Origin of the sequence: Zwartia lucis (genome assembly GCF_965234455.1) — a bacterium.
Classification (GTDB): Bacteria; Pseudomonadota; Gammaproteobacteria; order Burkholderiales; family Burkholderiaceae_B; genus Zwartia; species Zwartia lucis.
In genome coordinates, this window is record NZ_OZ248474.1 from 512,643 (window position 1) to 568,189 (window position 55,547).

58 protein-coding genes (2 of these 58 cut by a window edge) are annotated in these 55,547 nt (G+C 51.4%); 31 read left to right on the top strand and 27 right to left on the bottom strand.

Annotated features, from left to right (window positions below; translation table 11 throughout):
* From obgE to rplU, 3 genes are all read right to left on the bottom strand, one after another.
* On the bottom strand, positions 1–555 hold the start of the coding sequence (gene obgE, locus AC8GE9_RS13220; RefSeq protein ID WP_506677604.1) for a GTPase ObgE. The gene continues 564 nt to the left of window position 1, outside the view; 555 of the gene's 1,119 nt are visible here — the first part of the coding sequence; it begins with the start codon at positions 553–555; its stop codon lies off the left edge, out of view.
* Positions 556–624: 69 nt separating this feature from the next.
* Positions 625–885, bottom strand: coding sequence for a 50S ribosomal protein L27 (gene rpmA, locus AC8GE9_RS13225; RefSeq protein WP_506677605.1), 261 nt, complete (start codon positions 883–885; stop codon positions 625–627).
* Positions 886–934: 49 nt separating this feature from the next.
* Positions 935–1,246, bottom strand: coding sequence for a 50S ribosomal protein L21 (rplU, locus tag AC8GE9_RS13230; RefSeq protein ID WP_506677606.1), 312 nt, complete (start codon positions 1,244–1,246; stop codon positions 935–937).
* A gap of 138 nt (positions 1,247–1,384) precedes the next feature.
* Here rplU and AC8GE9_RS13235 point away from each other — a divergent pair, with 138 nt between their 5' ends.
* The 7 genes from AC8GE9_RS13235 to AC8GE9_RS13265 all read left to right on the top strand — a co-directional run bounded on the left by AC8GE9_RS13235 (position 1,385) and on the right by AC8GE9_RS13265 (position 8,597).
* The gene (locus AC8GE9_RS13235) at positions 1,385–2,311 is read left to right on the top strand and encodes a polyprenyl synthetase family protein (RefSeq protein ID WP_506677817.1); all 927 of its coding nucleotides are present in this window, start codon (positions 1,385–1,387) and stop codon (positions 2,309–2,311) included.
* A gap of 170 nt (positions 2,312–2,481) precedes the next feature.
* The gene (locus AC8GE9_RS13240) at positions 2,482–3,594 is read left to right on the top strand and encodes a TRAP transporter substrate-binding protein (protein WP_506677607.1); all 1,113 of its coding nucleotides are present in this window, start codon (positions 2,482–2,484) and stop codon (positions 3,592–3,594) included.
* Between the two features lie 97 nt (positions 3,595–3,691).
* Complete coding sequence (locus tag AC8GE9_RS13245; RefSeq protein ID WP_506677608.1) at positions 3,692–4,315, top strand: TRAP transporter small permease subunit; 624 nt, start codon at positions 3,692–3,694, stop codon at positions 4,313–4,315.
* Positions 4,312–6,231, top strand: a complete 1,920-nt coding sequence (locus AC8GE9_RS13250) for a TRAP transporter large permease (RefSeq protein WP_506677609.1) — start codon at positions 4,312–4,314, stop codon at positions 6,229–6,231. The genes AC8GE9_RS13245 and AC8GE9_RS13250 overlap by 4 nt, the downstream gene beginning before the upstream one ends.
* A gap of 2 nt (positions 6,232–6,233) precedes the next feature.
* A complete protein-coding gene (locus tag AC8GE9_RS13255; RefSeq protein WP_506677610.1) occupies positions 6,234–6,989 on the top strand; it encodes an enoyl-CoA hydratase-related protein in 756 nt (251 codons plus the stop codon).
* 202 nt (positions 6,990–7,191) lie between these two features.
* Positions 7,192–7,572: a hypothetical protein gene (locus AC8GE9_RS13260; RefSeq protein WP_506677611.1), complete on the top strand. Its 381-nt coding sequence runs from the start codon at positions 7,192–7,194 to the stop codon at positions 7,570–7,572.
* A 38-nt stretch (positions 7,573–7,610) separates the two neighbouring features.
* Positions 7,611–8,597, top strand: coding sequence for an NADPH:quinone reductase (locus tag AC8GE9_RS13265; RefSeq protein WP_506677612.1), 987 nt, complete (start codon positions 7,611–7,613; stop codon positions 8,595–8,597).
* A gap of 36 nt (positions 8,598–8,633) precedes the next feature.
* Here AC8GE9_RS13265 and AC8GE9_RS13270 read toward each other — a convergent pair whose 3' ends face one another.
* The gene (locus AC8GE9_RS13270) at positions 8,634–9,788 is read right to left on the bottom strand and encodes an alpha-hydroxy acid oxidase (RefSeq protein ID WP_506677818.1); all 1,155 of its coding nucleotides are present in this window, start codon (positions 9,786–9,788) and stop codon (positions 8,634–8,636) included.
* Between the two features lie 178 nt (positions 9,789–9,966).
* On the opposite strand from AC8GE9_RS13270, the gene AC8GE9_RS13275 reads away from it, so the two are divergent.
* From AC8GE9_RS13275 to AC8GE9_RS13335, 13 genes are all read left to right on the top strand, one after another.
* The gene (locus AC8GE9_RS13275; protein WP_482296663.1) at positions 9,967–10,563 is read left to right on the top strand and encodes a glutathione S-transferase C-terminal domain-containing protein; all 597 of its coding nucleotides are present in this window, start codon (positions 9,967–9,969) and stop codon (positions 10,561–10,563) included.
* Entirely contained in the window at positions 10,560–11,345 is a 786-nt protein-coding gene (locus AC8GE9_RS13280) for a heme ABC transporter ATP-binding protein (RefSeq protein ID WP_506677613.1), read from the top strand. Before AC8GE9_RS13275 ends, AC8GE9_RS13280 begins: the two co-directional genes overlap by 4 nt.
* Before the next feature lie 38 nt (positions 11,346–11,383).
* Positions 11,384–12,307 (top strand): 3-hydroxyacyl-CoA dehydrogenase, encoded by a 924-nt coding sequence (locus AC8GE9_RS13285; protein ID WP_506677614.1) that lies wholly within the window; start codon positions 11,384–11,386, stop codon positions 12,305–12,307.
* Between the two features lie 59 nt (positions 12,308–12,366).
* Positions 12,367–13,299 carry a 3,5-dioxohexanoate:acetyl-CoA acetone transferase gene (gene kce / locus AC8GE9_RS13290; RefSeq protein WP_506677615.1) on the top strand — a complete coding sequence of 311 codons (933 nt, stop codon included), beginning with the start codon at positions 12,367–12,369 and terminating at the stop codon, positions 13,297–13,299.
* 16 nt (positions 13,300–13,315) lie between these two features.
* The gene (locus tag AC8GE9_RS13295) at positions 13,316–14,515 is read left to right on the top strand and encodes a M20 aminoacylase family protein (protein ID WP_506677616.1); all 1,200 of its coding nucleotides are present in this window, start codon (positions 13,316–13,318) and stop codon (positions 14,513–14,515) included.
* A 217-nt stretch (positions 14,516–14,732) separates the two neighbouring features.
* Positions 14,733–15,155, top strand: coding sequence for a rubrerythrin family protein (locus tag AC8GE9_RS13300; RefSeq protein WP_506677617.1), 423 nt, complete (start codon positions 14,733–14,735; stop codon positions 15,153–15,155).
* 134 nt (positions 15,156–15,289) lie between these two features.
* The gene (locus AC8GE9_RS13305) at positions 15,290–16,627 is read left to right on the top strand and encodes a heterodisulfide reductase-related iron-sulfur binding cluster (RefSeq protein WP_506677618.1); all 1,338 of its coding nucleotides are present in this window, start codon (positions 15,290–15,292) and stop codon (positions 16,625–16,627) included.
* Between the two features lie 11 nt (positions 16,628–16,638).
* A complete protein-coding gene (locus AC8GE9_RS13310) occupies positions 16,639–17,223 on the top strand; it encodes a DUF3501 family protein (protein ID WP_506677619.1) in 585 nt (194 codons plus the stop codon).
* A 205-nt stretch (positions 17,224–17,428) separates the two neighbouring features.
* Positions 17,429–18,223, top strand: coding sequence for an SDR family NAD(P)-dependent oxidoreductase (locus tag AC8GE9_RS13315; protein WP_506677620.1), 795 nt, complete (start codon positions 17,429–17,431; stop codon positions 18,221–18,223).
* Between the two features lie 16 nt (positions 18,224–18,239).
* Positions 18,240–19,049: an SDR family NAD(P)-dependent oxidoreductase gene (locus AC8GE9_RS13320; RefSeq protein WP_506677621.1), complete on the top strand. Its 810-nt coding sequence runs from the start codon at positions 18,240–18,242 to the stop codon at positions 19,047–19,049.
* Between the two features lie 58 nt (positions 19,050–19,107).
* A complete protein-coding gene (locus AC8GE9_RS13325; protein WP_506677622.1) occupies positions 19,108–20,082 on the top strand; it encodes a quinone oxidoreductase family protein in 975 nt (324 codons plus the stop codon).
* 4 nt (positions 20,083–20,086) lie between these two features.
* A complete protein-coding gene (locus AC8GE9_RS13330; protein WP_506677623.1) occupies positions 20,087–20,692 on the top strand; it encodes an MSMEG_1061 family FMN-dependent PPOX-type flavoprotein in 606 nt (201 codons plus the stop codon).
* Positions 20,693–20,725: 33 nt separating this feature from the next.
* Complete coding sequence (locus AC8GE9_RS13335) at positions 20,726–21,964, top strand: CaiB/BaiF CoA transferase family protein (RefSeq protein WP_506677624.1); 1,239 nt, start codon at positions 20,726–20,728, stop codon at positions 21,962–21,964.
* Here the strand turns inward: AC8GE9_RS13335 and AC8GE9_RS13340 are convergent.
* From AC8GE9_RS13340 to AC8GE9_RS13370, 7 genes are read right to left on the bottom strand one after another with little or no spacing between them, the layout of a single operon-like run.
* Entirely contained in the window at positions 21,942–23,468 is a 1,527-nt protein-coding gene (locus AC8GE9_RS13340; protein ID WP_506677625.1) for a tripartite tricarboxylate transporter permease, read from the bottom strand. The genes AC8GE9_RS13335 and AC8GE9_RS13340 overlap by 23 nt on opposite strands.
* Before the next feature lies 1 nt (position 23,469).
* A complete protein-coding gene (locus AC8GE9_RS13345; protein WP_506677626.1) occupies positions 23,470–23,952 on the bottom strand; it encodes a tripartite tricarboxylate transporter TctB family protein in 483 nt (160 codons plus the stop codon).
* Positions 23,953–23,962: 10 nt separating this feature from the next.
* Positions 23,963–25,300, bottom strand: coding sequence for a CaiB/BaiF CoA transferase family protein (locus AC8GE9_RS13350; RefSeq protein ID WP_506677627.1), 1,338 nt, complete (start codon positions 25,298–25,300; stop codon positions 23,963–23,965).
* Positions 25,297–26,472: a CaiB/BaiF CoA transferase family protein gene (locus AC8GE9_RS13355; RefSeq protein WP_506677628.1), complete on the bottom strand. Its 1,176-nt coding sequence runs from the start codon at positions 26,470–26,472 to the stop codon at positions 25,297–25,299. The genes AC8GE9_RS13350 and AC8GE9_RS13355 overlap by 4 nt, the downstream gene beginning before the upstream one ends.
* Positions 26,473–26,509: 37 nt before the next feature.
* On the bottom strand, positions 26,510–26,992 hold the full coding sequence (locus tag AC8GE9_RS13360; RefSeq protein ID WP_506677629.1) for a hotdog family protein: 483 nt from the start codon (positions 26,990–26,992) through the stop codon (positions 26,510–26,512).
* Between the two features lies 1 nt (position 26,993).
* A complete protein-coding gene (locus AC8GE9_RS13365) occupies positions 26,994–27,524 on the bottom strand; it encodes an FAS1-like dehydratase domain-containing protein (protein WP_506677630.1) in 531 nt (176 codons plus the stop codon).
* A gap of 60 nt (positions 27,525–27,584) precedes the next feature.
* The gene (locus AC8GE9_RS13370) at positions 27,585–28,574 is read right to left on the bottom strand and encodes a tripartite tricarboxylate transporter substrate binding protein (protein ID WP_506677631.1); all 990 of its coding nucleotides are present in this window, start codon (positions 28,572–28,574) and stop codon (positions 27,585–27,587) included.
* 292 nt (positions 28,575–28,866) lie between these two features.
* On the opposite strand from AC8GE9_RS13370, the gene AC8GE9_RS13375 reads away from it, so the two are divergent.
* Positions 28,867–29,673, top strand: a complete 807-nt coding sequence (locus AC8GE9_RS13375; protein ID WP_506677632.1) for a bestrophin-like domain — start codon at positions 28,867–28,869, stop codon at positions 29,671–29,673.
* Positions 29,674–29,746: 73 nt separating this feature from the next.
* Here the strand turns inward: AC8GE9_RS13375 and AC8GE9_RS13380 are convergent, their stop codons facing one another.
* A complete protein-coding gene (locus tag AC8GE9_RS13380; RefSeq protein WP_506677633.1) occupies positions 29,747–31,234 on the bottom strand; it encodes an FAD-dependent oxidoreductase in 1,488 nt (495 codons plus the stop codon).
* Positions 31,235–31,451: 217 nt separating this feature from the next.
* Here AC8GE9_RS13380 and AC8GE9_RS13385 point away from each other — a divergent pair, with 217 nt between their 5' ends.
* Positions 31,452–32,429, top strand: a complete 978-nt coding sequence (locus AC8GE9_RS13385; RefSeq protein WP_506677634.1) for a hydroxymethylglutaryl-CoA lyase — start codon at positions 31,452–31,454, stop codon at positions 32,427–32,429.
* A gap of 11 nt (positions 32,430–32,440) precedes the next feature.
* Positions 32,441–33,802 carry an MmgE/PrpD family protein gene (locus AC8GE9_RS13390; protein ID WP_506677635.1) on the top strand — a complete coding sequence of 454 codons (1,362 nt, stop codon included), beginning with the start codon at positions 32,441–32,443 and terminating at the stop codon, positions 33,800–33,802.
* 69 nt (positions 33,803–33,871) lie between these two features.
* On the opposite strand, the gene AC8GE9_RS13395 is transcribed toward AC8GE9_RS13390, so the two are convergent.
* Positions 33,872–34,540 (bottom strand): dienelactone hydrolase family protein, encoded by a 669-nt coding sequence (locus tag AC8GE9_RS13395; RefSeq protein WP_506677636.1) that lies wholly within the window; start codon positions 34,538–34,540, stop codon positions 33,872–33,874.
* 97 nt (positions 34,541–34,637) lie between these two features.
* Between AC8GE9_RS13395 and AC8GE9_RS13400 the strand changes: the two genes are divergently transcribed.
* Entirely contained in the window at positions 34,638–35,351 is a 714-nt protein-coding gene (locus AC8GE9_RS13400) for a type 2 periplasmic-binding domain-containing protein (RefSeq protein ID WP_506677637.1), read from the top strand.
* 33 nt (positions 35,352–35,384) lie between these two features.
* On the opposite strand, the gene AC8GE9_RS13405 is transcribed toward AC8GE9_RS13400, so the two are convergent.
* From AC8GE9_RS13405 to AC8GE9_RS13450, 10 genes are all read right to left on the bottom strand, one after another.
* Positions 35,385–36,233: a TorF family putative porin gene (locus tag AC8GE9_RS13405; protein ID WP_506677638.1), complete on the bottom strand. Its 849-nt coding sequence runs from the start codon at positions 36,231–36,233 to the stop codon at positions 35,385–35,387.
* 197 nt (positions 36,234–36,430) lie between these two features.
* Entirely contained in the window at positions 36,431–37,228 is a 798-nt protein-coding gene (locus AC8GE9_RS13410) for an alpha/beta fold hydrolase (RefSeq protein ID WP_506677639.1), read from the bottom strand.
* Positions 37,229–37,236: 8 nt separating this feature from the next.
* The gene (locus tag AC8GE9_RS13415; RefSeq protein WP_506677640.1) at positions 37,237–37,623 is read right to left on the bottom strand and encodes a Rid family hydrolase; all 387 of its coding nucleotides are present in this window, start codon (positions 37,621–37,623) and stop codon (positions 37,237–37,239) included.
* A gap of 12 nt (positions 37,624–37,635) precedes the next feature.
* Positions 37,636–39,285 (bottom strand): tripartite tricarboxylate transporter permease, encoded by a 1,650-nt coding sequence (locus tag AC8GE9_RS13420; protein WP_506677641.1) that lies wholly within the window; start codon positions 39,283–39,285, stop codon positions 37,636–37,638.
* 19 nt (positions 39,286–39,304) lie between these two features.
* Positions 39,305–39,781 carry a tripartite tricarboxylate transporter TctB family protein gene (locus AC8GE9_RS13425; protein WP_506677642.1) on the bottom strand — a complete coding sequence of 159 codons (477 nt, stop codon included), beginning with the start codon at positions 39,779–39,781 and terminating at the stop codon, positions 39,305–39,307.
* A 110-nt stretch (positions 39,782–39,891) separates the two neighbouring features.
* Positions 39,892–40,872, bottom strand: coding sequence for a Bug family tripartite tricarboxylate transporter substrate binding protein (locus AC8GE9_RS13430; RefSeq protein ID WP_506677643.1), 981 nt, complete (start codon positions 40,870–40,872; stop codon positions 39,892–39,894).
* A gap of 58 nt (positions 40,873–40,930) precedes the next feature.
* Positions 40,931–41,929 (bottom strand): Bug family tripartite tricarboxylate transporter substrate binding protein, encoded by a 999-nt coding sequence (locus tag AC8GE9_RS13435; protein ID WP_506677644.1) that lies wholly within the window; start codon positions 41,927–41,929, stop codon positions 40,931–40,933.
* Positions 41,930–42,106: 177 nt separating this feature from the next.
* Complete coding sequence (locus AC8GE9_RS13440) at positions 42,107–43,285, bottom strand: CaiB/BaiF CoA transferase family protein (RefSeq protein ID WP_506677645.1); 1,179 nt, start codon at positions 43,283–43,285, stop codon at positions 42,107–42,109.
* A gap of 4 nt (positions 43,286–43,289) precedes the next feature.
* The gene (locus AC8GE9_RS13445; RefSeq protein ID WP_506677646.1) at positions 43,290–44,435 is read right to left on the bottom strand and encodes an FAS1-like dehydratase domain-containing protein; all 1,146 of its coding nucleotides are present in this window, start codon (positions 44,433–44,435) and stop codon (positions 43,290–43,292) included.
* A gap of 27 nt (positions 44,436–44,462) precedes the next feature.
* On the bottom strand, positions 44,463–46,016 hold the full coding sequence (locus AC8GE9_RS13450; protein ID WP_506677647.1) for an acetate--CoA ligase: 1,554 nt from the start codon (positions 46,014–46,016) through the stop codon (positions 44,463–44,465).
* Between the two features lie 117 nt (positions 46,017–46,133).
* Here AC8GE9_RS13450 and AC8GE9_RS13455 point away from each other — a divergent pair, with 117 nt between their 5' ends.
* Together AC8GE9_RS13455 and AC8GE9_RS13460 are read left to right on the top strand one after the other, a co-directional pair.
* Positions 46,134–46,928: an IclR family transcriptional regulator gene (locus AC8GE9_RS13455; protein ID WP_506677648.1), complete on the top strand. Its 795-nt coding sequence runs from the start codon at positions 46,134–46,136 to the stop codon at positions 46,926–46,928.
* A gap of 34 nt (positions 46,929–46,962) precedes the next feature.
* Complete coding sequence (locus tag AC8GE9_RS13460; RefSeq protein WP_506677649.1) at positions 46,963–47,385, top strand: PaaI family thioesterase; 423 nt, start codon at positions 46,963–46,965, stop codon at positions 47,383–47,385.
* Here the strand turns inward: AC8GE9_RS13460 and AC8GE9_RS13465 are convergent.
* Positions 47,374–48,279, bottom strand: coding sequence for a dienelactone hydrolase family protein (locus AC8GE9_RS13465; RefSeq protein WP_506677650.1), 906 nt, complete (start codon positions 48,277–48,279; stop codon positions 47,374–47,376). The two genes, AC8GE9_RS13460 and AC8GE9_RS13465, sit on opposite strands and share 12 nt — an antisense overlap.
* Before the next feature lie 79 nt (positions 48,280–48,358).
* Here AC8GE9_RS13465 and AC8GE9_RS13470 point away from each other — a divergent pair, with 79 nt between their 5' ends.
* A complete protein-coding gene (locus tag AC8GE9_RS13470; RefSeq protein ID WP_506677651.1) occupies positions 48,359–49,903 on the top strand; it encodes an arylsulfatase in 1,545 nt (514 codons plus the stop codon).
* Positions 49,904–49,997: 94 nt separating this feature from the next.
* A complete protein-coding gene (locus AC8GE9_RS13475; RefSeq protein WP_506677652.1) occupies positions 49,998–50,972 on the top strand; it encodes an HAD family hydrolase in 975 nt (324 codons plus the stop codon).
* 17 nt (positions 50,973–50,989) lie between these two features.
* Here AC8GE9_RS13475 and AC8GE9_RS13480 read toward each other — a convergent pair whose 3' ends face one another.
* The 3 genes from AC8GE9_RS13480 to AC8GE9_RS13490 form a co-directional block, all read right to left on the bottom strand.
* The gene (locus AC8GE9_RS13480; protein WP_506677653.1) at positions 50,990–52,243 is read right to left on the bottom strand and encodes an anaerobic sulfatase maturase; all 1,254 of its coding nucleotides are present in this window, start codon (positions 52,241–52,243) and stop codon (positions 50,990–50,992) included.
* A gap of 11 nt (positions 52,244–52,254) precedes the next feature.
* Positions 52,255–52,809, bottom strand: a complete 555-nt coding sequence (locus AC8GE9_RS13485; protein ID WP_506677654.1) for a lipid-binding SYLF domain-containing protein — start codon at positions 52,807–52,809, stop codon at positions 52,255–52,257.
* A 344-nt stretch (positions 52,810–53,153) separates the two neighbouring features.
* Complete coding sequence (locus AC8GE9_RS13490; protein WP_506677655.1) at positions 53,154–54,266, bottom strand: alpha-hydroxy acid oxidase; 1,113 nt, start codon at positions 54,264–54,266, stop codon at positions 53,154–53,156.
* Between the two features lie 112 nt (positions 54,267–54,378).
* Between AC8GE9_RS13490 and AC8GE9_RS13495 the strand changes: the two genes are divergently transcribed.
* The 3 genes in view from AC8GE9_RS13495 to AC8GE9_RS13505 are tightly spaced (at most 28 nt apart) and all read left to right on the top strand, a layout consistent with a single transcriptional unit that may run on beyond the window.
* Positions 54,379–55,098, top strand: a complete 720-nt coding sequence (locus tag AC8GE9_RS13495; RefSeq protein WP_506677656.1) for an ABC transporter substrate-binding protein — start codon at positions 54,379–54,381, stop codon at positions 55,096–55,098.
* A 28-nt stretch (positions 55,099–55,126) separates the two neighbouring features.
* Positions 55,127–55,453, top strand: a complete 327-nt coding sequence (locus tag AC8GE9_RS13500) for an ElaB/YgaM/YqjD family protein (protein WP_506677657.1) — start codon at positions 55,127–55,129, stop codon at positions 55,451–55,453.
* Positions 55,454–55,459: 6 nt separating this feature from the next.
* Positions 55,460–55,547 carry the start of a phage holin family protein gene (locus AC8GE9_RS13505; protein WP_506677658.1) on the top strand. Its footprint extends 386 nt past the window's final position, so 88 of the gene's 474 nt are visible here — the first part of the coding sequence; the start codon lies at positions 55,460–55,462; its stop codon lies beyond the right edge, outside the window.

A 55,547-nucleotide genomic window follows, 5' to 3' on the forward strand; every position in this document is an offset into this window, starting at 1 on the left:
TTTTGGACGCGCATTGGAAATACGGCTAATCAGGGTGGATTTGCCCGCATTGGGCATGCCTAGTAGACCGACGTCAGCCAAGACCTTGAGCTCCATGCGCAGTTTGCGTTGCTCGCCTTCTTTGCCAGGGGTCCATTGCTTGGGCGCACGATTGACGCTGGACTTGAAGTGCACATTGCCCAAGCCGCCTTCGCCACCCGCAACCAAGATAACCTGTTGGTCATGGCGGTTCATATCGAATAATTCTTCGCCGGTGTCGGCATCGTAAATGATGGTACCGACAGGGACGCGCAGCGTGATGTTGGGCGCTGCGGCACCATACATGTCTGCACCGCGGCCATGCTCACCGTTTTTCGCCAAATGTTTGCGTGCGTAGCGGTAGTCGATCAGCGTATTGATGTTGCGATCAGCGACTGCAAAAACGCTACCACCTCGACCGCCATCGCCGCCGTCTGGCCCACCCTTGGGGATGAATTTCTCACGGCGAAAACTATGCGCGCCATTGCCGCCCTTGCCGGCAATGACTTCGATGGTGGCTTCGTCGACGAATTTCATACGTAAATGGTACCGTGAAAATAAAAAACCCTGCCGCTTGCGACAGGGCTTTTTGGAAAAACAGACAAATTACTCAGCCGAAATGATCGAAACTGTCGACTTATTGAGCTTGCCGCGCACTGAGAACTTGACGTGACCGTGGGTCAAAGCGAAGAGCGTATGGTCTTTGCCAATGCCCACGTTTGTACCAGGGTGAAACGTTGTACCGCGCTGACGCACGATGATCGAACCGGCCGGGATCAGTTCGCCGCCGTAGGCTTTAACGCCTAGACGTTTCGATTCTGAGTCGCGACCGTTGCGCGTAGAGCCGCCGCCTTTTTTCTGTGCCATTTTTTACTCCTGGTGCTTTCCGTGATGTTCAGAGGCTGAATCGAAGCAATTAAGCCGCGATTTCGCCAATCAAAATCTCAGTGTAGTTTTGACGGTGGCCTTGACGCTTCTGATAATGCTTGCGACGACGCATCTTGAAGATCTTGACTTTATCGTGGCGTCCTTGCGCAAGAACCGTTGCTTTAACCACTGCGCCTGCCACAAGCGGGGTGCCAATTTTCAATTGGTCGCCTTCGCCTACGGATAACACCTGGTCTAGCGTAATTTCTTGCCCAATGTCTGCCGGTATCTGTTCTATTTTAAGTTTTTCACCAGAAGCAATGCGATACTGCTTGCCTCCAGTTTTTATGACCGCGTACATGGGTTAACCTCTTGTTTTAGTGCAAATGGGATCTCGGCTAAGATGCCGAGCCGGAAATAATAGCGTGTAACCACTTGAAAGTCAAAAGAAAGTCACTTGCATAAGCTCTCAAACCTCTTAGCCCCCGTGGCGCAGGACATGGAAACGGTCGATGCCGTGATCCGGTCCAGACTCAATTCCGACGTCGTGTTGATCAGGACGATCGCCGAATACATCATTGGCGCGGGGGGGAAACGCATGCGCCCGGTCCTGTTGTTGCTGGTTGCCCAGGCGCTTGGCTACAAGGGCGCGCATCACCATTTGATGGCTGCTGCAGTGGAGTTTATCCATACGGCGACCCTCTTGCATGATGACGTGGTCGACGAATCTGACCTCAGGCGCGGTCGGGGGACTGCAAATGCTGTGTTTGGTAATGCCGCCAGTGTGTTGGTCGGGGATTACCTTTATTCGCGGGCTTTTGAGATGTTGGTGGACGTCGACTGCATGCGGATTATGCAGATTATGTCTGGGGCGACCACAGTGATTGCCGAAGGCGAGGTCCTGCAGTTGCTCAATATTCACGATCCGGATGTGTCTGAGGCGCGGTATTTGCAGGTGGTGCGCTTTAAAACAGCCAAGTTATTTGAGGCGTCGGCTGAGGCGGGTGCGGTCTTGGCGGGGGGTTCGGCTGCCCAGCAAGAGGCCGCTGCAGCCTATGGTCGCCACATAGGAACGGCCTTTCAGCTGGTCGATGACGTGTTGGATTACAACGGCGACGTGAGCGCCTTGGGTAAAAATGTTGGGGATGATTTACGAGAGGGCAAGCCGACTTTGCCGCTGATTCGGGTCCTTGAAGTCGGGACACCAGAGCAAAAACAGCTCGTGCGAGAAGCAATTGAGAAAGGCGAGGCGGATTTTGATGCTGTGGCACGCGCGATCCAGGAAACTGGTGCGCTCGAACATGCGAGTCAATGTGCGGTTGCTGAGGCAGCACTTGCCCGTCAAGCCATTGAAATCTTACCTGACTCACCGGCCAGGCAAGCCTTGATTGATTTTTGCGCGTTTGCGATTAAGCGGGATCGTTGATTGTTCAAGCGCGACAGACCCGTTCGGGTTAATACCGATGAAAATTGGTTGTGCGGGACATCAGCTAAGCGTCTAATAGTGTCAAACAGACTGACAAAAAAGAATTTAAAACTTTAAAAGTATTGTCAGCAGGGAAAAGCGCAGCGAATTTCGACTTTAAGGAGTTGAGGATGTCTATTTTGTCTTCTAGAAGAAAGTTTTTCACAACTGCAGCGGTAGGCTCTGCTGCAGTCCTGGGTGCCCCAATTGTTAAGGCTCAAGCCGCGCCCATTACGTTTCGTTTTCAAAGCACATGGCCTGCGAAAGATATCTTTCACGAATATGCGCTTGATTATGCGAAAAAAGTAAACGATATGGCTGAGGGGCAACTCAAGATTGACGTGCTGCCCGCTGGTGCTGTGGTGCCTGCTTTCAACTTGCTTGATGCCGTTTCTGCGGGCACGCTGGATGGTGGCCATGGTGTGTTGGCCTACTGGTACGGTAAAAATACTGCGGTCGCGCTGTGGGGTTCCGGTCCTTCGTTTGGTATGGATGCCAATATGCTGTTGTCTTGGCACGAATACGGTGGCGGCAAAGAATTGCTGACCGAAATCCAAAAAGCCATGAACGTCAATGTCGTGTCCTTGATGTATGGCCCGATGCCGACGCAGCCCTTTGGTTGGTTCAAAAAGCCCATTTCAAAAGTCGAGGACGTCAAGGGTGTCAAATTCCGTACCGTTGGTTTGGCCATTGATATGTACACGGCCATGGGCGCTGCGGTGAATGCGCTGCCAGGCGGCGAGATTGTGCCCGCCTTGGATCGTGGCTTGCTCGATGGCGCTGAGTTCAATAATGCGTCTTCCGATCTGTTGCTCGGCTTCCCCGACGTATCGAAGGTCTGCATGTTGCAGAGTTTCCACCAGAGCGCCGAGCAATTTGAGATCTTGTTTAACAAAGCGAAATACGATGCCTTGCCTAAACATCTCAAGAGCGTGTTAGCCGTGGCCTCTCAAGCGGCCAGTGCCGACATGTCTTGGAAAGCGATCGATCGCTACTCCAAAGACTACGAAGTTTTGCAGAAAGATAAAGGTGTGAAGTTTTACAAGACACCTGACGCCATTTTGCAAAGACAGCTTCAGATCTGGGATCAGATGATCGCTAAACGATCGGCTGAAAACCCACTGTTCAAGAAAGTGATCGATTCGCAAAAGGCCTTTGCTGAGCGTGCGGGTAAATGGTCGGGCGATACGAATGTGAACTTCCGTATGGCTTACAACCACTTTTTTGCAGCGAAGAAAGGCTAGTTTTTTTTTTGGTATGTCATGCACAAGATGGCATCTTTTAGTTTAGATGCCATCTTTTTTTTGGACGCAAGGTCAGTTTCACTGACTGGATGAATGTATGAATAAATGGCTTTGGCGCATCGACGCAACGTCCACGTTTTTGGGTAAAACCTTCGCATGGTTGATTGTGGTGTTAACGCTGCATGTCTCATGGGAAGTCGTCGCCCGGTATTTATTTAATCAGCCAAGCTCTTGGGCATTTGATTTGCAGTCAATGTATTACGGCATCATGTTCATGATGGCGGGCGCCTATACCCTTGCTAAAAATGGTCATGTGCGTGGAGATATCCTGTATGGATATTTGCCGCCTAGAGGCCAGGCATGGATCGACCTCGTGCTTTACGTCGCATTTTTTATTCCTGGTGTAACGGCCATGGTGTGGGCTGGCTGGACGTTCGCCGCCGATTCAATTTTGATCAATGAGCATTCCTCTTTGATGGCAGATGGCCCGCCCGTTTATCCCTTTAAAGTGTTTATTCCCATCGCAGGATTTTTCTTGCTGCTACAAGGGTTTGCTGAAATCGCGCGTTGTGTCATGTGCCTGCGAGAGGGCGCCTGGCCAGAGCGTGAGGCCGATGTGCAAGAAGTGGATGTGGAGAAATTAAAAGAACTCGTTCAAGTGAAAGACGAAGACATTCAGTCCCTAGACAAATATGTCGTTGGCAAGGAGCACGCTAAATGAAATTGCCAAAGGCGATATGGTTTGGATTTAGTTGCATCGCAATTGTTGTGATGTTGATTATCTTTTTAACACCTTGGACAGCCATTACAACGGGGCACATTGGCTTGATTATGTTGGCGCTCATCGTAGTCGCCATCATGCTTGGATTTCCGACAGCCTTTACGCTGATGGGTATGGGCGTGATTTTTACTTTTCTAGCGTACATCCTTCAGGCGCCTGAGATGACAGGCAAAGCGTTGAATCAGACATTGACGCTCATGGTTCAGCGCACCTATGCCACCATGACGAATGATGCGTTGATTTCGATCCCTTTATTTGTATTTATGGGATATCTGGTTGAGCGGGCGAACTTGATTGAAAAATTATTCCGCTCCTTGCACCTTGCGCTGGCGCGTTTGCCTGGCGCATTGGGCATTGCAACGCTGGTGACTTGCGCAATTTTTGCCACGGCAACGGGGATTGTGGGTGCGGTGGTGACCTTGATGGGCTTGCTCGCAATGCCAGCCATGCTTAAAGCAGGATATAGCGTTCGCTTAACAGCGGGCGTCATCACTGCGGGTGGATGTTTGGGTATTTTGATTCCACCTTCGGTGCTTCTCATTGTGTACGGTGCAACGACAGGCACGTCAGTCGTGAAGCTCTATGCGGGTGCGCTGCTTCCGGGAATTGGACTTGCTGTTTTGTATGCGGCCTATGTGATGATTGTGGCAAAGATTTGGCCTGATATGGCCCCCCCGCTTTCTGCCAAGGACCGTGAGATTACCCTTCCTGCCGGTTCAGAGGCGATCAAAGGGCAAGGATATACGCTTGCCGCGACGGGTCTGTTGTCAAACTTTTTTAAAGGACCTAAAAATCCTGCTGTCACGCGCCAGTACATGAACCGTAATGCGTTGGCAGTGCTGTTGCCCCTTTTGATCACGGTATTTTTATCGCTTGTGATTTACAGGATGGCAACCGAACCAAAAATTGTGTATGACATTCCCGCAGAGTTGCAGTTGTCTAGTAACTTAAGTGGAAGTGGATCTGGGCTGGCTGAGCCCCCCTCAGGTTTGGCAGAGCCACCATCGAGTGAGCCTGTTGCGCAAACAACTGTTGCCAGTCCTGCAGCGGCCGTCGTGCCAAGTGTAGAGGCGTCAAAGGATCGGGCCGCCCAAGAGCGCTTGCCTACTCCCACGGGTTATTGGATTTACCTTGGCATCGCAGCGTTGATCATGTTGGTGTTTTATGTGACGCTCACTTGGGCGCGTCTCGAAGTCTTCAAAATGCTGATGGGTTCGTTCTTTCCCTTGTCGGTATTAATCGCGGCCGTTCTGGGTTCGATTGGTTTTGGCCTCGCGACGCCAAGTGAAGCGGCGGCCATGGGGGCGCTGGGCGGTGCCTTGTTAGCCTTGGCCTATGGCCGGCTCAATATGACGGTCTTAAAGGAGTCGACCTTTCTGACCGCTAAGACCAGCGCAATGGTGTGCTGGTTATTTGTGGGATCCTCTATTTTTTCAGCGGCCTTTGCCTTACTGGGCGGCCAGAGGATTATTGAAGAGTGGGTCTTGTCTCTGGGATTAACGTCTCTTGAGTTCATGCTGCTTGCGCAAATTCTGATTTTTGTACTTGGCTGGCCACTCGAGTGGACTGAGATCATTGTGATCTTTATGCCGATTTTCGTGCCTTTGTTGGCGCAGTTCAATATTGATCCGTTGTTCTTTGGTTTGTTAGTCGCCCTGAATTTGCAGACGGCCTTTTTGTCACCTCCTGTGGCGATGGCGGCTTTTTACCTCAAGGGCGTGTCGCCGCCTCACGTGACGCTCAACCAGATCTTTTTGGGCATGATGCCCTTCATGGGCATACAGATCTTGGCGATCTTCTTGCTCTACATGTTCCCGGCGATTGGGTTGTGGTTACCTGAAGTTCTGTACAAATAAATATGTTTGAAACAATCGAAGTTGTTCGTGGTTCGCGAGTCGCCGTCATTTGGTTGAATCGACCCGAGGTGCACAACGCGCTCAACGAAGTCATGGTCAAGGAGTTGACGCAAGCGATTGAGGCGTCGGCGCACGATGAACAAATCAATGCGATTGTGCTGGCCTCTCGTGGCGACTCGTTTTGTTCAGGCACGGATCTGAGTTGGTGTCGAACCGCCTTGGACGGTGAGAGCGGTGCGGCAGTTATGATGACTGCTGCCTTGGCTGGCATGCTCAAGGCGATTGAGACGTCGCCTGTGCCCGTGATTGCGCGCGTCAATGGTCATTGCGTGGGGGCGGGTGTCGGTTTGGTGGCAGCCGCCGATATCGCAGTGGCGAGCCATGATGCAGAGTTCACGCAAGCCGAAACGCGTTTAGGCTTGACGCCTCATCTTGTCGCACCTTATCTCAGTCGGGCAATAGGCGTTCGCAGTGCGTGCAGGTGGTTAGTGGCGGGTGAGACCTTTAGCGCAGCAGAGGCTTGGCGTCTAGGCTTGGTTCATGAGATCTGTGACGCCTCTGAGCTTGATGCGAAAATCAATGGCATCCTGGGTCATTTGATGACCGCCGAGTTGGGTGCGATTAAGTCAACAAAAAAAATGCTCAAAACATTGGCTGAGAGCAATGCTCCCGTTTTTGATCAAGTGCTTGCCAAAGAAGGTGTCTCGGCATTTCTTGAAAAAAGATGGCCGAGCTGGGCCCCTGAAGAGCTTAAGTAGTCTTCATCTATCGCTACAATTTCATCATACAAATGCCGCCAACAAGCGCGACGGTACTGATCCGAGCTATAGATTTTCTGGAAATTTATTGTCCAACACAGCACGCAAGCTAATTTTTCGCCGTAAACTAATATTCAGCGATTTTGCACTGCGAAGGCGATGATCGCGATGACCTGACATGCAATACTCCAAGGAGTTAATGATGAAAAAGTCCATCACACTAGCGATCGCTGCAGCCGCACTGACCGCCTCGGCGCTGACGCCCGCGGTTGCGGGACCTAATAACTATCGCCATGGTCCTGCGCATGGTTACAAGCATCACGGTTATAAGCAGAGTCACTTCAATGCATGGAATGCTGCCGCGCTTGGCGCAGCCGTGGGAGTCGTGATTGGCGTAGGCAGTCAATACAACCGTTATGTGGCACCACCACCAGTTTATCCTCGCGTAGTGAATGTTTATCCTCCGGTGGTACCGCCTTATGGTCAGTTTTATTCGTTACCCGTCCCTTGCCGCATGGCGCAGATCCCTGTGTATGATCAATATGGCCGCTTGATCCAATATCAGCAGACGTGCGTGAATTAAAAATCTAGCAAACTAAAAATTAAAAACTGGAAGAGGCAATGCAAGCAGCTTGGTATCAAAAAAATGGTGAAGCCCGCGATGTTTTGGTTGTGGGTGAGCTCCCTACGCCCGAAGCCGGCCCCGGTGAGGTCAGGGTCAAGATTCATGCCTCCGGCGTCAATCCCTCGGACGTCAAATCCCGTCGTAATCGTCCCATCCATGATCCACGGATTGTGCCGCATAGTGATGCGGGCGGCGTGATCGACCAGGTCGGACCTGGCGTCTCAAAAGAGCGTTTGGGTGAGCGCGTGTGGTTGTGGAATGCGCAATATCAACGACCTTTTGGTACAGCGGCGCAGTATGTCGCGCTCCCGCAGGCTCAAGCGGTTGCCTTACCTGAGCATGTTGATTTTGATGGTGCCGCTTGTATGGGCATCCCAGGGTTGACGGCATTTGAAGCGGTCAGGCGTTGTGGTGATCTCGCTGGGAAAACAGTGTTGGTCATCGGTGCGGCCTCGGCTGTCGGACACTACGCGGCTCAGATGGCCGCGCTCAAAGGCGCTCGTGTGATTGGCACCGTGAGTTCCGAAGCTAAAGCGGCGCATGCCCGCGCTGCGGGCGTGAAAGAAACGATCAACTACAAAACCGAGGCGGTGGCTCAACGGGTCAAGGAACTCACTGGCGGCCGCGGTGCAGATGCCATTATTGACATGGATTTTTCCACAACTACAGATCTCGTGCGTGACGGAGCGCTGGCGCCACACGGAACGGTTGCGTGCTTTGGTTCAAATCGTGTCGAGCCGCCCCAAATTCCGTTCCGCCTGTGTTTGACGACAAGTTTGAGCTTGCAGTTTTTCTTGGTGTATGACTTGACGCCTGCCGAACGCGAAGTCGCGCTCAAAGGGTTGAGTGAGTTGCTTGCGTCTGGAAAAATTAAACATGCCATCGGTGCGCGATATGCGCTGACCGATATCGTCGCTGCGCATGAGGCGGTCGAGCAAGGCAAGGTGCTCGGCAATGTCGTGATTGATTTGTTGAGCGATTAAGCACAACAAATCAAGGCATCACTTTCGTGGTGGTGTTCAGGCCGATGGTTGCAGATAGCGACCATCGAGTTGGTTGAATTGCCCACAGCCTATTTGTGTCAAAATCGCATCGATTTCTTTGCGCATGATGGCCAGCACTTGATCGGCGCCGTCTTGCCCGAGCGCGGCAACCGCATAGAGTGTTGGGCGCCCAAAGATGCAGCTTTGCGCACCCAAGCATTTAGCCACCACCACATCTGAGCCACGTCTTATACCGCTATCCAGCATCAAGGTCGCGCGATCGCCGACGGCTGCTTTGATCGCCGGCAGCATGGTGAGCGGCGAGGGCGCATTGTCAAGTTGTCGCGCGCCATGATTTGACACAATGATGCCTTGGGCCCCAGCGTGGACGGCTTGCTTCGCATCATCGGGATGGAGCAGCCCTTTGATCACCAGTGGGCCTGACCATTGATCCCTGATCGCTGCGACAGTGTCCCAACTTGTCATGGCCGCGGGGGTCAAGGTGCCATACATGTCAGCGACTTCGTTGGCCGAGGCACCAGGTTTGGCATAGGGTTGCCAATTGCTCATCATCGGCATACCGCCTGCTTTTAAATATTCAATCACCCAACTCGGTTTGGTCAACGCATCCAGCATGATGGCCGGCGTCATCCTGAACGGGCGCGTAAAGCCGTTGCGACGATTACGTTCTCTGTTGGAGTTCACGGGTACGTCGACGGTAATCACGAGAACGCCTACGTTCGCCTCTCGGGCCCTTTTGACCAGATCGAGATTGATGCGTGGATCACTGGTGGCATACATTTGAAACCAAACATTGTCTGGCGCGATTTGGGCGGCTTCTTCGATTTTTAGATTGCTCGCGCTCGACAATAGGAATGGGACATTCGCCTTTTTTGCAGCGGCGGCGAGCATCGCGTCCGCGCCGGTCCGGAACAGGCCGGCCATTCCGGTGGGAGAAATGCCAATTGGACTGGAATAGGTGCGACCGAAGAGTTCGACAGACTGATCGCGTTGGGTCACATCAACTAAGTATCGCGGCAGCAGTTGATACTTTGAAAATGCTGCTCGATTGCGAAGCATGCCGAGTTCGTCATCGGCGCCGCCATCGATAAAGTCAAAAGCAATTTTCGGCAGCCTGCGTTGGGCGAGCGCTCTGAAGTCGTGAAGATTGAGGGTGTTGGCATGGCGGATCCGTAGGCGTCTTGGGTGCGAATTCTCGTATCAAAATTTACTACAGACCGCTCCTTGCATGGTAATCAATATTTGCTGCAAAGCAGCACTGCCGAGAATGATGATTTTGTAGTACAAATAGATCGATTTTATCCTTACACTCATTTTTATTGATACACCTATTTAATCGGATGCTTTTATGAAAATTACCGCTTCAGGCGCGAGTCCATATGTTCGTAAAGTGATGGCTTGTGCGATTGCACGAGGAATCGATCAGCAACTAGAAAAGTGGACAATTGCCACGACAGACCCTGTATTGTCCAATTCAAACCCGTTGGGTAAGGTACCTACACTTATCAATGATGAAGGCGTTGCCTTATTCGACAGCCCTGTGATTTGCGAGTTTCTGGATAGTGTCGGCAGCGCACCTGCCTTATTCCCTGCCGCAGGACCTGCGCGTTGGGCTGCGTTACGTTTGCAGGCGATTGGTGATGGCATCTTGGATGCGAGCCAACCGCGCCGTCGTGAAATTGCCTTGCCCCAAGATGAAGGTCGCGTGGGTTATATCGATTTGCAGCGTGGCAAAGTCGCACGCGCGGTCGAGGTGTTGGAAAAAGAAGCGGCGAGCTTGGGTGCTCTCAAGACAGTTGGCGATATTGCTGTCGCATGCGCATTAGGTTATTTGGACTTTCGCTTTGCGCATGAGCCATGGCGTCCCGGTCATCCTAAGCTGGAGGCTTGGTACGCGAGTGTAGTGAGTTTGCCACCGATGGCCAAGACTGTCCCAGTCGCTTGACGATTCAATCCTCTCATCTCACGCTTGAACGAAATCGGCGCGTCGTGTTGCGCGACGTTTCCGTGGCGATCGCGCCCGGCGAGATTGTGGGATTGCTTGGTCCCAATGGAGCGGGTAAGTCGACGCTCCTCGCGGCATTCGCGGGGGAGCTCTCGCCTGCGCAAGGGGTCATCAAACTCGATGCGATTAATCTTGATACAGGCTCTGCGTTAGATCTTGCTCGGAAGCGGGCGGTGGTGACCCAGCAGTCGAGCTTGAGTTTTGACCTGAGCGTACTTGAAGTCGCGCAGATGGGCGCATACCCGTTTTCTCAGGCGCAGCCAGAGCAGGTTGAGCAATGGTCCCAGCGTGCGTTGATGCTGACTGAGTTGTCTTCCCTCCAAAAAAGCCTTTTCACGGCACTTTCCGGAGGCGAGCAACAAAGAGCGCAACTCTCGCGCGCACTTGTTCAGTGCTTTGCGATCGAGCATTATCAGGGTGTAGCCTATTTGCTTTTAGACGAACCACTGGCCAGCCTCGATCCCAGACATCAGCTTCAGTTTATGAAGGTGCTGGAGCAATTGGTCGGGACAGCTCGGATTGGCGTACTAATCGTGATGCATGACCTCAACGTGGCGGCTCGACATTGCGATCGTCTTGTTTTGCTCAATGGAGGTAGCGTCGTCGCGCAAGGTTTACCAAGTGAAGTTCTGACGCCAGAGACGCTCAAGCAGGCCTTTGATTTGGATTGGACTGTGATCACACACCCCAAAGACGTAAATCGCTTGCTGGTGCTGACATAAACGTATTATTGTGAAAAATTAAACGCATTGAGGGGCATATGAAGATCGCAATTGTGGGCTCGGGGTTGGTCGGACAGGCATGGGCGATTGTGTTTGCCCGCGGCGGTCACTCCGTCAAGATGTGGGATGGTGATCCGGCGGCGGTCAGTGGCGCAGCCAAGCTGATTGAAAAGCAGGTCGCAGATCTCCAGAGCGCTGGTTTGATCGATGACCCTCAGGGGCTTCTTTCGCGCATGAGTGGATGCGCCTCGCTCGAAGAAGTGATGGCTGGCGCAGACTATGTGCAAGAGAGTTTGCCCGAGCGGCTTGAGATGAAAAAAGAGATCTTTGCCCGCATGGATGCCCTCGCGCCGCCTGGGACGATCCTGGCGAGCTCCACCTCGAGTATTCCGGCTTCTGCTTTTACAGAAACGCTCGCCGGACGCGCGCGTTGCCTCATTGCGCATCCAGTCAATCCTCCCTATCTCGTCCCTGTCGTTGAGATTTGTGGCGCACCCTGGACCGACGCCAAGGTGGTGCAGCAAACCTGGGATGTGATGGAGGGTGTTGGTCAAAAACCTGTCAAGATTCATCGTGAGCTCAAGGGCTTTGTGCTCAATCGTTTGCAGGGTGCGCTGCTGCGCGAAGCTTTTAGATTGGTCGAACAGGGTTATGTCGATGCCGAGGGGCTAGATGTGACGGTACGCGAGGGTCTTGGTTTGCGATGGTCCTTTATGGGGCCTTTTGAAACGATCGACCTGAATGCACCTGACGGTCTGGCGGATTACGCCAGACGCTTTAACGATATGTATCAGTCTATTTCTACTGAGCAGACCTCAACCGAGCCTTGGTCAGAAGCGGTGATCGAAAAGCTTGAGTCGCAAAGACGTGCTGCGTTGCCAAAGGAAAAATTGCTTGAGCGGCGGCTGTGGCGCGATCGGCGATTGATGGCCTTGGCGGCGCATAAAAAATCAGCAGAGTAATAGCTTAAGCTAGGAAGTTTCATCACGTATTTAATCAAACGTAAAGACACGGAGTCAGTATGGCCAGCGCGCGAAAAGTCATTATTACCTGTGCGGCAACGGGAGCGATTCATACTCCGAGCATGTCGCCCCATCTTCCCGTCACTGCTGAAGAAATCGCCAAGTCGGCGATTGATGCGGCCCATGCGGGAGCAGCGATCTTGCATCTGCATGCGCGCGATCCCAAGGATGGAAAGCCAACGCAAGATCCTGAGTTTTTTAGACCATTTTTAAAAGAAATTAAAGCCGCCACCAATGCTGTGATCAATATCACGACGGGAGGTAGCCCGCACATGACGGTTGAGGAGCGCATGCGTCCGGCGATGACTTTTCAGCCCGAGGTCGCCTCACTCAATATGGGATCGATGAATTTTGGACTGTTTCCGATGTTGGATCGCTTTAAAGAATTTAAGCACGAGTGGGAGCGTCAGCACCTTGAAAATAGTCGCGATCTCGTTTTTAAAAACACCTACAAAGATATCGAGACAATTTTAAGGCGCGGTTCCGAAAACGGCACACGTTTTGAATTTGAGTGTTACGACATCAGTCACCTCTATAACTTGTCGCATTTCGCCGAAAAGGGTCTGGTGAAAGGACCTATTTTTATTCAATCGGTATTTGGAATTTTGGGCGGCATTGGCCCTCACCCAGAAGATCTGATGCACATGCGTCGCACGGCGGACCGTTTATTTGGTAATCAGTATCAGTGGTCGATCCTAGGCGCAGGTCGGAACCAGATCCCATTGGCAACAATGGGGGCTGCGATGGGTTCGCATGTGCGCGTGGGTCTTGAGGACTCTCTGTGGATTGGGCCTGGCAAGATGGCTGCGTCCAATGCTGAACAGGTGACGCGTATTCGTACGGTTTTAGAAGCCTTGAACTGCGAGGTCGCGACACCCGATGAGGCGCGCGATATCTTGGGTCTCAAGGGCGGCAACAACGTTAACTTTTAATCGGAGCAGCTTAAATATGAAACTCGTCGATGCGTTTGCGGATTACAGCCGCTTTATCAAAATCCGCCGTGATATTCACGCCCATCCTGAGCTCGGTTTCGATGAACACCGCACCTCAGAGATTGTCGCGACCCTCCTTAAGGAGTGGGGGATCGAAGTGCATCGCGGCATTGCGGGCACAGGCGTCGTGGGCGTCTTGAAAGTCGGTGAGGGCGGTCGGACATTAAGCCTGCGTGCTGATCTGGATGCTTTGCCCTTAAAAGAGCTCAATGAGTTTGAGCACAAGTCTACGAACGATGGAAAGATGCATGCGTGTGGTCATGACGGGCACACCACCATGCTGCTCGCCGCTGCTTGGCACTTATCCCAGACGCGCAATTTCAATGGCACGGTGAACTTTGTGTTCCAGCCAGCCGAGGAAATGGGCAAGGCGGGCGCCAAGAAGATGATCGAGGATGGGTTGTTTGAGCGCTTTCCCTGCGAAGCCGTGTTTGGTTTGCATAACTTCTCAATTGGTAACGTGGGCGGTTTTGCACTGAATAACGGACCCTTTATGGCCTCTAGTAATACGTTTAAGGTCACGATAAAGGGGCAGGGTACACATGCCTCGCTGCCTCATACGGGAACGGACCCCATTGCACCAGCGCTTGAGTTTGCCCAAGCACTGCAGGGCTTGGTGGCAAAGGTCATCCCGAGCACTGAACGTGCTTTGTTAGCGGTGACGCAGCTTGAGGGCTCCGTCGCACCCAATGTCATACCGGATGTGGCGGCAGTAGGGGGCACGATTCGTACCTTTTCAGTCTCGGCTTTGGATCGATTGGAGGAACGTTTGCGCACCCTTGCGGTCCAGATCGCCCTGGCGCACGAGTGTGAGGCCGAGATTTTCTTTAGGCGCGCCTCGCCTCCAGTGGTCAATCATGCAAAAGAAGCGCAGTTTGCGGCTCAAGTCATGCGAGAGATCGTCGGTCCCGAGATGGTCAATGATCAGTTCCCTGGGGTCATGGCCGCGGAGGATTTTGCGCATATGTTGATGGCCAAGCCGGGGTGCTATGCTTTTATTGGCAATGGCGAGGGTCATCATCGTCTTGAGGGGCATGGTGAGGGCGCTTGCGTAGTGCATAACACCTCATATGACTTTAACGATGCCATTATTCCTGTGGGTGCCAGCTATTTTGTTCGCTTAACAGAGCGCTGGATGGCCGACAAGGCCAATTAACGCGCCATAGGTGGCTCTAGGGGGTATTTACCCTTGGAGCCTTCGTTATTACAGTCTATTAGGAAAAAACTATCTAAAAAGTAGATAAATTTAATTTCCTTTATAGATTTCTGCCGGATACACTATGAAAAGAGTAGAGATTGAGTCGGTTTTTTGACCGGACTCTATAGATCTAGACTCCACTTCTTCTTCATATTTTTATTTGTCAGGAGGCTATATGGCCCAGCTCAAAGGTTCAAAGACCGAACAGTGCCTGAAGGACGCATTCGCAGGCGAATCACAGGCTAACCGCCGCTACTTGTATTTCGCAAACAAGGCTGACATCGAAGGCCAAAACGACGTTGCAGCATTGTTCCGCTCGACAGCAGAAGGCGAGACAGGACACGCACACGGCCACCTCGAGTTTCTAGAGGCTTCAGGTGATCCAGCAACAGGTTTGCCAATCGGCTCCAGCCGTCAAAATTTGACAGCTGCTGTCCACGGTGAAACACACGAGTACACAGATATGTACCCCGGCATGGCCAAAATCGCTCGCGACGAAGGCTTTGACGAGGTCGCTGACTGGTTTGAAACCTTGGCAAAAGCCGAGCGTTCACACGCCAATCGCTATCAGAAAGCTCTGGACGCTTTGGTTGACTAAGCGTTTTTGAGAGATGCGAGCGGCTGACGACGCCTGATGTCCGTCGCTCGAACTGCACTATCTGTGGCCGGCTCTGCTGGTCACAATCATTTTCGTTGCACCCGACAGCAGGGTGACAAAATTAAGGATCCGCTATGTCAAACCGCGAAGGTAATCTCGACGCGCCAACCCGTCATCCTTTGGACTGGACCAATCCAGACTTTTATGACGAGGAAAGTCTGCACACAGAAATGGAACGTGTGTTTGACATGTGCCACGGCTGTCGCCGGTGCTTGAGCCTCTGTGGCTCGTTCCCGACGCTGTTTGATCTGGTTGACGCGACCGATGACGGTGAAGTGCACGGCGTCGACAAAAAGGACTACGACAAGGTTGTGGACGAGTGTTTCCTCTGTGACGTTTGTTATGTCACCAAGTGCCCCTATGTGCCACCACACCCATGGAATCTGGATTTTCCTCACTTGATGTTGCGTGCGAAAGCCGTGAATTTCAAAAAAGGCGATGTAAAGCTGAGCGATAAGCTGCTTGCTTCGACCGATAAGTTTGGCATGTTCGCGGGTATTCCAATCGTGACGGAGGCTGTCAACGCGATTAATCGTACAGGCGTGATGCGCTCGGTCATGGAGTCGACACTTGGCGTAGATAAGAAAGCTTGGATCCCAGAGTACGCGCCCAAGACCTTTCCTCAACTGGCAACTGCATCGACTGCGTGGCCTGTGGAAGACGGCGAGAAAACACCCGGAAAAGTTGCGATTTACGCGACCTGCTATATCAATTACAACGAGCCTGGTATCGGTCAAGACCTGATCAAGATCCTTGAGCACAATCAGATTCCATATGAGCTGGTCGATAAAGAAGCCTGTTGTGGTATGCCTAAGCTTGAGCTCGGTGATCTTGAATCGGTGGCCGCGAACAAAGATAAAAACATTCCTAAACTCGCGAAACTGGCGCGTGAAGGTTATGCGATTATGACGCCGATCCCCTCTTGTACGCTGATGTTCAAACAAGAGTTGCCTTTAATGTTCCCAGACGAGGCAGATGTTCAGCTCGTCAAGGCTGCAATGTGGGATCCATTTGAATATTTCATCGCCCGTAACCGTGATGGTTTGCTTAATACTGATTTCAAAGAATCGTTGGGCCATGTGAGCTACCACATCCCCTGTCATTCGCGTGTTCAAAACGTCGGCAAAAAGACAGCGGAAACGCTAAAACTGGTGCCTGGTACGGAAGTCAATGTGGTTGAGCGTTGCTCTGGCCACTCAGGAACGTGGGGCGTGAAAAAAGAGTTTCATGCTACGGCAATGAAAATCGGCAAGCCGGTGTTTAAAGCCATGGCAAATAACACCCCTGATTACATCAGCTCAGATTGTCAACTCGCTGGCCATCACATCGAGCAGGGTATGGAAGAAAACGGCTTGGCGAAAGCTGAGATGGCTCACCCTCTCACCTTGATCGCCAAAGCATACGGTCTATAAAGGAAATGGAAATGAGCAAAATTACACGTGAAAGTTTGATGACCCTAGAGGCTTATCATAAAGCCCGCCCAGAAATGCGTAAGCAAGCGATCGAAGAGCGTCGCAAGCGAAGTGTTCGTCTAGGCGAGCATTTGAACTTGCTGTTTGAAAACGAGTTGTTGATGCGTTATCAAGTGCAGGAAATGTTGCGTGTCGAGAAAATATTCGATGACGAGGGCATTCAGGATGAGTTGGGGGCCTACAACCCACTCGTGCCGGATGGTTCGAACTTCAAAGCGACGATGATGCTTGAGTATCCTAACGAAAGCGAGCGCCGTTTGGCCTTGTCCAAGTTGCTGGGCGTCGAGCACAAGATGTTTGTTCAGGTCGAAGGTCAGCCTCGGGTGTATGCGATTGCGAACGAAGATTTGGAACGTACGACTGCGGACAAAACGTCGTCGGTACATTTTATGCGGTTTGAGCTGACACCAGAAATGAAGAAATCTTTAAAAACTGGCGCACAGATGATGGTAGGTTGCGACCATAAAGAATATCCTATGCATGTGGAAACATTGCCTGACGATACCCTGGCATCGTTGGTGAACGATCTAACCTAATTAAGAGAATTAGCCTGAGTTAAGTTGAGTTAAAGTCGTTCGAGGCTCGAACCGTCAGGTTCGGGCCTTTTTCTTTAAGTTGCTAAATTTCACTAGTTGGACGTGTACCTAGTAGCTTGCGCCGTATGCGATAAAAAGGATTTTGCTCCTGAGGAGGCACACAGGTAATATGACTCTATATACAACAACAAACAAAAGGGACAATATGTTCAGACTAGATGGCAAGATCGCGCTGGTGACGGGCTGTGGAACATTGGGCGAGGGTTGGGGTAATGGCAAGGCGATTGCTGTCGCATTGGCACGGCAGGGTGCGCATGTTTTTGGCTCGGACCTCAGTCTAGAGGCCGCGCAAGAAACGCAACGTATCATCACTGAAGAAGGCGGCACGGCGCATGTCATGGTGGCCGATGCGACCAAGGCCGAAGATGTGAAAAAACTCGTTGATGCGTGTATTGCGCAATACGGTCGTATCGATATCTTGGTCAATAACGTCGGGCGCTCCGAGCCGGGTGATCCGGTGTCGATGAGTGAAGAAACCTGGGATGACCAGATGGACGTGAATGTCAAAGGTGCTTTTCTGGCTTGCAAATATGTGTTGCCCTCGATGGCTGCTCAAGGTGGTGGCTCCGTGATCAGTATTTCCTCCGTGGCCGCGCATCGATACATTGGTAAACCACAAGTGGGATACGCAGCAGGTAAAGCAGCTCTCGAACAACTCATGAAAACGACGGGTGTCATTTACGCCGATCGTGGCGTGCGACTCAATAGCGTGGCACCAGGATTGATGTTTACGCCACTCGTGAAACGCTTAGCTGATAAATACGCAAAAGGCGATTTCGAGGGCTTTGTCGCCCACCGTCACAAACAAGTACCCGCGGGTTATATGGGAGAGTCTTGGGATGTGGCGCACGCCGTGGTGTTTTTGGCGAGTGATGAAGCACGCTATATCACCGGGCAGACCATCGTTGTAGACGGCGGCATTATCTCCGCAACCCGATAACTACAAGAGACTCGAGATGGTAAATCAATCAGGAAGATTGGCAGGTAAGGTTGCGATCGTGACGGGCGCCGGTTGTGTCGGGCCAGGTTGGGGGAATGGCCGCGCGATCGCAGTACGTTTTGCGCAAGAGGGTGCGCGAGTCTTTGCGGTCGATAAAGAGCTTACGGCAATGGATGAGACCCTTGCGCTGATTGCGCAGACCGGTGGTGAGGTCACGCCATACGCTTGCGATGTCACGGATAGTGCCGCGATTCAAAAGCTTGTCGAAGCTTGTATCGCACAATATGGTACGGTCGACATTTTGGTGAATAATGTAGGCGGTCCTTCGCGTGGTGGTCCGATCGAGCTTTCCGAAGAAAATTGGGACCAGCAGATCGACATCAATTTGAAAACAGTTTTTCTGATGTGTAAGTACGTCATGCCCCTTATGGAGGCGAAAGGAGCAGGTGCCATCGTCAATATTTCTTCGACGTCAGGCATTCGCTTTACGGGTGCGCCACAAGTTGGTTACGCCGCAGCCAAAGCCGGCGTCATTCAGTTTGGACGTGTCGTTGGTGTTGAGTACGCAAAAAAAGGCATTCGTATCAACACAGTCTTACCAGGTCAATTACATACGCCGCTTGTCGAGGCGACCCTTGCGGGAGCTCAAAGCGCGGGCGACTCGGAGCGTTTACTTAAAATTAGACAGGCACGTATTCCAATGCCTTTTATGGGTGATGGGCGTGATACCGCGAATGCCGTACTTTTTCTGGCTTCGGATGAAGCGCGTTTCATCACAGGCACAGAGTTGATTGTCGATGGTGGTATGAGTGCCAAATGCGATTGAGAAATTTTGAAATAAATGTTGATGTGTTCACACATCTTACCGAATAGGAAAACATATTATGAAAGCAGTTGTCGTGACAAAGAGCGGTTTTGAAATCTCTGAAGTTTCCAAACCCACAGCAGGCCCTGACCAAGTGTTGGTCAAGGTACGGGCCTGTGGCCTGAATCGTGCTGACTTGGGGGTTCTGGCAGGCGGCGCGCACGGCAATGTCGGTGGAGTGGGTGCGATCCCTGGCATCGAATGGGCTGGAGAGGTCGTCGAAGTGGGGGCGCGTGTACGAGGATTCAAGCCAGGCGATCGTGTCATGTGTTCCGGATCGGCAGGCTATGCGGAATATGCCGTGGCTGATTGGGGCCGAGTCATCGATATACCGAATGCTGCGATGTCTTTTGCCCAAGCCGTGACGCTACCGATCGCGATTAAAACGATGCACAATGCGATCGTGACGGTAGGCGAATTAAAAAAAGGTGAGACGGTTCTAGTGCAAGGCGCTTCCTCTGGCGTGGGACTGATGGCTATGCAAATCGCCAAGCTGATGGGCGCTAAAACCGTGATCGGTACTTCGACAACGCCTGAGAGACGCGCGCAACTCACTAAATTTGGCGCTGATTTCGCAATTGACAATAGTGATCCGCAGTGGCCCCAGCATGCGATCGAAGCGAGTGGTGGAAAAGGAGTCGACTTGATCATCGATCAACTCTCCGGACCATTCGGTACGCAAAACTTGGAGGCCTGCGCGATCTTGGGTCGCATCGTCAACGTTGGACGTATGGCGGGACGTTTTGCTGAGTTTGATTTTGATTTGCATGCACTTAAGCGCATCAAATATACCGGCGTGACCTTCCGTACACGCAGTGTGGAGGAGGTCAGAAGCATTACCTCGTTGGCATTAGGCGACTTGGGTGCGTATCTTGAATCGGGAAAATTGTCGCTTCCAATCGATAGCACTTTTGCCTTTGCGGATATTGCGCAGGCCTTTGAGCGGATGCGCACTAACAAACATTTTGGAAAAATCGTCGCAACACTGGATTAGTGTGATGAAAATAGAAACGCTCGAACAACTCAGAACGCTCTATGCGACGCCTAAAGAGCGGGCGGTTAAAAAGCAATTGGCCGCTTTGGATAGGCATTGCAAGCATTACATCACCCTGTCGCCGTTTGTAGTGCTGTCGAGCATGGGGGGAGACAAGGTGCTTGACGCATCCCCTCGCGGTGGCGCGCCAGGTTTCGTCAAGGTCATCGATGACAATACCTTGTTGATCCCGGATTCGCCTGGCAATAACCGCCTCGATACGCTGGAAAATATCATTCACACGGGGCGTCTCGGCTTGCTGTTTTTGATCCCGGGAGTGGACGAGACGTTGCGTGTCAATGGGGTAGCTGAATTAAGCGTGACCCCCGCGGATATCGCGCAGTGCACCACAGAGGTGCGCGCGCCAAAACTCGTGATTCGCGTCAGTGTGCAACAAGCTTATTTGCATTGTGCAAAAGCGTTCATGCGTTCAAAACTCTGGGATAGCATGAGCCAGATTGAGCGAAGTCAATTACCGACAATGGTTGACATGATCAACGAACAGGCTGCGATTGAAGGTGTATTTGAGACCCACGAAGAAATCATGCGGCGCTATCGAAACGAATTATAAAAATGATTGTTATCCATCGGATGAGACGAAGATATGACAGCACCGCTTGCAGGAATCAAGGTTGTTGAAATTAGTGTGGCGATGGCCGGTCCTTTTTGTGGCATGTTGCTCGGAGACTACGGCGCCGATGTGATCAAAATCGAACGCACCGAAGTGGGCGATGACAGTCGCGCCTGGTCGCCTTATTTTCACGGTGCGATGGGTTATTACTATGCTTCGGCGAACCGAAACAAGCGCGGGATGGCGCTGGATCTAAAAACTGAAGAAGGTGTGCGAATTGCGCGTTCCCTGATCGAAGACGCTGATGTTTTAGTGCATAACTATCGCGTTGGGGCGTTGGAGCGTTTGGGTTTGGACTATGAAAGTTTGTCGCGTATTAATCCGCGTTTGATCTATTGTGCGATTAGTGGCTTTGGCGCCGATGGCCCGTTGAGTAAAGAGCCGGCAAATGATTTGTTTATGCAAGCCTATGCAGGCTCTATGAGCATTACTGGCGATCCCGAGGGTAGTCCAGCAAAAATGGGCATGTCCGTTGCCGATGTGGGGGGCGGTATGTTTGGCGCGATCGGGGTGATGATGGCGCTTGAAACAAGGCATAGGACAGGACGTGGACAGAGAGTGGATACCTCGCTGCTCGAGGGGCATATCGCCATGATGGCACAGTTTTTTACTCGCTATTTCTCGAGTGGAGAGGTGCCTGGACCGAGTGGAAGTGGCGCATTGACGAGTCCAACCTATCGCGCCTACCAGGCGAGCGATCAGTGGATTGTGATTTCTGCTTTCAATCAGCGTATGTGGAAAGGACTCTGTGCTGCGCTTGAGCAATCCGACTGGTTGGAAGATCCGCGTTTCATCGATCCTCAAATGCGCGCATTGAATCGCCCGCTTTTGATTCAATTGATCGGCGCAGAGATTATCAAGCAGCCTTTGGTTTACTGGGAAAAGCGTTTAAAAGAAAATGATGTGCCGTGCTCGCCAGTTAATACGATCGATAAAGTTGTGGAGCAACCGCAAGTGCTGGCGCGTGACATGGTGCAGGAGATCGAGCTAGAGGGTCTGGGAATGATGTCGATGGCGGGCCTGCCTATAAAGTTTAGCGATTCTCCAGGGTCAGTGCGTCTGCCTCCCCCAAGACTAGGGCAGCACACGGCAGAAATATTGACTGAAATGGGTTATACGCAAGAGCAGATTAACGTCCTGGCCGAGCAGGGCGCGATTGGTCTTGATCCAGGCTGGGTGAAAGTCGAAGCTACTCCGAACTCTCCGGGATAAGCTTTTTAACCTTGACGCCGAACAGCTTTCCGTAAAGCGAGCGCAGCGGTTCGAACAGCAAGACGATGACAACCACAGACCAAATCCCGATGGCGATTGGACTCGTGTAAAAAACAGAGACATCGCCCAGGCTCATAAATAAACCTTCGCGCAAGTGCTTTTCAATCAAGGGCCCGAGTACAACGCCAACGACTAAGGGGGCGAGTTGAAACTCGAGCTTGCGTAACGCATACCCAATCATCGCGATCGCCCAGAGCATGTAGACATCCACCATGCTATTGCGCACGCTATAGCAACCAATTGTGGCGACCATCAAGATGATGGGCAGAAACACATGGTTTGGGACTCTAAGCAAACTGACCCACAAACCGATTAAGGGAATATTTAAAACGACGAGCATCGCGTTACCAATCAGCATTGAAGCAATCACACCCCAAAATATTTCGGGGTGCGAGGTCATCATCATCGGGCCGGGTTGTACGCCATGTACCATCATTGCAGCCAGCATCAGCGCCGTGACAGAGCCAAACGGGACACCAAGCGCAAGCAATGGCACCATGGAGGAGGTAGCGGCAGCGTTATTGGCAGTCTCAGGGCCCGCGACGCCTTCGATGGCGCCTTCTCCTAGTTGTTCTTTGTATTTCGACACCCCTTTTTCTAGTCGATAGGAAGCAAAACTCGCCATCGTCGCTGAGGGTCCGGGTAAGAGACCAAGCACAAAGCCCATCGCCGTTCCGCGACCATAAGGCCCCCAGGACCGTCGCCACTCCTCTCGCGAGGGAAACATTTCTTTGAGCTTGACTGGAATCGGTTTGCCTTGTTTTTGCAACGACTCTACGACCGACATGATTTCAGTCACGCCGTACAGACCGACGACAAGGGCGACAAGCTCAACGCCAAGCGTGAGGTCTCGAATACCAAAGGTGAAGCGATCCGCGCCAGTCACGATTTCCTGACCCACGGTGCTCAGCATGAGTCCAACCGCCATCGGGAAAATGCCAGCAGCTAAGGTGCCGCCAGAAATACGTGAAAATAAAAGCAGGCCTCCAGCCGTCAATGCAAAGAACTCGGCCGGACCAAAAAGTAAACCGAAATTAGCCAAGGCGGGTGCGAACAGCATGACGCCAAGAACTGAAAGACCACCTCCTACAAATGAGCCGATCGCGACAATGGTGAGCACCGCACCAGCGCGACCTTTTTTAGTCAGTTTATAGCCATCAATGCAGGTAATGACAGAGGCGGACTCACCGGGCATGTTGATGAGAATAGCCGTCGTCGAACCGCCATACATCGCTCCGTAATACATACCCGCCATCATGATCAAGCCACTGGTTGGATCCAGCGCATAAGTTAAAGGCAGGATCATCGCGATCCCCGCTGTTGGACCCAGACCTGGTAAAACGCCGATCAACGTGCCTGCGAGTGCGCCAACGAGTGCGGCTAATAAGTTGTTTAGCGTCAATGCAACGCCGAGTCCGTAGAGGAGACCTTCGATCGCTTCCATCTCAGCTCCTGAAAAAGTCGACGAGTACGCCTGCTGGCATGGGTACTTTAATGGACGTGATGAAAATTAGGTGTAAGGCGGCAGTCATTAAAAACGCATAAAGCCCACATTTTTTCCATGGCAGCGTTGAGAGAAGTCGTATCAGTAATATACAAAAGAGAATGCTACTCAACGAAAAACCCGCCCATGGAATAGCGAGAAAATAAATGAGTAGTAGGCCGATCATCTTGAGCAATCGAATACGGTCTGAGCCCTCAGGTAGCTCGAGAGCGGTGCTGTTCTTCCTGCGTTGCCAACCTTCCCATAAAGCAGAAACGCTCGCAACGAGAAGGATGCCCGCGACCAGCACTGGAAACACACCTGCGCCGGGCTGATCCATTTCGCCCATTGGAAGTTCGAGAGTCATATGCAGATAACCCGCTGACAATAAAACGCCAACGATTCCCGCACCGAGGTATCCCATACTTCGAGTGATGACTTGCACAGTGTGCTCCTTACTTCGTACGGTAATCTTGATCGACGGCAGTGAGTGTTTTAAGTTTTAGCATCGATTCGGTATCCATCGTCCCTGATAGACCTGGATTGGTTGGAAAGTCCGATACCACATTAGAGTCTTTAAGCGCGGAAATTTGTTCAGGGGTTTTCCCGAGAATCTCTCTGAGGATGCTGTCATTATCCTCCCCAAAACGAGGCCCGGGTTTTTTAATATGAGCGTCGCGAAAGCGCAGCTTGTAGGGTCGCCCAATAATCGGGCGTTCACCGATAGGTTCCGGATGCATGACAGTTTCGTAAAAGTTGCGATGCTTGAGATGAGGATCGCGCAGTAAATCTCTACTGTTTAAGACAGGTGCCGCAGCAATGCCCTGAGCCTGCAATTGCTCGAATAGCGCTTGCGGGGTGTGTGTCAGGCACCAAGCTGCAACGAGTGCGTTGACCGCGCTTCTGTTGTCCTGTCGCGCGGCAGCGGTACAAAAGCGCGGATCGCGCGCCAGTTCAGGTTGCTGCATCAAGGCCGTCAGTGTCGCCCACTGGTCATCAGTTTGGATGCTAAGCGCAAGCCATTGATCTATCCCTTTCGTCTGGTAAAGATTGCTTGGGACATGTTCGGCATGCTCGTTCCCCATTCTGACAGGCTCGGTTCCATCTAACTGCTTTTGCAGTAGAGGCTCGGGCATCAGTGCGACGCCGAGTTGGTACATGCCAACGTCAACCCATTGTCCTTGACCCGTTTTTCGCATGTGTGCGATAGCCGCCCATAGACCATTGAGCCCGGCCCAGCATGCAATAAAGTCAGGATACGACTGTCCCACTTTCCAGGGCTTATCCCCCCGATAACCCGTGTAAAAGGTAATCCCCATTGTCGCTTCCAGGGTTGTACCTTGGCTGGGGAAGGACGACCAAGGTCCTGTAGAGCCATAGCCGGTGTTAGACAACATAATGAGAGAGGGTTTGATTTTTTTTAGCTCGTCGTAGTTCAAACCCCATTTGCGCATCACGCGGGGTGTGAAGTTTTCAAGAACAATATCGCTCTTGGCGACAAGTTCACGAAAAATTTCCTGACCCTCTGGTTGACTCAAGTCCATGGCAAGGGAGCGTTTGCCGCGATTCACGACATAAAAAATGCCGGAACGATTCCAGGGATCTTGCGCTGGATCATTATCCAAATATGGACCAAAAGCTCGGCCGCGCGTTTGATCGAGTTTATGGGGTGCTTCTATTTTGATGACTTCGGCGCCGAGATCGCTCAATAGGCCGGCCATATACGGCACAGCGAAGACATAGGACAAATCCAATACGCGCATCCCGTTCAAAGGTAAGGTAGCTTTTGTCATGCGCGACTCCCGATGTACGCGAGGATTTCATCGCGATGCTCGTCAAGCATCGGTGAACGTCGACGCACTGAGGTTGGGGTGAGCGAAAGTTTAGCGAGCTCGGCGGGAAAGCGAATGTGTGTCTTGGTCGCTGGATGTTCTAGTGCGGTGAACGCCTGTCGTTCTTGGAGATGTTCACAGCTCAATAAGTCTTCTGCACTCTGAACGACACCAAGCAGTAAACGTTTTTGCGCGCCTGCGAGAAAAACTTCTTTGGCTTCTCGATTAGCCACGCACTCCTCGAGGAGTGCCTTGACTTCCGGCACGCATTTTTCGCGCTCAGGAGGGCTGGAGAAACGTTTTTCACAAAACTCTGGTCGATCAAAGAGTTCCGCGAACGTTTCGAAAGGCGCTCCGCCGCCTGTTTGAAAAGCAAGGTAGCCTTTTCGAGTGGGGATAGGCTCTCCCGCAAAAGGATCTTGCACGACCGCGCGACGACCTTGCACTGCTCCAAGAAATGCGTAATAGGATTCATTGAGCACAAGCTCCGAAGCCAAGCATTCGTGGATTGATACATCGACGTGTTCACCGAACTGGTCGGCTTGCGCGGCGGTATAGGCCATGATGGATGCGTAGGCGGCCGTTAGGCCGGCGCAGTAAAACGATTGAGACAAACCATGCTTGAGCGGCTCTCTGTCTACTTGACCGCTGATCTGCATGATGCCGCTTAAGGCCTGAAGGGTGAGATCGCTTGCGGCGTACTGGGCATAAGGTCCTGTTTGTCCGAAATTCGTCACAGACGTCACGACAACTTTTGGGTTCCAGGCGAGGAGTTGATCCACCCCGAGCCCCCATTGTTCAAGACGACCCGGTCGAAAACTTTCGATGACAATATCGCTTTGTTCGACCAGCTTTTGAATGAGAGGTTTGTTCTCTGCAAGTCGCAAATCCAGCGCGAGACTGCGTTTGTTCCAGTTGAGATACTGAAATAACAGGCTTTGCTCAGGAGCTGGCGCATCGTGTTTGAGTGGCGGTAGCGCGCGCGCGAAGTCGCCGGTCATAGGACGCTCGATCTTGATGACGTCCGCGCCATGATCACCTAGCAGCCGGGCTGCAAAAGGGCCGGCAATACCGTGACTGAGGTCAAGCACTCTCAACCCAATCAAGGCGCCGTCTGGATAAATGTGCCCCATTCGCGCTCTTCCTTTAGGTTGAGAGTAGTTAAAGCGTTTAGAGTTTTGGTGGAACAAATGGATAGGGCAGCGCTTTACCGTTTTTGTAGGGGAGCGCGACGATCGCTGTGCCAGGTGTGGATTCCTTGCCGGCATCGTTGGTAATCCCCAACTCGATATCGATGAGACCAAAGTCAGGTCCCTCGCGTTTGCCTGTGACGCGGCCCCAAGTACGCACGGTTTCCTCTACAAGGTTCATCGCCCGAAACTGAAAGCCCGCTTTCCACGCCCAACCTTCGGGACCTGCCCAGTCAGCAAGTAGTTGCAGTACAAACTGTTGCTTCAATGAGCCATTGATCAACAAGCCGGGCAACTTGTCATGCTCCATTGCAAACGGTTTGTCATAATGAATCTTGTGCCAGTTTTCCATTGCGGCCGACCAGCGCATCAGATGCGCAGTCGTCAGGGGGCCTTTTTCAAGACCAGGGATTTCGGCGCCAATGACGACATCCTCAAAGTAGGGTGTTTTACCTAGTGTCATGTCATTTTCTCCTGATCTGCGTGCGTCGTGTGCGGATGAGGAGCTCACCCTCACTATTTCGATACTCTGACTCGATTACGACCAAAACAATCGGTCCTTTACTTGTTTCTTTTTCAGTGATGTCAGCATAGCGAGACGTGAGTTTGATGGTCTCTCCATGGCGTGCGTAGCGGAAGAACTCGATTTCAGAGCCGCCATTCAAAAGGGCATATCCCGCTAAGGGTTCGAGCGTAGGTAATCCCTCTGAGCTTGTGGTTGCGACAATGCCATCAAAATCGGGATTTTTAGCATTGTCTTGAATTGGATCCAGTTTGCCGAAGGCGCGCCGAAACATGTGTGTGGGAAAGAGTGGCGGCGCAACAGGTCCACCAAAGCGGCTATTGTTTTCGCAAGGCTGATCGAAAATAGGATCCTCGTACATAATCGCTTGCGCATAGCGCCGCACTGCGCCGCGTTCAACGGTATCGCACGCGACTTCGGTTGCAGATTGCATACCGATATATTTTTTTAATGACTCAGAAAGAGCAGACATGCTGAACCTCTTTTTATGTATTCAAAAAATAGATCCGTGACTTGAACGGATCAGGACGAATTATTGAAGCGTTACTTTTCCATCGGTCACGATTTTTCTCCATCTCTCAATATCAACTTCGACGAACGCTTTAAACTCTTTGGGTGGCAATGGACGCTTGAGCATAGGATTTCCGGCATTGACTAGCTGATCGTGAATTGCAGGCGTCGTGACGACGTGAGTGATGGCGTCGTTGAGTCTGGACAAAATAGCGGACGGCGTTCCGACGGGTGCGCACAGTCCATTAAAGCCCGTGATCAAATACCCGGGGAGTGTTTCGCCGATCGTCGGGACGTCAGGCAATTGAGAGACACGTTCGGACATCACGACACCTAGAGCCCGAAGTTTTCCAGATTTAATCAAAGGCAGCGAGGGTTGCATGACGGCAAAGGACATCGACGCGGTTCCTGAGACGACATCCGCAATGGATGGAGCACTTCCTTTATAAGGAATGTGCAGCATATCGACGCCGGCCATTTGTTTGAAGAGTTCGCCGGCTAATTGTCCTGGACCGCCCGCACCATACGATGCGAAGGTCAGCTTTCCTGGTTGTGCTTTAGCCAATGCAATCAACTCGCGCAGATTATTCGCTGGAATATTAGGGTTGACGACCAGCACAAGCGCCGCGCCCATATACATCGTGACGGGATCAAAGTCTTTGATCGTATCGAAGGGAAGTTTATACATGCTTGGATTGGTCGCAAAGGCGGTTGTGCAGACCAACAAGGTATAGCCATCGGGTGCTGACTTGGCAACATATTCGGTGCCGATGATGGTGTTGGCGCCACCTCTGTTTTCAACGATGACGGGTTGCCCTAATTGCTCGGTCATCCCTTTTGCGATCACGCGCGCGACGCTATCGGAGCCGCCGCCCGGCACAAAGGGTACGACGATCTTGATAGGTTTATTAGGGAAGTTTTGCGCTTGCGCAAGCGCTGTTGTAGAAAATGTACTGAACGACATCAAGATACCCGCGAGTAACGATACGCAAGCTGTATGAACGGTCTTCATGTGGTGTCCCCCTATGTTGCGCGCCTTCGGAGGCGCGCGTTGTCTCATGTTTTTTTATTGTGAGCAAATTTATCCTAGCACAAAGAGGGAGCTGAACCTAAACGTTTTTCGTTCATCGACTCAAACGCGCCAAATTTTCAATATATGGACGCATCAAGCCTCGCGTCGATTGCGAGCGAAATTCCTATGAAAATTAACGGACACTACTGCTATTATTAGTAGGCATTAGTTACAGCCTACGAGCCATTAGTATTGGATGTGTAATTGAAGTGTTTTTAAGGAGACGAGCCATATGCCTTTCGGGCCTTTTATTGGGGAATTAGTTCCTCTGATCATCACTTTTTCATGCAGCCTTGGCTTGGGCTTGCTCTCTTATTATCTGGTCTACAAGACCTCATTATTCAATCACCTCATTGAAGTCCCGCTCGTAACACCATTTTTGGCTTTGCCAGCAATTATGTTTGCATTTCTAATGGGCTTTATGTCCTCAGATGCATGGCAGAACTATTCTTATGCAAAAACAGCGCTCATTAAAGAGTCTGCAGCAATCCTCCGTATTTTAAATATTCCTGTTGGCACCCCAGAGCTACAAAATAAAATCAAGCTCTCCGTGCAGACATATTTAGAAGACGTACTTAACAAGGAATGGGCTGCTTCATCAAATAAATCTCCTAGTCCAAAAGCACAAGCATCGATCGATGGTATGGAACTCAGTATCTGGCAGGGTGTTGCTGCCTGTAATCAAGCATCCGGCAAGAGTCTCAGTTGTATAGATTCAGCAATGAGTAGCGCATTTATTAGCGCGCTAAGTGAATTACGGGCTGCCCGCGAGCAAAGACTATCCTTAGGTTATTTGGATAGCGCCAATGGAAAATGGATCTTGACTATATTTTTGGGTCTGATATCCGCCATAGGCGTGGCTGCAGTTCATCGGCACAGCGTAAAGACAGGAATTACCGCCTTAACCCTTTATTGCTTGAGCATATGGATTACCGTGAGTATTGCTGTCTTGTATATTAATCCGTATGAAGGGTCAGAAAACATCAAGCCTATTCCGCTCATGAGTACCTTAGAAAGTTTGAAGAATATATCTAAATAAGTTATTTATATCGCTTCAAAGTTGTCGTCTATCACCAGTGTTCGTACACGAGTGATCTGTCATGCGGAATAAATTAAGACCAAGGCTTGTCCGCGACAGCATTGCGAGCAGCGATACGACCGAAGGCAAAGCATTCACCGATGTTGCCAGTGCCTTGATACAAATAACTGAAAATTGAACCCATTTCGCCCGCGCTGTAAAGGCGAGGAATCGGTGTGCCGTCTGGCCGTACGATTTGCGCACGTGCGTTACGACGTGGTCCGCCTTGTGTGTTGAGCATCGATGGTGAGAGCTCAACCGCATAAAACGGTCCCGTGCCAAATGGTTGAAGCATTTTTTCGCGATCAAAGTCTTCGTCCTTTCCTTTGGCACAAAGTTCGTTCCAGCGTTTGACGGTGCCTTCGAGATTTCCCGCAGGCAGATTGAGTTTTTTGCTGAGCTCTGCCAAGGTGGGTGCGGTTTTGATCCAGCCTTTTGCAAGTTCGGCTTGATTGTCTGCGCTCCATGTATAACCGCTCATAATTTGCGTCCAACCATGTGTCGGCTTGCCATCATAGATGGGACGATCTTCGAACATTGCTTGATCGAAAATCATATACATTGGACAGGGCGTACGCATGGCGTACCATTTGCCGTTTTGTTCGACTTTACCGTGGCGTGTTTTATATTTCTCGTCCGTGAAGCGCTTTCCATCTGGACCTACAACAACCATGCCACCCTTGGGTTCGTGAGAAAAATGCAGGGCAACCATTGAAAATGTTGTGGGGTACTCGGAGACTTTGAGGGCCATTGAAGGTCCTGCGTAGTTGTTCATATGCCAGAGGTCCGCGCCGATCTCCATGGCCATGCGAATGCCATCTCCTTCGTTAAAGGGACTGCCCGAGGTATAGCAATATGGCACACCGGTCAGGTAGTTGCGGATCATCTCCTGATTGTTCTCAAAGCCGCCGCAGGTTAGTACCACGCCTTTTTTAGCTTTTATATTGAGAGTTTTGCCTTTGTGAAGGGCCGTGACGCCTAATACTTCTTGCGTCAGTGGGTCTTGTATCAGCTTTTGTGCCGGGCTTTCGTAACGCACCTCGATGGGACGCGACTTGACGGCGTCCGCAAGCATTTCCCACGTTTTTGAATAACCCAGAATATCTCCGTGGTGAAATTTATGGACGCAGTCTGACCCGGGTAACTCAGGAAACTCGATGCCTGTGCCATGCGAACCGTGTTGGTGTTCTTGAGGGTCTCCACCAATTGAGGTGAGCCACTCATTATTTAGACACATTTCCTGTGACCATACTTCAACCATATCGTCTGGCACCTCGTAGGGTCCGCAGAGCGCTTTTAAATATGTCGCTGCGCCTTCTGGCGTGGATGTATTCAGGTAACCCTGTGACGCTACACGCGTATTGCCGCCTTCCTGCCCCTCGGGTGCCTTATCCAATAAGATCACTGAAGAGCCCGCCTCGGCAGCAGTGATCGAGGTTGCGGCGCCTGCTCCACCAAAGCCAACGACGACCAGATCCGCTTCGGCGTTCCAATTGATAGGCTGAGCAGTTTTTTCAGTCATTTGTGTATCCAGGAAAGAGAGTTGTTTTACAGGAGTATGCATGATTATATTTCTCTGGCGGTCTATTGGAGGGAAGGAATCTGATTCCATTAAGTGGACTTGTATGCATTTGGATCAGGTGACATTGACATAGGATTCGCGCCGGTATTACTCTCGTTTCAGCGAATGCTTTTCTGGAATGAGATCAGAGGAGCAGTTTAAAAACACAGGAGCAGACATGTCAGACTTACCTAAGCGCGTACGTATTCTCGAAGAAGGTCCTCGTGAGGGCATGCAAATCGAGAAAGGACCGATTCCAACGTCACGTAAGATCGAGTTGATCGATAGCTTGTCCGAGACAGGACTCGAACAGATTCAAGTCACGTCCTTCGTGAGTCCTAAAGCTGTGCCGCAGATGGCTGACGCACCGGAGATCGTCGAGGGCTTCACCCGTAAGCCCGGTGTGCGCTACACCGCCTTGTGGCTCAATGACAAAGGTCTCGAGCGAGCCATCGCAACGGAAAAATTGGACATCCGCGGTTCGCTTTCCTTGACGGCGTCAGAGAAATTTCTCTTGCGCAACCAAAAGCGAACACTCGAGCAAAACGTCGAGGCCGTGCGCTCGATGATTGGGATGTTCAAGCATTACAACGTTACGATCAATCGGGCCAGCATCATGGCGGTTTTTGGTTGTAATTTCGAAGGCGATATCCCGGTATCTCGCATTTTGGACATGATTCAGACCTTTTATGATTTGTCTGCGGAGCATGACTTCAAACTTGAAGTGCTGTCCTTGGCGGATACGATGGCCTGGGCGACGCCAGGGTCCATTCGCAAAGTCGTCGGTGCCGTGCGTAATAAATATCCTGATCTTCAGTTGTCTCTGCACCTGCATGACACGCGAGGGATGGGGATCGCCAACGCCTACGCAGGCATGGAAATGGGAGTCGGTATATTTGATGCAGCAGTCGCTGGGCTTGGCGGATGTCCATTTGCCTCTCATTCTGGCGCTTCGGGTAACGTATGCACAGAAGACTTGGTGTTCATGTGCCAAGAAATGGGGATCGAGACGGGCATTAACCTTGAAAAGTTGATCGAGTCCGCGCTGCTAGCCGAGCAGGTCGTGGGCCATCCCTTGCCTGGCTCCGTCATGAAAGGGGGTTCGCTGGATCGCCTGCGCCTAAAGGTAAAAGAGTCAATGGCCACCGGCGCTTAAAGGAGCCTCACATGACAAATATCACTCGTGATCTGGGCGCCTTTGCCGCAGAACTTAAGTTCGAACAGATTCCCGCTGCGGCACTTGACGTGATTCATACGGGTTTTGCTGACTGTGTGGGTGTGATGCTCGCGGGACGTGACGAACCTCCTACACAAATCTTGACGCAGGTCCTTGCCCCGCCGCCTGGACCTGCGACGCTCGTGTTTGGCGCACGCACGGCGAGTGCGACGGATGCGGCCTGGATTAATGGTGTCGCAGCCCACGCGCTTGATTTTGACGATGTCGCGATCAAAGGTCACCCAAGTACAGTGTTAGTGCCAGCGATATTGGCGGAGGCCCAAGAGCTCGGCTCCTCAGGCAAAGATATGATCGTCGCCTATGCGGTGGGTTACGAAGTCTGGGCCGAACTGGCGCGTCGCGATCCTGAGCATTACCATACCAAAGGTTGGCATCCCACGGGCATCTTGGGCTCTATTGGCGCAGCGGCCGCCTGCGCCTCTTTGCATAAACTGAATGCTGAGCAATGCGCCATGGCGATTTCGCTCGGTGCGTCACAAAGCGCTGGCATCATGGCGAATTTTGGCACGATGACCAAACCTTTTCACGCCGGACGCTCCGCACAGTCGGGCGTATTGGCTGCTCGGCTTGCAAAGGCCGGCTTTACCTCCTCGCTTGATGCGCTTGAGCATCCGCAGGGTTTTCTTTCCGCGGTATCGCCTGGTACACGATTCGATGTGTCCTCGCCGGTGGAGGCCGGAAAAAATTGGAAACTGACTGTTAGTAAACTTTCAGTTAAAAAATATCCGCTCTGCTTTTGTACGCATCGCGCGCTCGATGGCATGCTTGATCTGGTCGCTGAGAAAAAATTCAAGCCAGAGGAGATAGAAAGCATTAGCGCGCGCACCAGTTTGCGCAACACCAAAGTCTTGCGCAACCATCACCCTCAGACAGGCCTCGAGGCCAAGTTCAGTATGGAGTTCGCGATGGCTTCGTGTGTCGTGGCTGAGCGTGCCGGACTGACAGAGTTGGTCGATGAGTTTGTGTTGAGAAAGGATGTACAGGACCTGATAAAAAAGGTGTCGGTTCAAGCAGACGAAACTGAGCACCCAAATTTGCCGGGTTACTCGCCCTTTGATCAGGTCACGGTCAAGCTCAAAAACGGACAAGTGATCAAAAGTCGCGAGGTCGTTGCGGTGCGAGGTGGCCCGGACCTACCCTTAAGTCGGGAGCACTTGTGGAGTAAGTTCGAGGATTGCGCGCGTGTGGGCAATGCCGAGTTTTCCGCTCTGAGTTTATTTGATGCGCTGATGTCTCTTGAAAAGGTCGCCAACGTCTCAGATTTGCCTGGGTTGGCTTCAGGTAAAAACTAGCTTTCGTTCGTAAAAAAGGGGTGGATTGAGTTGATCAATCCACCCCTTTGCACACTCAGTTTAGTAGGCTTAGCCGACGTATTTCCGAATCATGCCGAGCGTTCTTTCGCGAGCGAGTTTGGCCGACTCGGCATTGTAGGAGCCGCGATGGTCGCAATTAAATCCGTGATCGGCAGGATAGAAAAACGCCTGCTCGTTGGGATACGCGGCAACCACGGCTTTGGCCTTTTCCATGGGAATAGATTGGTCTGTTTCACCAAAATGGAACATGACCGGACACAGGGGCTTTTCAGTCAGAAAGTTTGGAATCCCGCCACCATAATAAGGAGCGGAACAACTCAAGCCCGGGACGCGACTTGCAGCGAGCCAAGCGACAACGCCACCCCAGCAGTAGCCAACGATGGCTGCTTTGCCGGCTGACTGACCAAACTTGAGTACCGCAGCCACATCAAGCATGGCATGGTCAAAGCTCATTTTCTTCATGACTTCAACACCAGCCATAATTTCAGGCTGGGAATAGCCCGTGTCGTACTTGCGCTGAATGCGGTCAAATAAAGCGGGCGCGATGCTGAGGTAGCCATCAGCGGCGTAGCCGTCTGCAACGGCTTGGATATGCTTGTTGATACCGAAGATCTCCGGAGCAATCACGACGAGGCCGCGGGGCTTGCCGGCAGGCTCTGCGACATAAGCGTCGAACTCGTGACCGTCGGATGCTTTAAGCTGAATTGTCTTACCCATTTTTATCTCCTTTGTGAAAACACCACGAAATTATATGCAATTAACTGCTAGTCTTTAAGTCTTGTTTTTAGATCAATTCCCTATCGGAGCGCACAATATGACCGATCCCATGACACGACTTCTCGCGCCAACAGGGCGCTTGAGAGTGGGTTTGTACCCTGGCAGCCCAGGCTCACTGATTGTTGGCGATTCTCCCGAAGAAAACAAGGGTTTAGGCTTTGAGCTCGGTCGCGCTTTTGCACAATACCTCAATGTAGAGTTTGAACCTGCTATTTTCCCCACAAATGGCGATATTCTTGCCCAAGCGAAACTTGAACAATTAGATTTTGTCTTTGTGAACGCAACGCCTGTGCGCGCAGAGTATCTTGCCTTTGCAGACTCAATCCTGTTTACCGATCAAACCTATCTGGTGGGTGCCCATTGTCAGGTTCAGACGATCGCGCAGATTGATAGACCCGGTCTCAAAGTGGGTGTTTCAGCGGGTAGCACCTCTGAGGCGACGCTTCCTAAGCTTTTACTGAATGCACAAGTCGTATCCACAAATAGTCTAAAAGAGGTCATCACGCTACTTTCCTCCTGTGACATTGACGCCTTTGCCACAAATAAAGCCATCCTTTGCGAGCTTGCTGACCAGCTCGACGGTGCTCGCATCTTGGAGGGCGCTTGGGGTCGAGAAAGTATCGCGATAGGCATACCCAAAAGTCGTGCGCAAGGCTTGCCTGTCGTCGCGCGGTTTTGCGCCAACATTAAACAAAACGGCTTGCTTGCCGAAGCTGTGCGCCGGTCTGGGATGCGCGGCGCACAGATTTAAATATGGATCATTCTGGTGATGGCCTGGGGATCGTTAAAAAGTTTTAGTGAGCGAAATCAGGAAGCCACCCTTACCAAGGTTTTGAAGTTGAGGATTCACATAAGAGCCATCTTTTGCATTGGTCCCTACATACGCCATCGAACCCGAGAAGCCACTGCCGAAATCTTTAGTGACACCTAGTTTCCAATCTGTATAGGAAAACAAGCTGCTATTAGAAATGTTGCCTGCGACGGTCTTGCCCGCTACGTATTGATAGCCAACGTGTGCGTTGAGCGCCAGACCCCAGAAGCCCGTGTCATAGTTTACGGTGAGGTCTGTATAGTTTGAGCCCGTGCTATTCGCAGTGCCAAAAAGTGTTGAGGCAGCCCAGGAAAATTTTAAATATCCCGTGACAGCATCAAAAGTGAAATTTTGTGCAGCATAAATTTCTGTCGTATTAGGATTTATAGCAAAAGCCGATAGGTTTGTGGTGGGATAGTAGTACTGCAAGATCCCTACATCAGCCGTAAATCCTTTGGACCATTCATATTTATAGCCACCATAGAAATTCATTTCGATTGGCGCGGAGGCGCTATTGCCAGCCATTGACGCGGAGTCTGAAATCCAGCTGATGGACGAGTTCCAGTTGCCGAGATAAAAACCACTGGAGTGCGCATAATCGAAGCCGCCCTGAATCGCTGGGCGAAAGTTTGATTGAGAAATACCACGGAAGCGGTAGTCATTGGTCAGTGTGAGGTTACCGGTAAAGGGCCCCGGCGCCGCAGCAGTCGTAGGTTCTGCCGTCACGGGAGCTGTTTGAGCGAATACCGTTTGGGAGAAGGCCGATACCGAAATGAGTGCTGCTGTAAAACCCAAAGCGCTGAGCGTACGTGAGTAATTCATAGTGCCCTCGTCATGTGAATGTGCTGTTCGAATCAACGATCAAGCAATATGCGTGCCAGCCTGAATAGCTGTTCTCAACGACGAGATTGTGCAGAGTAAATGACGCACATCGAAAAGACGCGTGCATGATTTGGACGCATGTTGAAGTGCAAATGCGTTAATGTAGTGCGAAGATAAGCACAAGAAGAGGCCCGTATTTAGGGCTTCGCTAGCGAGGAGAAGAAGTCTCTGACGATTTGATCGTACTGAGCGGTGACCGTTCTCGAGGCGGCGTGACCGCCTGTCTCGAGAATCACGCATTGTGCATTCGGGATGAGTGCCGCGTATTCTTCAGAAAAATAAAGCGGGGTCAAAATGTCATCCCTCGCGCACATGACGAGGGTCGGCACGCAAAGGTGTTTAAGCTCTTCGCGCGGATCGAAATTTAAAATCGCATCAAGTCGACTTGCTTGCGCTTCGGCGCATCCCATAGATTGCACAGCACGCGCTTCGTCGGCCACGAGAGCCTCATGATGCTGATTGATGTACCAATGCGGATAAAGTAGCAAAGTTGTGTAGCTCGCATAGGCATCGAGGCGACCCATGTCTAATAATGTTTTTCGTAAGCCTAATAATTTGTGCCGATACGCATCGCCATGCGTCGTACTGGCATTGATGATGAGACCTGCGATCCGCTCAGGATATTTGAGCGCCAGGGCGACCCCAATCGCTCCACCCGTCGAGTGACCGAGATAAAGGGTACGCTCGATACCAGCGGCATCCATGACGGCGACAGCGTCATCAGCCATTTGTTCGATAGACCTCACTGGTATTTGGCTTGAACGTCCTGTGCCGCGTTGATCGTGCAGAATCAATCGGTAATCGTGGCTGAAGGACTTAGCTTGTGGCGTCCAGTAGGTGGCTACACCGCCGAGCCCGGCGACCATCATGAGTGGGGTTCCAGTACCAAGTGACTCCCAGTAAATGCTGGCGCCATCATGCTCAACGTGTGCCATCGTCAGACTCAGCTTCCTAAATAGGCAACGGAGGTAATCTCAACCAGAAACTCTGGTTTGACTAAGTCAGCCTTAATGCAATAGCGCGCAGGTGGATTGTTAGGAAAGTATTCGGCATAGATCTTGTTCATCGCAGCATAGTCAGCGAGGTCCTTGAGGATAATCGCGTTGTAAGCGATATCACTCATTTTTCCGCCACCTGCTTCGATGACTGCTTTGACGCTTTCAAGCACATGGCGTGTTTGTGCTGTGATGTCGCCGATCCCGACAGATTTTCCGTCTTTATCGATCGCGAGCATCCCCGATACAAAGATGTTGTTGCCTGCGCGTACGCCGGGTGAATAAGGTGCCAGTGGAGGCGCTGAGCCCGTTGGAATAATAGGTGTGTGAGCCATGATGAGATCTCCTTAAACTGAGGTGGCGGGCGCACGGCTACGTTTAACAAACATTAGGACGGCTATGACTAAAAAGGCGATCCCCAAGCCTGTGCGGAACCACCCGCCCATCAGGATGATAGGGACAGCCAAGCAAGCGATAAAGGCTGCCGCATAGTAGGTCGCCCAACGTTTTTTCGCATTGCGTGCCGCTTGGTATACGGGGAAGAAAACCGAAAATACAGCCATGACAAAAAAGAACAAGGCCCAAGGACGAGTAACAAACAAAGTCAGATCATCACTAGTCGCAATCGCACGAGACAGATTGATCTCGGCCAACGGCCCCAGCACCACGCCCAACACCATTGGGGTGAGCGGAAAGCCATTTCTGACCATGATAAATCCCAGGACACCGAAAACCAGCAGGGTCCAGATGTCAGAGGTAGAGTTATTGAGTGTAAATACACCGATCGCGCAATACAACAGAATCACAACGCCGAGAATATAAAGAGGGATACGTGTGACGAGTAAGAACACGCGCAAACTTGCTGAAGTAAAAAAAAGCGTCATAAAGTTTGCTAAAAAGTACGCAATCATGATTGCGTAGGCGAGTGTCGGTTGGGTAGAGATAAAGGTTGGGCTAGGTGCGATGTTATGAATGGTGAGTGCGCCTAACATGACGGCTGTCACGGCATCTCCAGGAATCCCCAAGGCCATCATCGTGATCAGCGCACCGCCTGCGGTCGCGTTATTGGAGGCTTCAGATGCAATGATGCCTTCTGGTACGCCTGTACCAAATTTTTCTGGATGTTTAGACGCTTTCTTTTCTTGATCGTAAGCAAGAATATTTGAAATGGAGCTTCCAGCGGCAGGAAGAAGTCCGATGAAAAGTCCGATGGCCGAGGAGCGAATCATCGTTCCCCAATGTTTAAAGCAGAGCCTAATCGACTCAATATGCTCCATGCGAATCACTTTTTGAGCCTTCGAGGTCATGGGCTTTTTGGCGGCCTCAGAGTCACTCATATCCGTGAGCAGTTGACTGAAGGCAAACAGACCAATCAGTACCGGGAGAAAGTCAAAACCGGAGCCCAGATTTTCAATCCCGAATGTCAGTCGTTCTGCACCATTGATCGCATCTTCACCGACGGCGGCGATCACCAGGCCGAAGACGCCTGAAATTAAACCTTTGATGAGGTCGCCCTCAGAGAGGCTTGCCGCGATCGTCAGGGCGAAGCAGACAAGCATGAAGTAATCCCAGGGACCGAATTCAAGTCCGATTTTTGCAAGCGTTGGCGCGAGAAAAACCAAGACAATCGCCGAGAGGATACCGCCGATGAAGGAAGCCCAAAGACCAAGACCGAGCGCGAGCCCGGGGCGACCTTTGCGGGCCATCGGGAAAGAGTCAAAGGTTGTAGCGATCGCTGATGGTGTTCCGGGGATCCCGATGATGGCCGAAGAAAACATGCCTCCAGTTAACCCGCCGACATACACACCAAGCATCGTGGAAAGACCTTCGATGGGACTCATGCCGAACGTGAAAGGAAGGGTCAGCACAACTGCCATTGTGATCGTAAAGCCTGGTATGGAGCCAGCGACGAGGCCACAGAGCACGCCAATGGCCATGAGCATGAGCGTGTAGAGCGTAAAGACATTGCCAAAAGCTGTATAAATATTTTCAAACATGATTGGCGAGCCTATTGACTTAAAACAAAGAGCCGGCAGGCATCACGACGCCTAGACCGAAACGGAAAATGGCCCACATACCGCCAACGGCACCCACTGAAACGATGGCGTGAAGGATCAAGCTACGCTTGTCGCGTGAGCCAATGAGCGTCTGGGTGATAAAAACAAAGAGAATGCCGCTGATCAGCATGCCAAAGTAAGGCAAACTGATCAAAAACAAGAAAAACATCCCAAAGCACAAGAGCGGATTGCGGTACATGTCGAGCCACACTTTAAGTGGCCGTTTTTCAATGGCGTCTTTTGGGGGGGTAATGAGGGACTTGAATAAATAGATCAACAGCAAAATAAATAATGCCGTGAGCACGACACGCGGCCAGACCTCGGAGCCCATAATCGAAAAAGGCACCTTGCGCACAAAAAATGTCTGTCGGAAAAGCAGTCCACAAAATAATAAAAGTAGAACAGCCGTGACCGTGTCACGATTGAGGCGTTTCATAGGAAAACCAGAAAGTAGTTAAAAATAAAGACAAATGCCGCAGGATTTGCGTCCTGCGGCATTGAAGGGCGCCTCGTCTTATCAGAGACATCTGAAAAGCTCAACCCGCATTAAGGCTTCTTGTACATACCGATCTTGATAGCAAGCTTTTCATGTTCGTCATACGAGGACTTCAAGAATGCACCATAGTCAGCCGCTGATTTATACATGACGGTCGAGCTTGCGCCAGTGATCGCTTTAATGACGGCGGGATCCTTGGAGGCCTTTTCAAAAGCGATGTCCCAGAATTTAATGATGTTGGCGGGTGTGCCCTTCGGCGCCATGACACCGCGCGCCAGACCATAGACCACCGGGATCTTTTGTTCTTTCAGTGTTTGCACGTTGGGCAGTTGTGGATCGCGGGCTTCGGTCGCGATACCGAGGGCTAGCAATGCGCCTTCAGCCAGGTATTGCTTGGCAGACAGAATATTTGTCTCGCCGAGTAGCACGTTGCCAGAAAGAAGAGCGGTGTTGCGCTCACGCGTACCATCGTAGGAGACATAACGGAAAGAGGCACCCGTCGCTTGTTCAATCAGCAAGAAAATGAAGTGACTGGTCGAACCCAAGGTCACGCCTGCGGTGACTTGCTTGGGATTCTTTTTGGCATACTCCACCATTTCCGTAGTAGTTTTGAATGGTGCTTTAGGAGCTGCGCCCACTATGGAGGGTGTGTAGCTGACCAAAGCGACTGGATCAAATGCATCATAGGTAAAGGGAACACGTCCAGTCAGGAAGCTTGTGATCACGCTTTCATGGATCGCCACCAACATGCAGCCATCGGGTTTGGCTTTGCGAACTTCGCCCGATCCTTTGTTACCACCTTGGCCACCGATATTGACAACTTGCAGCTCAGGTTTGATACCGCTTCTATTAATGGCATCAACATACACGCGGAAAACGATATCGGTATCGCCACCCGCAGCCCAAGGTACGATAAGTTGTGCAGTCGAGCATTTAGGTGCGGTGCCTTGGGCTTGAGCCGACAAGGGGAGTGCCATCGCGGCGCTCATCGAAAGAGCGAGGGCGAGTTTGGAAAAAATGGCGTTGCGCATAGGAGCTTCCTAACTAAAACGTTGAAAGAAGGTGATTGCAGTCGTTGTAGAGTGCAACTTAGTCCGCAGTCATTTTTGCGCGGATGATCACGTCTTTCCACTTTGCAGTTTCAGACTTGATAAACGCGGCGTATTGCTCGGGCGTGCTGCCGACAACTTCGGTCGCTTGGTCGACAATGCGCTTGTTGACATCAGGCATGGCCAAGACTGCAGCAACGTCCTTTGAGACCTTATCGATAATGGGCTTTGGGGTGCCTGTAGGCGCCATGAAACCAAACCATGCAGTGATTTCAAAGTCTTTGACACCGCTTTCGATCATCGTGGGGATCTGGGGTTCGGCAGGCGAGCGCTTGTCGCTGGTGATCGCTAAGGGACGCAATTTTTGTGAGCGGATGTAGGGAAGCAGAACGGGGGTATTGTGAATCAGAATTTCGAACTGACCTCCCAGACCATCCGTTGTCATTTGCGCGCTGGACTTATATGGGATGCCGACGAGCTGAATGTTTTCAACCAGATTTAGCAGCTCGCCCGTCAGGTGTTGCGTCGTGCCAGGACCGGCGGTGCCGTAGCGCAGCTTGCCAGGATTCTTTTTCGCGAGTGCGATCAACTCTTGGATGTTGTTCGCAGGCACGGAGGGGTGCACGGTGATCCAGTTAGGTGTTTTAGTGGCAAGGCTCACAGCGACCAGGTCTTTGGACGGGCTGAATGGCAGCTTGCCAGGTCCCATTAGATTTTCTGCAACAGCGATCGGTCCAATCGTGTTGTACAAAAAGGTGTAACCATCAGGAGCAGACTTGGCAACGCGATCAACGCCGATAATGCCACCGGCGCCGACGACGTTTTCAACGACGACGGGCTGACCCCACATTTCTGAAAGCTTTTGGCTAATCAGGCGAATTTGACCGTCCGGTGCACTACCTGGAGGGGCGGGTACGATCATTTTGACTTGCTTTTCAGGCCATTTTGCTTGGGCTTGTGCAGCGTCTGGTGCCACGAGGCCATAGGCCATCATAGTGGCAAGGGCAGCGGTCAAGCCGCGTTTAAAGGTCAATTTCATGTTATCTCCTAATGTCTTTACAATTTTTAACACTTCATTCTAAACAACTCTATGCCATCGTTGTCCGATCGCTTTCCCTAGATAGATCTAAGTTAATTTATGCTAAGTCAACGCCCTTTAGGCGGGGGAGCCCCCTGAACAAGCAAAAAGGGCTGCTGAGCAGACCTTAATTCATTGTCAAATAGGCGACTTTTTAATGATTTCGTCGTTGTGTTCGCCCAGCCTAGGAGGGCGGCAACCGACGTGACCCGGTGTCCCGGAGAGTTTGATCGGTAGGCCAATCCCACGATAGTCTGGACGTTCAATCACCATGTCACGCGCTTTTGCATGTGCTTGTTGCATCGCCTCAGCGACTGTGTTGACCGGACCGGCTGGCACGCCCGCCTCCATCAGGTCCTGACAAAGCTTAGCGCGTGAAAAGTGTTTTAACGCATCCCCCAAAGCATTTCGCAAGGCTGATCTATTCGCTATCCGCTGACTATTTGTTTGAAACAAAGGGTCATTGCAGAGATCTTCGCGCTCGATCAGCTTGCAGAAACGCACGAACTGGGCATCATTCACAATACCTAAGAACATTTGTCCATCACCGACATCGAATCTGTCGTAGGTCGGGATATTTGGATGCGCACTGCCCATCAGATCCGGTACGACGCCAGAGGTCATCCAGTTCAAGCCATGTGGCACAAGCATACTGAGCGCTGTATCAAAAAGAGTTGCCTCCACGCGCTGTCCGCGCTGTGTTGTGGTCCGAGCAAAGAGCGCCATCAAAATGCCGGAAAAAGCGGTGTAGCCCGTCATTTGGTCTACGATCGGAACACCAACGCGCGTCGGTCCTGAGGCGGCGCTACCGTTAATACTCATCACGCCGCACATGGCCTGAAGCACGGCATCGTAGCCAGGCAGGCCGCCGAGGGGACCTGTTTTTCCAAAGCCAGAAATGTTGCAATAGATCAGCTTGGGAAACTGGTCTGCGAGAGCCGTCTCGTAGCCTAAGCCCCATTTTTCCATGGTGCCAGGTAGGAAGTTTTCGATCAGTACATCCGCCTCGGACAGTAACGCAAGGATCACCTGTTGATCTGTTGATTGACCCAGATCGAGACAAATGCCACGCTTGCCACGGTTGAGGGCGGAAAAGTACGCCGCTTGACCTGGCTCGGTAAACGGTGGACCCAGCCGCCTAGTCTCGTCGCCTTGCGCGGACTCCACTTTGATCACGTCTGCACCATGATCAGCGAGCATCTGAGCGCACATTGGACCAGCGACCACCCTAGACAGATCCAACACGCGAACCCCTGCCAAAGACCCCGTGGAGTTGTCCGTACTGCGCCAGGCGTGTGATGTCAGGTGTTCGCTCATAAGATTATCCTCGGCTAGGAAGCTCAACGATACCTGAACCAAGAATGGAAAGCTCATTGTCTTGGTTGTGCGCCTCTTGCGAAATCTCAACAAAGTGGCGCTCGCCTTCTTTGTATTTTTTAACAACCTTGGCTTTGATGAAAATCATGTCGCCTTCGGGATTGTGACGTCTAATCTTGCATTCTGCTTTGCGCAAAAATCCGTCATCGCCCATCCAGTTTGTCAGTTGATGCATCAACCAGGAGCTGCGTTCCGGACCATAGTCGTACGCGCCTGGTGCACCGACTTCGAGTGCGAAGTCTTCCTCCCAATGGACACGCTCGGGCACATCGGGAACGCCAAAGCGGTTCTTGATGCCCACGCCAGGGTGTGCGTCGATCAGTTGCCAGGCGAGTTTATTCGCTCGAATGTAGAGGCCACCCCAGCCTTGGGCGTAAGCGATAAACCCCGTGACGGTCATGGGACCTTTAAATAAAACAGGTAGCGCTTCGCCTTCGGTGACATCTTCCCAATAGCGTGTGTTGGCGCCACGCACTTCCTCGTTCGCGTAGAGCTTATACGCTTCTTTGATTTGCTCATCCGAGTAGGTCACATGCCCCTTTTCATGAACGGACTTGTACTTTGTGCCTTTTTCTCTGGCATGGTCGCGCTCGGTACGAAAGCACCAGGTATCGGCCTCGGCAAGTTTGTCGCCCGTCTGATTAAAGAAATCCACATGATAGATTTGCTGAATGGCCTTGCCGGCAAAACGTGTTTCGTGCTCAATGCAGTCTTTCAAATAAGCTTCGGTGCTGATGACATCGTTTCGCTTGGCATATTTGTGCCAGGTCCAGTCCGAGCCTGACCACATTGCATGCACGCCAGGCAGGCCGCCGACATAACCAGACACGATTCTGCTGGTCGAGTAAAGAAAGCTAGGCAGGGCGACGAGGCCGCCATGTTTAGTTTTTGCAGCATAGTTTGGGTCGCACCAAAGCGGATTGTCATCACCAATGCCGTGCGCGTAGTGACGGATGTTGTCGCGCGTCGCTTCGTAGCACCAGGGCTCAGCGGTTGTCCCGATTTTGACACCGATGCGACGACGCAAATCATCCAAGCCTTGCTCGGTAATTTTAGGAAAACTTCTTTGACCTACAGTGGATGATGACATCAGTGTCTCCAGACTATTGATTGAAATTTAAACTTTGTTGAGCGTTTGTTCCTGCTCTCGTAATTTTTTACGATGCACTTTTCCGGCGGGTGTTTTAGGCAGTTCGTTGACAAAAGCAATCTGACGAGGATATTCGTGCTGGCTGAGCCGGCTGCGCACCAGATGTTGAATTTCATCGATGAACGTTGTATCGCCCGGACGCTTGGTGACGATGAACGCCTTAACTGATTGGCCGCGTAAGGCATCCGCTACCCCAATAGCTGCAGCCTCTGACACGTCAGGGTGTTTGAGTATCGCGTCCTCGATTTCGACCGCGCTCATCGTCCAGCCGGCGGAGATAATGACATCATCGGCGCGCCCGCCATGGAAGAAATAGCCTTCGTCGTCGGTGCGTCCCAGGTCTTTGGTTGGAAGCCACTGGCCTTTGCGCCACACCTTCAGCTCACCCGTGACGCCGGGAGGACAGGGGTGCCCCTTGGCGTCTTGCACTTGAACTTGAGCACCTGGGATAGGTTTGCCGAGCGAGCCATGTTTGACGACAAAATCCGATGCACCCGGATAACTCACCAAGATGACGCCAATTTCAGTCGTGCCATACATGCTGCAGACTCTGATGCCGAAAGTTTGATCAATAAACTCTTCAGTAGCGGTGTCGATAGGTTCGCCAGTGAAGGACATCTTGTTCAAATCATAGGTGTAGCGGTTTGCAACGCCGGCGTTTTTCATCATGCGATAGTGCGTGGCTGCAGCCGAGATGTTGTTGAATCGATGCTCTTGCAAGCTGTTAAGTAGACGTTCGGCATTGAATTTTCCGGCGAAAGCACCCACCGTGAGGCCCAGCGCCATCGGCGCCAGCGTGCCGTGCCATAAACCATGTCCCCAGGCGGGAGAGGAGGGACACATGAAACGATCGCCCGGTCGCAATCCGGTGCCGTAGAGTGCGGCCACCATTAAGGTCACAATGGAGCGATGTTTGTGTTTAACGGCTTCGGGCAGTTCTCGCGTCGTGCCGGACGTATATTGAAAAATCGCGAAATCGTCGGCGCGCGTGTTGCAAGTAAACGAAGTGGGGTATTGCGTCAGCATCGACATAAATTTCTCATCGGCCAACTGTGTTCGTTTGAGCGTTGCAGCGTCGACGATGTCGATTTTCTCGCTGTTGGTCAGCAGCATGGTGGGAGAACAGTCTCTGATTCGAAGCGCCAAGCCATCGGGACCAAACAAGGTAAACAGTGGTACAGCGATCGCGCCCATTTTCATAATGCCGTAGACACAAGCATAAAACGCAAGCGATGGCTCGAGCATTACGGCGACACGATCGCCGGGTTTGACCTGCTGTTGTTGAAGATAATGCGCAAATTGTGAGGACTTTTCAGACAGATCCTTATAGGAAATGATTTCATCAGGGCCATCGGCTCGAACGACGATCAAGGCTGTTTCATGACTATCCGCATATCGATCGACACACTCATGAGCGATATTGAGTCGCTCTCTGTCGCCATCAAAAAGATCCCACAATTTTTCCGAGGAAAAATGCTGTTGCGCGTCCGCATACGACATGTATTCGGTCAGCTTTGTCATGGCTTGTCTCTAAGTTTTTAAATATCAATAATGAAATGAATTTAACGACTGAGACCTTCATTGTCAAATACAAATAGTTATTGTATTAGTACAACAAAATTAGTTATAATTTTAAATATGAAAAAGCTAACCGAAGCGAGCAAATCGTCCACCAGTGCGCCGCGTATTCGGCCTGTCCCCGCGGTTTCGCGGGCGGTTGCGATCCTACGATTTCTTGGGAAAATGCGTACCCCCCTGGGGGTCAATGCGATTGCGCAGGCGCTAGGACTTGTGCCAAGCACTTGCCTGCATATTTTGCGTGCCTTGGCTGAGGAAAAGCTCATCTCCTTTGACCCGATCACAAAACACTATCGACTCGGTGCCGGCATGCTGAGCTTGGCTCGGAGCGCGATGGAGTCAAATGCTTTTCCATTACTCGTTCAACCTGCACTTGATCGCTTATCTACAAAATGGGGTGTCACCGCGATTGGTGTCGATGTGAGCGATCCGGAGCAAATGATCGTGGTCGCGTTGTCACGCTCGAGCATGCCTTTTCGTTTGCATGTCGATGTCGGGAGTGTGTTCCCGGCTTTGTTGAGTGCGACAGGCAGGCTGGTGGCGGCCTTTGGTGGGCAATCTCAGACCGATATCAAAAAGCGCTTTTCAACATTACGTTGGGATAAACCTGTGAAATATGAAGACTGGAACAAGGAAGTTGTTTTTGCCAAAAAAAACCATTTCAGTCTGGATCGAAATACTTACATCGCAGGCGTGTCTATTGCAGCGGTCCCCGTACTCTCGCCAACGGGCAAAATTTCGCACACGATTGTTTGTGCGAGCCTCATGGATGCGCTGAACAAAACTGAAATACAAAAATTGATCAAGGAGATGCAGTTAGAGGCTCGCATCGTGACAGACCAAGTTTTTGTTTAAAAATAACAGGAATTTAAAAATAATAGGAGGAAACATGAGCGGACCATTTAATCCCGAGCACGCAGGATGGAAAGCATGTCGCACTGCAGGATTTTATTCAACGATAGGCACACTTTGGTCAAAAAAAAATACGGCATCTTGGGACTACGGCTTACTTCTTGCGCCCCAGCATGAAAATTCGCTCGGCATCGCACATGGTGGCGTATTGATGTCATTTATGGATCAGGCTATCAGCATGATTGCTTGGAGTGAGGCGGATCGCCAGCCCAGTGCAACGATCCAGCTCGACACGCATTTCCTCGCTCCCGCAAAAGCCGGTGAGTTCGTGGTCGCGCGTGTTCAAGTCACAAGAAAAAGCGCGAGTCTGATTTTTCTGCGTGGAACATTATGTGTCGAGGACCGAGAAATCATGACTGCACAGGGTCTGATGAAAATTGTTCGCCGCTCAACGGATTGAATAAGAAAGTTGCTCCAGAATCATTTTCAGTTTGTCGTAGGCGTCCGCTCTTGAAGCGGGGTGCGGACCGGCATGTACACCTTCACCTGGATTGACGCCATTCGGGACATCGCGTCGCAAACGCACTTGACCCGTTGGACTATCAAAGCCATGATGCGCCTCCGGATACACAAATAACTGTGCTCCGATGCGTTCCCCAAGCGCGATGCATGGTTTCGGGGGCGTCCAGTCATCCTTGCCTCCGATAAAGAGCGTGAGGGGGACGCGTGTTTGGTAATCGCGCGCTAACTGTTGTGAACAGCCAGGATAAAAAGCCACAGCCTGATCAATGAGGTTTTCGACGCGATAGGCGGAACCAACTGAAGTTTCTGTTTTAGGCGTTTCAATGGTTTGTAATACCGTCGTCCCACCATTTGACCACCCTAATAAAACGCTTTTGAGAGGGCTTGGTGTTGTATGCGGCTGCCCAGCCTCAAGCCAGTTTTGCGCCTTGACCCAGTTCGCAGTGGCTAGAGCATCCATTTTTCTATGACTTTGTTTGATGGTGCGCTCTGAAAATTTCTGCGTGCAAATCTCTCTACGACCACGAAGCGTAAAACTATCAGGAAAAACGGCGATCCAATCCAAGTCATTGGCAAATTTGGCCATTCCTGCATGTCGAGAGGAGAGTTTGTCGCCGTTTTGTGTGTTGGTGGAAAGCAAGCCTCCGCAACCGTGTAGGGCAATAAGTACGCCTTTCGGTGTATTTATGGGTAGGAAGACGTGCAGAGATATGTCTTGTTGCTGCGGTAGAGTCAGCTTGGTCTGATATGCCCGCTCAGCGGCATAAACAGGCGGTGTAAGCGCATAAAAATAAACGATCATGCACAATAAAAGATGTTTGATATTTGACAATTGTGTTCCAATAAAAGAGTTCGTAACGCTTTATCAATAATTGCATCAAAATGTTGCATCCGACGACCGGAGAGTGAATATGAAATTTACGCTAAAAAAGAGCACGATGGCGCTTGCTGTGGCTTTTGGCGCACTAGTTTCGACGCAAGCGCTTGCTCAAAAACAACCTAATGTTCTGATCCTGTGGGGTGATGATATTGGCCAGTTCAATATCAGCGCTTACAACCATGGAATGATGGGCTACAAAACGCCCAATATTGACAGCATTGCCAAGCAAGGTGCTCTCTTCACGGACTGGTACGGACAGCAGAGTAGTACGGCTGGACGTGCTGCCTTCATTACAGGACAGTCACCGATCCGTACAGGTCTGACAAAAGTCGGCCTGCCAGGCACACCTGAAGGGATGCGTAAAGAGGATCCAACGCTCGCAACGCTCCTAAAAGCCCGTGGCTACAAGACAGGACAGTTCGGTAAGAATCACCTCGGTGATCGCGACGACATGTTACCGACTGCACACGGATTTGATGAGTTTTTTGGCAATCTCTATCACCTGAACGCCGAAGAAGAACCAGAGAATCCAGACTACCCAAAAGACCCAGAGTTCAAAAAGAAATTCGGTCCTCGCGGTGTGATCCATAGCTTTGCGGGTGGCGCGATCAAGGATACGGGTCCCTTGACACGTAAGCGCATGGAGACGATTGATGACGAGGTGATGGTCAAGACGATCGACTTTATGGAACGTGCGAAAAAAGAAGATAAACCCTTCTTCATCTGGTGGAACTCCACCCGCATGCATATCTTTACGCATCTGAAGGAAGCCTCAAGAGGCAAGACAGGCCTGGGCGTCTATGCAGACGGTATGGTCGAGCATGACGGTCACGTAGGCCAGATTCTTGCCAAACTCAAAGAGCTCGGACTCGATGAGAACACTATCATTATGTATTCGACCGACAATGGAGCAGAAACCTTTACCTGGCCCGACGGCGGCACCACGATGTTCCGTGGCGAAAAGAATACCAACTGGGAAGGTGGTTATCGCGTTCCGGCGATGATCAAGTGGCCCGGCGTGATCAAGCCTGGCACGATCAACAACAATATTGCCGCGCATGAAGATATGGTTCCAACTCTGTTGGCCGCGGCGGGTGACAAGACTGTCAAACAAGAGCTGCTCAAGGGCCGCAAAATTGGCGACATGACTTACAAGGTCCATCTAGATGGCTACGACCTCGGTCCCGCGTTGAAAGACGAGAAGCAAGTTTGGCCGCGTCGCGAGTTTATTTACTGGACCGATGATGGCAGCGTGGCGGCTTTGCGTTACGACAACTGGAAGGTCACGTTCTTGCAGCAAGATGCTGAGGGCATGGAGGTTTGGCAAAAACCTTTCACTCAGTTACGTGCCCCTACGCTGACCAACTTGCGTATGGATCCGTTCGAGCGCGCGCAAAAGGAGCATGCAATGGGTTACCAGCGTTGGTATCTGGATCGTATGTTCGCGATCGCTCCAGCAGGAGCCTATGTAGGCAATTGGCTGCAGAGCTTCCGTGAGTTCCCTCCTCGCCAGAAACCAGGGAGCTTTAACCTCGATCGCGTCATGGAAGCTGTGATGCGTTCGCAGCAAAACTAAGGAGCTCAAGCGCAGTTGAGCACATCAGCGTTTTATACTCACTCCGCCCTGATCAGGCGGAGTTTTTTATTGATCGTAGAGAGGTGATTTTTTAATGAAGAAAATGATTGCGGGTCTATTGATATGTGTTGCATTCAATGCCTTCGCTCAAGGACTGCTGCCTTCTTGGATTGAGGGTCCAAGCAAACAAGCTTTGATCAGTTTTATCGACAAAACCACAACGCAGGGAAGTGCTGATTACATACCCGTTCCAGAACGTATCGCGGTATTTGATAACGATGGCACCCTCTGGAGCGAACAACCCATTTATGTTCAGATCGCTTTCACTTTTGATCGCATCAAAGCGCTTGCGCCTCAGCATCCAGCCTGGAAGACCACGCAGCCATTTAAAGCAGTTCTTGAAGATGATTTAAAAGCTGTGCTCGCCACAGGTCATAAGGGCCTCTTTGAACTCATCGCTGCGACGCATGCCGGCGTCGACACTGAAACTTTCCGCAGCACGGTCGAGCAGTGGCTAAAGACCGCGCGTCATCCTAAAACAGGACGTCCATACACGGAGATGATCTATCAGCCGATGCTGGAGTTACTCGCGCATCTGGAGGCGCGTGGCTATAAAAATTATATCGTTTCGGGTGGAGGCATTGAGTTTATGCGACCTTGGACCGAGAGGGTCTATGGCATTCCTCCTGAACGCGTCATTGGAAGCTCCATCAAGTCCAAATTCGAGATTGTCGATGGCACCCCTAAAATCATTGGTTTGCCCCAGTTGCAATTCATCGATGATGGCCCGAATAAACCCATCGCGATTCAAGAACGTATTGGGCGGCGCCCAGTGATGGCCTTTGGTAATTCAGATGGAGATCATGAAATGCTGATGTGGACGACAGCCGCTAAAGGGCCCCGCTTTGGTATGTTGATCCGTCATACCGACGATATCCGCGAGGTGGCTTACGATCGTCATTCACCCATTGGAAAACTTGAAAAAACACTCGATATGGCGCCAGAGAAAGGCTGGGTCGTCGTGGATATGAAGAAAGAATGGAAAGAGATTTTCCCACCGAAGAAATAGAAACTTCTTAGGTGGCTTTATTTGGGTAGACGACCCAAGTGCCTGAGAATACGAACCACATCGGGACCGATGTGGTCGTAAAAGTGATAGAGGCCGGAGCAGAGATAGTTCATTCCGGATTCGCCATCACGACTTTTGATGAGTCTGTTTTTTGGACACTCACCCCAGCAGAGTTGGAGATAGTCACAAGAGCGACACTGCTTGGGCAAAGTGTCGCGCTTGTCCATCCCGAATTTTTCTTGCACGACAGAAAATGCCATGTCACCCAGATGCGTTTGTGCGATATTGCCGAGGCGGTATTCAGGGTAAACAAAGTGATCGCAGGAGTACACCTCACCGTCGTGTTCTACGGCGAGTCCTTTGCCACAAAATTCTGCTTGCGTGCATGTCTGGGCGGGCATTCCCGCCGCTTGTGCGATCGCTGTTTCAAATAGATTGACATGAATACGACCGAAATCCGTCGCAAGCCATTCATCCCAAACACCCGATAAAAACGTGCCATAGTCATCAGGATCGACGGACCAGTCTGTCACGATCGATAAGGGATGGCCTGGCTTGGCACGTGCCGAATCTTGTAGGGGCGCAGAAGAAAAATCCATTTTTCCAGGCGCAGACTCTTTGAACGCACGAGGTTCAACGGCAGGGTTGAACTGCACCCGCCAACTGCCGACTTCATCGACCAAAAAGCGATAAACCTCTTTTGGGTGTTTGGCATTTGCGCGATTCACGACACACAGTGCTGCAAAAGATACGTCGGCAGCGACGAGTTTGCGGGCAGCACTCATCACCAAATCGAACGTGGGTTTGTTATTACGCGTTTTTCTATAACGATCGTGTAGCTCCCGCGGACCATCAATGGAAAGTCCAACGTGAAAATGATTTATTTTAAGGAAAGCGATCCACGCATCATCCAGCGCAATGCCATTTGTTTGCAAGTCGTTTTCGATACGCTGACCTGGCTTGGCGTACTTAGCTTGTAATTCGACGACACGCTCATAAAAGGGCAACCCCATCAAGGTGGGTTCACCACCCTGCCAGGAAAACACGACCTGTTCGCCTGTCTGACTTTCGATGTATTGGCGGATGTGCTGCTCAAGGGTGGGATCATCCATCCGCGCATGCGGCTTATGTTCGAGCAGATCTGTTTTATGCAGATAAAAACAATAATCGCAATCGATATTGCACTCCGCGCCGGAGGGTTTGTTCATCGCATGAAAGCGATAGTGCCGGCCAGCGGGGAGTGGAGGTAACTTTAGCTCAGGCGTTTGCACGGAGAGGGTGCTTACTTGTTGATTTTCGTAATCTTGTTGCCTTGAATGCCAACACCTGCCATCAACCCTTTTTGTCCGAACACAAAGGCGTAAATATCTTTTTGCATGGTGGTGGTCGTCATGGAGTTCGCCATGCCTTGGTCAATCACAACAACACTGGGGCCGACGCCAACCTCGAAACCTTCGGCGACATTCAGGGCGTTAATGGACGCCTCGGTCATGAAAAACATGGCATAACCATACTCTTGAGCGCCCGCCTGAAAACCAAAAGAGGCGCCACCCGTATTGTAAAACGCAGCAGCCTTGTCGCCGCGCCACAGGACGCCCTCGCCATACTGGCCACCGACCATGAAGCCAGCTTTTTTGATGCTAGGGAAAACTAAAATTGCGGCTGCTTTAGTGCTGAGCTCTTTGGCGATAGCATTTTGTGAAATCAGGGCGTTGAGTGAGGCACGTGAATTGCGTTCCAATGCGGCGCGAGTCTCTGCGTGAGCGCTCGAAGCGAAAATTGTGGAGATTGAAAGGATCAGGATTGAAAAAGCGTTACGAAGCGAAAGTGTCAGCATGATGAATTTTTGAGTTGATTAATGTGTAGTCGCTGGATAGCGTATAAAGTCTCAACGTGAGGTAAATAGAATACACGTAACTTTAATCGTTGGATACTATTTCCTGCTCCCGGAATGGAGCCAAAGCTCTACAAGGCCCAAGAATAGTCATCGTGACAATGGCTGCACGCAGGCTGGCCTGAGTTCCGAGCCTTGGATACGCCGTGCGCGTGCCAGTTGGTGTACGCTGAGGTGTATCAGGTGGTGATTTTGCGTTTTGAACGCTCGTTGATATAGACAATCAACGCAGCGATACCTGCGAAAATCGCAACAACCTAAGCGAGCTCTACGTTAAACACCTTGCTTTAGTAAAAGGACTTTTCCTCGATAGACAGAAGAGGGAAGGCGCTGAGAGCACTGGAGGGCTCAAGCGCTTGTACAGTGTGTAGATAGCTTGTATTGAGCTCTTGCAAACTGTTTACACCTAAAAGCCCGAGACAAATATTGACTTCGGCTTCGAGGAGTTCAAGCATGCGAACCAGACCCGCTGAGCCGTCGGCCGCGAGCCCCAAACACTGCATGCGACCCATGCCCACCATGTCAGCGCCGGCTGCAATCGCCTTGACGAGATCCGTGCCGCGATTAATGCCTCCGTCGACGATGATGGTCGCTTGTTTATTGACCGCGTTGACAACCTCGGGCAAGACGTCCATCGAACCTCTGCCGTGATCGAGTTGTCGACCGCCATGATTGGAGACATACACCATATCGACGCCATGCTCGACCGCCATCTTGGCATCTTCTGCCGTGGCAATTCCTTTTAAGATCAAGGGGACTTTAAGTTTTGCTTTCAGACGATCGACATCGCGCCAAGTCAGACGAGGCTGATGCTCGCGACCAGGTACTGCGCTGCGTCGAATATTACGCTTCGCAAGATCTCTTTCGCGGCGACTATAAATGGCGGTATCTACAGTTAAACAAAACGCTGCGTTGCCTGTGGCCTGCGCGCGGTCGGCGATTTCGTCGACCCAGGCCGGATCGCCGTGCACGTAAAGTTGAAAAAGTCTAAGCGCGTCGGGAGCCGCTTGTTGAACAGCCTCAAGACCGGGTTCGCAGACAGAGCTCAGCATGTGCGCCACGCCGAACTCTCCCGCTGCTCGCGCGGCGGCAGCGCCCGCTTCGGGGGCGAATAACTCAAGGCTTCCGACGGGTGCCAAAATAACGGGCAGTCGCAATGCGCGACCTAAAAAGGAAGTGCCAGCCGAGACGTGGCTCACATCCCTGAGCACCCTGGGCCGAAAGGCGAGCGCATCCAGCGCGGCTCTGTTGCGACGCAAGGTTGTTTCCGTTTCGGTACCGCCCACGATATAGTCCCAATGATCATGATTGAGTTTTTGGCGCGCTTTTTGAACAATTTCGTGTAGTGTTAAAAAGGTATGTATCGAGGGTGCGGAGTTTTTTTGTGTTGGGCTGGTCATGTTTAAATTACTAGCTTTTTAAGTATGATGGTTTACCATTAAGTTAGGCGGCGGGATGTCATTTGTCAACAGCGCGCCCAAGATTTCATGCCACAACTTTTTGGTGACTGCGATGCATCAACAACTTCTATCAGAAATTGCTCCAACAGGTAAGCTTAGAGCCGGAATTAATTTACTTAATTTTTTACTCGTGACGGGTAAGGCAACCGACGGCTCTCCCGAGGGCGTTGCGCCGGACATGGCGTATGCGATCGCCCAAAAGCTGGGTGTAGAGCTCGAGTTAGTTCCATTTGCTTCGCCAGGCGAGCTTGCGGATGCTGCGCTTGATGGTGTTTGGGACATCGGTTTAATTGGTTCCGAGCCTAAGCGCGCCGAGAAAATTGATTTCACTTCTGCGTATGTCGAAATCGAAGCCACATATTTAGTCCCTGCGGGTTCGTCGCTGCGCCATGCGAGTGAGGTCGATCGGCCAGGTCACCGCATCGCAGTCGCGGCACGTAGCGCTTATGACTTATGGTTGGTTAGAAATATAAAGCATGCGAAATTAATGCACGCCGAAGGTTTTGATGCGACACTGGAGTTATTCCTTTCCCAAAAGCTCGAGGCGTTGGCGAGTCTTAAACCAGGTTTGTTGCAGGATGTGGAAAAGATTCCAGGATCCAGGATCCTCGACGGCCAGTTCACCGCGGTACAGCAATCAGTTGGCGTACCAAAAGGGCGATCAGAAGCCGCGAAATGGTTGCAGGTTTTTGTTCAAGAGACCAAGGCCTCCGGTTTCGTGGCGGATTTGATTGCCAAACATCGAGTTAAAGGGCTTTCGGTTGCACCATAAATCTTGCAGTTTATCGATGGAGAGCAAAATGAAACAGACCCAAGCAACTACCACAGAGACTTCCGCTCAGGAAAAGCTTCTAGCGGGAATGAAAGCCGCCTTGGACGAAGCGGAGGGTTTTCTCAGAGATGCCGCTGACGCCAGTGGTGAGCAGGCAACTGAGCTAAGAGCTAAGGCCGTAGAATCATTGCGCTCGACCCGTGAAGCTTTGCATGACACCAAAATTTCAGCTGTTCGCGAGGGCAAGCGCGTCGCTCGCGAAGCAGACGAATATGTGCATGATAATCCCTGGCAAGCAATCGCAGCCGCAGGCGTGATTGGTCTTGTTGTTGGTTTATTGATTAGCCGACGTTAAGCTGACATGAGCATCCGTGAAAACCTGAGTGTGGTGGCGAGCGACGTCGTCGCGATGCTGCGCACTCGCGTCGAACTTTTTAGCGCAGAAGTCG

Bases quoted from the DNA above. Each gene is read 5' to 3' on its own strand.
- rpmA (WP_506677605.1), bottom strand. From the start codon at position 885: ATGGCACAGAAAAAAGGCGGCGGCTCTACGCGCAACGGTCGCGACTCA.
- rplU (WP_506677606.1), bottom strand. From the start codon at position 1,246: ATGTACGCGGTCATAAAAACTGGAGGCAAGCAGTATCGCATTGCTTCT.
- AC8GE9_RS13235 (WP_506677817.1), top strand. From the start codon at position 1,385: ATGGAAACGGTCGATGCCGTGATCCGGTCCAGACTCAATTCCGACGTC.
- AC8GE9_RS13240 (WP_506677607.1), top strand. From the start codon at position 2,482: ATGTCTATTTTGTCTTCTAGAAGAAAGTTTTTCACAACTGCAGCGGTA.
- AC8GE9_RS13245 (WP_506677608.1), top strand. From the start codon at position 3,692: ATGAATAAATGGCTTTGGCGCATCGACGCAACGTCCACGTTTTTGGGT.
- AC8GE9_RS13250 (WP_506677609.1), top strand. From the start codon at position 4,312: ATGAAATTGCCAAAGGCGATATGGTTTGGATTTAGTTGCATCGCAATT.
- AC8GE9_RS13255 (WP_506677610.1), top strand. From the start codon at position 6,234: ATGTTTGAAACAATCGAAGTTGTTCGTGGTTCGCGAGTCGCCGTCATT.
- AC8GE9_RS13260 (WP_506677611.1), top strand. From the start codon at position 7,192: ATGAAAAAGTCCATCACACTAGCGATCGCTGCAGCCGCACTGACCGCC.
- AC8GE9_RS13265 (WP_506677612.1), top strand. From the start codon at position 7,611: ATGCAAGCAGCTTGGTATCAAAAAAATGGTGAAGCCCGCGATGTTTTG.
- AC8GE9_RS13275 (WP_482296663.1), top strand. From the start codon at position 9,967: ATGAAAATTACCGCTTCAGGCGCGAGTCCATATGTTCGTAAAGTGATG.
- AC8GE9_RS13285 (WP_506677614.1), top strand. From the start codon at position 11,384: ATGAAGATCGCAATTGTGGGCTCGGGGTTGGTCGGACAGGCATGGGCG.
- kce (WP_506677615.1), top strand. From the start codon at position 12,367: ATGGCCAGCGCGCGAAAAGTCATTATTACCTGTGCGGCAACGGGAGCG.
- AC8GE9_RS13295 (WP_506677616.1), top strand. From the start codon at position 13,316: ATGAAACTCGTCGATGCGTTTGCGGATTACAGCCGCTTTATCAAAATC.
- AC8GE9_RS13300 (WP_506677617.1), top strand. From the start codon at position 14,733: ATGGCCCAGCTCAAAGGTTCAAAGACCGAACAGTGCCTGAAGGACGCA.
- AC8GE9_RS13305 (WP_506677618.1), top strand. From the start codon at position 15,290: ATGTCAAACCGCGAAGGTAATCTCGACGCGCCAACCCGTCATCCTTTG.
- AC8GE9_RS13310 (WP_506677619.1), top strand. From the start codon at position 16,639: ATGAGCAAAATTACACGTGAAAGTTTGATGACCCTAGAGGCTTATCAT.
- AC8GE9_RS13315 (WP_506677620.1), top strand. From the start codon at position 17,429: ATGTTCAGACTAGATGGCAAGATCGCGCTGGTGACGGGCTGTGGAACA.
- AC8GE9_RS13320 (WP_506677621.1), top strand. From the start codon at position 18,240: ATGGTAAATCAATCAGGAAGATTGGCAGGTAAGGTTGCGATCGTGACG.
- AC8GE9_RS13325 (WP_506677622.1), top strand. From the start codon at position 19,108: ATGAAAGCAGTTGTCGTGACAAAGAGCGGTTTTGAAATCTCTGAAGTT.
- AC8GE9_RS13330 (WP_506677623.1), top strand. From the start codon at position 20,087: ATGAAAATAGAAACGCTCGAACAACTCAGAACGCTCTATGCGACGCCT.
- AC8GE9_RS13335 (WP_506677624.1), top strand. From the start codon at position 20,726: ATGACAGCACCGCTTGCAGGAATCAAGGTTGTTGAAATTAGTGTGGCG.
- AC8GE9_RS13340 (WP_506677625.1), bottom strand. From the start codon at position 23,468: ATGGAAGCGATCGAAGGTCTCCTCTACGGACTCGGCGTTGCATTGACG.
- AC8GE9_RS13350 (WP_506677627.1), bottom strand. From the start codon at position 25,300: ATGACAAAAGCTACCTTACCTTTGAACGGGATGCGCGTATTGGATTTG.
- AC8GE9_RS13355 (WP_506677628.1), bottom strand. From the start codon at position 26,472: ATGGGGCACATTTATCCAGACGGCGCCTTGATTGGGTTGAGAGTGCTT.
- AC8GE9_RS13360 (WP_506677629.1), bottom strand. From the start codon at position 26,992: ATGACACTAGGTAAAACACCCTACTTTGAGGATGTCGTCATTGGCGCC.
- AC8GE9_RS13365 (WP_506677630.1), bottom strand. From the start codon at position 27,524: ATGTCTGCTCTTTCTGAGTCATTAAAAAAATATATCGGTATGCAATCT.
- AC8GE9_RS13370 (WP_506677631.1), bottom strand. From the start codon at position 28,574: ATGAAGACCGTTCATACAGCTTGCGTATCGTTACTCGCGGGTATCTTG.
- AC8GE9_RS13375 (WP_506677632.1), top strand. From the start codon at position 28,867: ATGCCTTTCGGGCCTTTTATTGGGGAATTAGTTCCTCTGATCATCACT.
- AC8GE9_RS13380 (WP_506677633.1), bottom strand. From the start codon at position 31,234: ATGACTGAAAAAACTGCTCAGCCTATCAATTGGAACGCCGAAGCGGAT.
- AC8GE9_RS13385 (WP_506677634.1), top strand. From the start codon at position 31,452: ATGTCAGACTTACCTAAGCGCGTACGTATTCTCGAAGAAGGTCCTCGT.
- AC8GE9_RS13390 (WP_506677635.1), top strand. From the start codon at position 32,441: ATGACAAATATCACTCGTGATCTGGGCGCCTTTGCCGCAGAACTTAAG.
- AC8GE9_RS13395 (WP_506677636.1), bottom strand. From the start codon at position 34,540: ATGGGTAAGACAATTCAGCTTAAAGCATCCGACGGTCACGAGTTCGAC.
- AC8GE9_RS13400 (WP_506677637.1), top strand. From the start codon at position 34,638: ATGACCGATCCCATGACACGACTTCTCGCGCCAACAGGGCGCTTGAGA.
- AC8GE9_RS13405 (WP_506677638.1), bottom strand. From the start codon at position 36,233: ATGAATTACTCACGTACGCTCAGCGCTTTGGGTTTTACAGCAGCACTC.
- AC8GE9_RS13410 (WP_506677639.1), bottom strand. From the start codon at position 37,228: ATGGCACACGTTGAGCATGATGGCGCCAGCATTTACTGGGAGTCACTT.
- AC8GE9_RS13415 (WP_506677640.1), bottom strand. From the start codon at position 37,623: ATGGCTCACACACCTATTATTCCAACGGGCTCAGCGCCTCCACTGGCA.
- AC8GE9_RS13420 (WP_506677641.1), bottom strand. From the start codon at position 39,285: ATGTTTGAAAATATTTATACAGCTTTTGGCAATGTCTTTACGCTCTAC.
- AC8GE9_RS13425 (WP_506677642.1), bottom strand. From the start codon at position 39,781: ATGAAACGCCTCAATCGTGACACGGTCACGGCTGTTCTACTTTTATTA.
- AC8GE9_RS13430 (WP_506677643.1), bottom strand. From the start codon at position 40,872: ATGCGCAACGCCATTTTTTCCAAACTCGCCCTCGCTCTTTCGATGAGC.
- AC8GE9_RS13435 (WP_506677644.1), bottom strand. From the start codon at position 41,929: ATGAAATTGACCTTTAAACGCGGCTTGACCGCTGCCCTTGCCACTATG.
- AC8GE9_RS13440 (WP_506677645.1), bottom strand. From the start codon at position 43,285: ATGAGCGAACACCTGACATCACACGCCTGGCGCAGTACGGACAACTCC.
- AC8GE9_RS13445 (WP_506677646.1), bottom strand. From the start codon at position 44,435: ATGTCATCATCCACTGTAGGTCAAAGAAGTTTTCCTAAAATTACCGAG.
- AC8GE9_RS13450 (WP_506677647.1), bottom strand. From the start codon at position 46,016: ATGACAAAGCTGACCGAATACATGTCGTATGCGGACGCGCAACAGCAT.
- AC8GE9_RS13455 (WP_506677648.1), top strand. From the start codon at position 46,134: ATGAAAAAGCTAACCGAAGCGAGCAAATCGTCCACCAGTGCGCCGCGT.
- AC8GE9_RS13460 (WP_506677649.1), top strand. From the start codon at position 46,963: ATGAGCGGACCATTTAATCCCGAGCACGCAGGATGGAAAGCATGTCGC.
- AC8GE9_RS13470 (WP_506677651.1), top strand. From the start codon at position 48,359: ATGAAATTTACGCTAAAAAAGAGCACGATGGCGCTTGCTGTGGCTTTT.
- AC8GE9_RS13475 (WP_506677652.1), top strand. From the start codon at position 49,998: ATGAAGAAAATGATTGCGGGTCTATTGATATGTGTTGCATTCAATGCC.
- AC8GE9_RS13485 (WP_506677654.1), bottom strand. From the start codon at position 52,809: ATGCTGACACTTTCGCTTCGTAACGCTTTTTCAATCCTGATCCTTTCA.
- AC8GE9_RS13490 (WP_506677655.1), bottom strand. From the start codon at position 54,266: ATGACCAGCCCAACACAAAAAAACTCCGCACCCTCGATACATACCTTT.
- AC8GE9_RS13495 (WP_506677656.1), top strand. From the start codon at position 54,379: ATGCATCAACAACTTCTATCAGAAATTGCTCCAACAGGTAAGCTTAGA.
- AC8GE9_RS13500 (WP_506677657.1), top strand. From the start codon at position 55,127: ATGAAACAGACCCAAGCAACTACCACAGAGACTTCCGCTCAGGAAAAG.